Origin of the sequence: Variovorax sp. S12S4 (assembly GCF_023195515.1) — a bacterium.
Classification (GTDB): domain Bacteria; phylum Pseudomonadota; class Gammaproteobacteria; order Burkholderiales; family Burkholderiaceae_C; genus Variovorax.
Window position 1 is genome coordinate 1,662,023 of record NZ_JALPKR020000002.1, and the last position, 55,306, is coordinate 1,717,328.

54 protein-coding genes and 1 riboswitch (2 of these 55 cut by a window edge) are annotated in these 55,306 nt (G+C 66.1%); of the genes, 17 read left to right on the forward strand and 37 right to left on the reverse strand.

The features are described from left to right. Positions 1-167: the 5' portion of a peptidylprolyl isomerase gene (locus M0765_RS08460; RefSeq protein ID WP_258503089.1), read on the reverse strand. Its footprint begins 1,237 nt before the window's first position; the window shows 167 of its 1,404 coding nt (coding positions 1-167); the start codon lies at positions 165-167; the stop codon falls past the left edge of the window. Between the two features lie 17 nt (positions 168-184). Continuing rightward, positions 185-2,767, reverse strand: a complete 2,583-nt coding sequence (locus M0765_RS08465; protein WP_258503091.1) for an LPS-assembly protein LptD — start codon at positions 2,765-2,767, stop codon at positions 185-187. Between the two features lie 235 nt (positions 2,768-3,002). On the opposite strand from M0765_RS08465, the gene M0765_RS08470 reads away from it, so the two are divergent. From M0765_RS08470 to M0765_RS08490, 5 genes are all read left to right on the forward strand, one after another. Further along, entirely contained in the window at positions 3,003-4,097 is a 1,095-nt protein-coding gene (locus M0765_RS08470) for an aminoglycoside phosphotransferase family protein (protein WP_258503092.1), read from the forward strand. Then, positions 4,098-4,832: a 16S rRNA (uracil(1498)-N(3))-methyltransferase gene (locus M0765_RS08475; RefSeq protein ID WP_258503094.1), complete on the forward strand. Its 735-nt coding sequence runs from the start codon at positions 4,098-4,100 to the stop codon at positions 4,830-4,832. Between the two features lie 78 nt (positions 4,833-4,910). Then, the gene (locus M0765_RS08480; RefSeq protein WP_258503096.1) at positions 4,911-6,275 is read left to right on the forward strand and encodes a M20/M25/M40 family metallo-hydrolase; all 1,365 of its coding nucleotides are present in this window, start codon (positions 4,911-4,913) and stop codon (positions 6,273-6,275) included. A gap of 100 nt (positions 6,276-6,375) precedes the next feature. Beyond that, positions 6,376-6,837 (forward strand): YidB family protein, encoded by a 462-nt coding sequence (locus tag M0765_RS08485; protein ID WP_258503097.1) that lies wholly within the window; start codon positions 6,376-6,378, stop codon positions 6,835-6,837. A gap of 133 nt (positions 6,838-6,970) precedes the next feature. Continuing rightward, on the forward strand, positions 6,971-8,146 hold the full coding sequence (locus M0765_RS08490) for an MFS transporter (protein WP_258503098.1): 1,176 nt from the start codon (positions 6,971-6,973) through the stop codon (positions 8,144-8,146). Positions 8,147-8,153: 7 nt separating this feature from the next. Here M0765_RS08490 and M0765_RS08495 read toward each other — a convergent pair whose 3' ends face one another. Both M0765_RS08495 and M0765_RS08500 read right to left on the reverse strand, forming a co-directional pair. Continuing rightward, complete coding sequence (locus tag M0765_RS08495) at positions 8,154-9,002, reverse strand: alpha/beta hydrolase (RefSeq protein WP_258503099.1); 849 nt, start codon at positions 9,000-9,002, stop codon at positions 8,154-8,156. Further along, entirely contained in the window at positions 8,999-10,510 is a 1,512-nt protein-coding gene (locus M0765_RS08500) for a M20 family metallopeptidase (protein ID WP_258503100.1), read from the reverse strand. The genes M0765_RS08495 and M0765_RS08500 overlap by 4 nt, the downstream gene beginning before the upstream one ends. Before the next feature lie 92 nt (positions 10,511-10,602). Here M0765_RS08500 and M0765_RS08505 point away from each other — a divergent pair, with 92 nt between their 5' ends. Beyond that, positions 10,603-11,400 carry a DUF72 domain-containing protein gene (locus M0765_RS08505; RefSeq protein WP_258503101.1) on the forward strand — a complete coding sequence of 266 codons (798 nt, stop codon included), beginning with the start codon at positions 10,603-10,605 and terminating at the stop codon, positions 11,398-11,400. A gap of 7 nt (positions 11,401-11,407) precedes the next feature. On the opposite strand, the gene M0765_RS08510 is transcribed toward M0765_RS08505, so the two are convergent. Beyond that, on the reverse strand, positions 11,408-11,926 hold the full coding sequence (locus M0765_RS08510; RefSeq protein ID WP_258503102.1) for a bactofilin family protein: 519 nt from the start codon (positions 11,924-11,926) through the stop codon (positions 11,408-11,410). A gap of 136 nt (positions 11,927-12,062) precedes the next feature. On the opposite strand from M0765_RS08510, the gene M0765_RS08515 reads away from it, so the two are divergent. After that, entirely contained in the window at positions 12,063-12,986 is a 924-nt protein-coding gene (locus tag M0765_RS08515) for an ion transporter (protein WP_258503104.1), read from the forward strand. Here M0765_RS08515 and M0765_RS08520 read toward each other — a convergent pair. The 4 genes from M0765_RS08520 to M0765_RS08535 form a co-directional block, all read right to left on the reverse strand. Beyond that, on the reverse strand, positions 12,931-13,521 hold the full coding sequence (locus M0765_RS08520; RefSeq protein ID WP_258503105.1) for an IMPACT family protein: 591 nt from the start codon (positions 13,519-13,521) through the stop codon (positions 12,931-12,933). The two genes, M0765_RS08515 and M0765_RS08520, sit on opposite strands and share 56 nt — an antisense overlap. Positions 13,522-13,560: 39 nt before the next feature. Next, positions 13,561-14,148, reverse strand: coding sequence for a methionine biosynthesis protein MetW (gene metW / locus M0765_RS08525; RefSeq protein ID WP_258503106.1), 588 nt, complete (start codon positions 14,146-14,148; stop codon positions 13,561-13,563). Continuing rightward, positions 14,145-15,323 carry a homoserine O-succinyltransferase MetX gene (gene metX, locus M0765_RS08530; RefSeq protein ID WP_258503107.1) on the reverse strand — a complete coding sequence of 393 codons (1,179 nt, stop codon included), beginning with the start codon at positions 15,321-15,323 and terminating at the stop codon, positions 14,145-14,147. Before metX ends, metW begins: the two co-directional genes overlap by 4 nt. A gap of 129 nt (positions 15,324-15,452) precedes the next feature. After that, complete coding sequence (locus M0765_RS08535; protein ID WP_258503108.1) at positions 15,453-16,016, reverse strand: TMEM165/GDT1 family protein; 564 nt, start codon at positions 16,014-16,016, stop codon at positions 15,453-15,455. Positions 16,017-16,025: 9 nt separating this feature from the next. After that, positions 16,026-16,209: riboswitch (yybP-ykoY riboswitch) on the reverse strand. 265 nt (positions 16,210-16,474) lie between these two features. Here M0765_RS08535 and M0765_RS08540 point away from each other — a divergent pair. Next, the gene (locus tag M0765_RS08540) at positions 16,475-17,029 is read left to right on the forward strand and encodes an RNA recognition motif domain-containing protein (RefSeq protein ID WP_258503109.1); all 555 of its coding nucleotides are present in this window, start codon (positions 16,475-16,477) and stop codon (positions 17,027-17,029) included. Positions 17,030-17,132: 103 nt separating this feature from the next. Here M0765_RS08540 and M0765_RS08545 read toward each other — a convergent pair whose 3' ends face one another. From M0765_RS08545 to M0765_RS08560, 4 genes are read right to left on the reverse strand one after another with little or no spacing between them, the layout of a single operon-like run. Further along, positions 17,133-17,915, reverse strand: a complete 783-nt coding sequence (locus tag M0765_RS08545; RefSeq protein WP_258503110.1) for an SDR family oxidoreductase — start codon at positions 17,913-17,915, stop codon at positions 17,133-17,135. A 31-nt stretch (positions 17,916-17,946) separates the two neighbouring features. Further along, positions 17,947-18,591 (reverse strand): LPS export ABC transporter periplasmic protein LptC, encoded by a 645-nt coding sequence (gene lptC, locus M0765_RS08550; protein WP_258503111.1) that lies wholly within the window; start codon positions 18,589-18,591, stop codon positions 17,947-17,949. Beyond that, positions 18,588-19,136, reverse strand: coding sequence for a KdsC family phosphatase (locus M0765_RS08555; RefSeq protein ID WP_126749315.1), 549 nt, complete (start codon positions 19,134-19,136; stop codon positions 18,588-18,590). The genes lptC and M0765_RS08555 overlap by 4 nt, the downstream gene beginning before the upstream one ends. Continuing rightward, positions 19,136-20,134 carry a KpsF/GutQ family sugar-phosphate isomerase gene (locus M0765_RS08560; protein ID WP_258503113.1) on the reverse strand — a complete coding sequence of 333 codons (999 nt, stop codon included), beginning with the start codon at positions 20,132-20,134 and terminating at the stop codon, positions 19,136-19,138. Before M0765_RS08560 ends, M0765_RS08555 begins: the two co-directional genes overlap by 1 nt. 87 nt (positions 20,135-20,221) lie before the next feature. Between M0765_RS08560 and M0765_RS08565 the strand changes: the two genes are divergently transcribed. Then, positions 20,222-22,207: a monovalent cation:proton antiporter family protein gene (locus tag M0765_RS08565; protein ID WP_258503114.1), complete on the forward strand. Its 1,986-nt coding sequence runs from the start codon at positions 20,222-20,224 to the stop codon at positions 22,205-22,207. Positions 22,208-22,250: 43 nt separating this feature from the next. Here M0765_RS08565 and M0765_RS08570 read toward each other — a convergent pair whose 3' ends face one another. The 7 genes from M0765_RS08570 to rpmH form a co-directional block, all read right to left on the reverse strand. Then, positions 22,251-23,204 (reverse strand): hypothetical protein, encoded by a 954-nt coding sequence (locus M0765_RS08570; protein WP_258503115.1) that lies wholly within the window; start codon positions 23,202-23,204, stop codon positions 22,251-22,253. Positions 23,205-23,289: 85 nt separating this feature from the next. Beyond that, on the reverse strand, positions 23,290-23,751 hold the full coding sequence (locus M0765_RS08575) for a Crp/Fnr family transcriptional regulator (protein ID WP_126749319.1): 462 nt from the start codon (positions 23,749-23,751) through the stop codon (positions 23,290-23,292). Between the two features lie 90 nt (positions 23,752-23,841). Beyond that, the gene (gene mnmE, locus M0765_RS08580) at positions 23,842-25,260 is read right to left on the reverse strand and encodes a tRNA uridine-5-carboxymethylaminomethyl(34) synthesis GTPase MnmE (protein WP_258503118.1); all 1,419 of its coding nucleotides are present in this window, start codon (positions 25,258-25,260) and stop codon (positions 23,842-23,844) included. A gap of 78 nt (positions 25,261-25,338) precedes the next feature. Next, entirely contained in the window at positions 25,339-27,024 is a 1,686-nt protein-coding gene (yidC, locus tag M0765_RS08585) for a membrane protein insertase YidC (RefSeq protein ID WP_258503119.1), read from the reverse strand. Next, on the reverse strand, positions 27,021-27,308 hold the full coding sequence (gene yidD / locus M0765_RS08590; RefSeq protein ID WP_157616523.1) for a membrane protein insertion efficiency factor YidD: 288 nt from the start codon (positions 27,306-27,308) through the stop codon (positions 27,021-27,023). Before yidD ends, yidC begins: the two co-directional genes overlap by 4 nt. Continuing rightward, on the reverse strand, positions 27,305-27,700 hold the full coding sequence (locus M0765_RS08595; RefSeq protein WP_258503122.1) for a ribonuclease P protein component: 396 nt from the start codon (positions 27,698-27,700) through the stop codon (positions 27,305-27,307). Before M0765_RS08595 ends, yidD begins: the two co-directional genes overlap by 4 nt. 86 nt (positions 27,701-27,786) lie before the next feature. Beyond that, positions 27,787-27,921 (reverse strand): 50S ribosomal protein L34, encoded by a 135-nt coding sequence (gene rpmH / locus M0765_RS08600; RefSeq protein ID WP_007834827.1) that lies wholly within the window; start codon positions 27,919-27,921, stop codon positions 27,787-27,789. 319 nt (positions 27,922-28,240) lie between these two features. On the opposite strand from rpmH, the gene dnaA reads away from it, so the two are divergent. The 3 genes from dnaA to gyrB all read left to right on the forward strand — a co-directional run bounded on the left by dnaA (position 28,241) and on the right by gyrB (position 33,575). Further along, positions 28,241-29,620 carry a chromosomal replication initiator protein DnaA gene (gene dnaA / locus M0765_RS08605; RefSeq protein WP_126749323.1) on the forward strand — a complete coding sequence of 460 codons (1,380 nt, stop codon included), beginning with the start codon at positions 28,241-28,243 and terminating at the stop codon, positions 29,618-29,620. An 89-nt stretch (positions 29,621-29,709) separates the two neighbouring features. Beyond that, complete coding sequence (gene dnaN, locus M0765_RS08610) at positions 29,710-30,816, forward strand: DNA polymerase III subunit beta (protein ID WP_157611122.1); 1,107 nt, start codon at positions 29,710-29,712, stop codon at positions 30,814-30,816. A gap of 134 nt (positions 30,817-30,950) precedes the next feature. Continuing rightward, complete coding sequence (gene gyrB, locus M0765_RS08615; RefSeq protein WP_258503127.1) at positions 30,951-33,575, forward strand: DNA topoisomerase (ATP-hydrolyzing) subunit B; 2,625 nt, start codon at positions 30,951-30,953, stop codon at positions 33,573-33,575. 134 nt (positions 33,576-33,709) lie between these two features. Here gyrB and M0765_RS08620 read toward each other — a convergent pair whose 3' ends face one another. From M0765_RS08620 to M0765_RS08640, 5 genes are all read right to left on the reverse strand, one after another. After that, positions 33,710-34,291: an OmpA family protein gene (locus M0765_RS08620; protein ID WP_258503128.1), complete on the reverse strand. Its 582-nt coding sequence runs from the start codon at positions 34,289-34,291 to the stop codon at positions 33,710-33,712. A gap of 59 nt (positions 34,292-34,350) precedes the next feature. Then, positions 34,351-37,080 carry an autotransporter family protein gene (locus M0765_RS08625; RefSeq protein WP_258503129.1) on the reverse strand — a complete coding sequence of 910 codons (2,730 nt, stop codon included), beginning with the start codon at positions 37,078-37,080 and terminating at the stop codon, positions 34,351-34,353. A 26-nt stretch (positions 37,081-37,106) separates the two neighbouring features. Then, positions 37,107-37,892 carry an ESPR domain-containing protein gene (locus M0765_RS08630; protein ID WP_258503130.1) on the reverse strand — a complete coding sequence of 262 codons (786 nt, stop codon included), beginning with the start codon at positions 37,890-37,892 and terminating at the stop codon, positions 37,107-37,109. A 396-nt stretch (positions 37,893-38,288) separates the two neighbouring features. Next, positions 38,289-39,266 carry an alpha/beta fold hydrolase gene (locus M0765_RS08635; RefSeq protein WP_258503132.1) on the reverse strand — a complete coding sequence of 326 codons (978 nt, stop codon included), beginning with the start codon at positions 39,264-39,266 and terminating at the stop codon, positions 38,289-38,291. 367 nt (positions 39,267-39,633) lie between these two features. Then, complete coding sequence (locus M0765_RS08640) at positions 39,634-39,900, reverse strand: hypothetical protein (protein ID WP_258503133.1); 267 nt, start codon at positions 39,898-39,900, stop codon at positions 39,634-39,636. 297 nt (positions 39,901-40,197) lie between these two features. Here M0765_RS08640 and M0765_RS08645 point away from each other — a divergent pair, with 297 nt between their 5' ends. The 3 genes from M0765_RS08645 (at position 40,198) to M0765_RS08655 (ending at position 42,710) form a co-directional block, all read left to right on the forward strand. Then, a complete protein-coding gene (locus M0765_RS08645; protein ID WP_258503134.1) occupies positions 40,198-40,719 on the forward strand; it encodes a hypothetical protein in 522 nt (173 codons plus the stop codon). A 127-nt stretch (positions 40,720-40,846) separates the two neighbouring features. Further along, entirely contained in the window at positions 40,847-41,332 is a 486-nt protein-coding gene (locus M0765_RS08650; protein ID WP_258503135.1) for a hypothetical protein, read from the forward strand. Positions 41,333-41,462: 130 nt separating this feature from the next. Beyond that, positions 41,463-42,710: a metallophosphoesterase gene (locus tag M0765_RS08655; RefSeq protein ID WP_258503137.1), complete on the forward strand. Its 1,248-nt coding sequence runs from the start codon at positions 41,463-41,465 to the stop codon at positions 42,708-42,710. A 12-nt stretch (positions 42,711-42,722) separates the two neighbouring features. Here the strand turns inward: M0765_RS08655 and M0765_RS08660 are convergent, their stop codons facing one another. Continuing rightward, a complete protein-coding gene (locus tag M0765_RS08660) occupies positions 42,723-43,220 on the reverse strand; it encodes a polyhydroxyalkanoate granule-associated phasin (RefSeq protein WP_258503138.1) in 498 nt (165 codons plus the stop codon). A 205-nt stretch (positions 43,221-43,425) separates the two neighbouring features. Here M0765_RS08660 and M0765_RS08665 point away from each other — a divergent pair, with 205 nt between their 5' ends. Beyond that, positions 43,426-44,001 carry an acyloxyacyl hydrolase gene (locus tag M0765_RS08665; RefSeq protein WP_258503140.1) on the forward strand — a complete coding sequence of 192 codons (576 nt, stop codon included), beginning with the start codon at positions 43,426-43,428 and terminating at the stop codon, positions 43,999-44,001. A 17-nt stretch (positions 44,002-44,018) separates the two neighbouring features. On the opposite strand, the gene M0765_RS08670 is transcribed toward M0765_RS08665, so the two are convergent. The 3 genes from M0765_RS08670 to M0765_RS08680 are packed head-to-tail and all read right to left on the reverse strand — an operon-like array spanning position 44,019 to position 47,063. Beyond that, positions 44,019-44,975, reverse strand: coding sequence for a lysylphosphatidylglycerol synthase domain-containing protein (locus M0765_RS08670; RefSeq protein ID WP_258503141.1), 957 nt, complete (start codon positions 44,973-44,975; stop codon positions 44,019-44,021). 19 nt (positions 44,976-44,994) lie between these two features. Further along, complete coding sequence (gene clsB, locus M0765_RS08675; protein WP_258503142.1) at positions 44,995-46,266, reverse strand: cardiolipin synthase ClsB; 1,272 nt, start codon at positions 46,264-46,266, stop codon at positions 44,995-44,997. 14 nt (positions 46,267-46,280) lie between these two features. Continuing rightward, the gene (locus M0765_RS08680) at positions 46,281-47,063 is read right to left on the reverse strand and encodes an endonuclease/exonuclease/phosphatase family protein (protein WP_258503143.1); all 783 of its coding nucleotides are present in this window, start codon (positions 47,061-47,063) and stop codon (positions 46,281-46,283) included. A 225-nt stretch (positions 47,064-47,288) separates the two neighbouring features. Between M0765_RS08680 and M0765_RS08685 the strand changes: the two genes are divergently transcribed. Continuing rightward, a complete protein-coding gene (locus M0765_RS08685; RefSeq protein ID WP_258503144.1) occupies positions 47,289-47,717 on the forward strand; it encodes a serine/threonine protein kinase in 429 nt (142 codons plus the stop codon). 93 nt (positions 47,718-47,810) lie between these two features. On the opposite strand, the gene M0765_RS08690 is transcribed toward M0765_RS08685, so the two are convergent. The 8 genes from M0765_RS08690 to M0765_RS08725 form a co-directional block, all read right to left on the reverse strand. Next, positions 47,811-48,389, reverse strand: a complete 579-nt coding sequence (locus tag M0765_RS08690) for a Spy/CpxP family protein refolding chaperone (protein ID WP_258503145.1) — start codon at positions 48,387-48,389, stop codon at positions 47,811-47,813. Positions 48,390-48,536: 147 nt separating this feature from the next. Beyond that, positions 48,537-49,646 (reverse strand): flavodoxin family protein, encoded by a 1,110-nt coding sequence (locus tag M0765_RS08695; protein WP_258503146.1) that lies wholly within the window; start codon positions 49,644-49,646, stop codon positions 48,537-48,539. Positions 49,647-49,723: 77 nt separating this feature from the next. Then, entirely contained in the window at positions 49,724-50,608 is an 885-nt protein-coding gene (locus M0765_RS08700; RefSeq protein WP_258503147.1) for a pirin family protein, read from the reverse strand. A 66-nt stretch (positions 50,609-50,674) separates the two neighbouring features. Then, on the reverse strand, positions 50,675-51,454 hold the full coding sequence (locus M0765_RS08705) for a GNAT family N-acetyltransferase (protein ID WP_258503148.1): 780 nt from the start codon (positions 51,452-51,454) through the stop codon (positions 50,675-50,677). Beyond that, on the reverse strand, positions 51,451-52,641 hold the full coding sequence (locus M0765_RS08710) for a biosynthetic peptidoglycan transglycosylase (RefSeq protein WP_258503149.1): 1,191 nt from the start codon (positions 52,639-52,641) through the stop codon (positions 51,451-51,453). The genes M0765_RS08705 and M0765_RS08710 overlap by 4 nt, the downstream gene beginning before the upstream one ends. Positions 52,642-52,726: 85 nt before the next feature. After that, positions 52,727-53,296 (reverse strand): hypothetical protein, encoded by a 570-nt coding sequence (locus tag M0765_RS08715; protein WP_258503150.1) that lies wholly within the window; start codon positions 53,294-53,296, stop codon positions 52,727-52,729. After that, positions 53,277-54,206, reverse strand: coding sequence for an exosortase Q (xrtQ, locus tag M0765_RS08720; RefSeq protein WP_258503152.1), 930 nt, complete (start codon positions 54,204-54,206; stop codon positions 53,277-53,279). Before xrtQ ends, M0765_RS08715 begins: the two co-directional genes overlap by 20 nt. A gap of 24 nt (positions 54,207-54,230) precedes the next feature. Then, positions 54,231-55,306, reverse strand: partial view of a VIT and vWA domain-containing protein gene (locus M0765_RS08725; RefSeq protein WP_258503154.1) — the 3' portion only. Its footprint extends 1,006 nt past the window's final position; 1,076 of the gene's 2,082 nt are visible here — the last part of the coding sequence; its start codon lies off the right edge, out of view; the stop codon is at positions 54,231-54,233.

A 55,306-nucleotide genomic window follows, 5' to 3' on the forward strand; every position in this document is an offset into this window, starting at 1 on the left:
ACGGGCGCCGCAGCGGGAGGAGCACTGCGCTGCACCGGCGGTGCAAGGCGCGGCCCCGCGCGCATGATGTCCGTGATGCCGCCGCCGGAACGCAGGCCCTGCGCGCCCGACGTTGCGGCCAGCGCCGCAAGGCAGCTCAGGGTAAGGATGGAACGGATGTGTTTCATGGCGTTGCTCAATCGTCTCAGTCGTAATTGGTGAAGCGGCTCGGCGCCTCGGTGGGCTCGCGAAGGGGCTGGTAGCGCTGGATGTTTTGCCGCAGGGCCTGCATGGGACTCGATCCGATGCTGGAAAATCCGACGAATTCGAGCTGGAACATGATGCGGGTGTTGGCCGTCACCTGCCCGGTGGTCACGCGCTGCAGCACCACGCGGCCGATCCAGCAGCAGCCGTCGTACTCGAAACCGAGCACGCCGTCCGTGAGTTTCTTGTCCTGCAGGCTGTAGTTGAGCCGGCCAACCGCATACCAGCGGCCGCCACCCTGGCCCTTGCCCGGACCGAGGTCCTTGCCCTTGTCGCCCCACAGGTCGTTGAGCGGCCATTGCCAGCCCACGTCGATCGACTTGTTGCCGTCGGTGGCGGTCGGGGTACTGGGCGCCTGGTAGCGGAATGCGGCGCTGAGGTTGTGATACGGCTCGGGGTTGTAGCGCGCGCTGATGGCCGAGCGCGTGGACCTTTGCGTGTCGGGGTTGTACTGCACGACGGTGTCCAGGCTCCACTTGGGCGTCCAGTTGATCTGCGCGCCCACCAGCAGGTCGCTCGCGCGGTCGGTGACCGGCACGCCGCCCGGCAGCGTGACCTTCTGGTCGCTGAAGCGCAGCCGCTGCGCAATGCCGAAGCGCGCCGCCTCGACGCCGGTGGCGGGGTCGATCAGGCGGGACGTCACGCCGAGCGTGAGCGTGTTGGTGTCGGAGATGCGGTCGTTGCCCGAGAACGCATTCTCGGTATAGATGGTTGCAAAGCTGAAATCGTTGGCCGCCGAATCGTAGTTCGGCAGCATGCTCTGGTTGCGGTACGGCGTATAGACGTAGTACGCACGCGGTTCCAGCGTCTGACGGAAGGCACGGCCGAAGTAGTTGGCGTCGCGCTCGAAGATCAGGCCGCTGTCGAGGCTGAAGGTCGGTACCGTCCGGCTGCTCGACGTCGGGAGGAAATACAGCGAACTCGGGTTGTAGGGCACACCGTTGACGTACGTGATTCCGTTGACCGTGAGCTTCGGAATGTCCGCCTGCGGCAGGTAGTAGTTGTACGACGTCGCGTGCAGTTGCAGCTTCGGAATGACAAAGGAACTCGGCGTGATGAACGGACGGCTGATGGTTGCCTGCGCGAAGGCGCGGTCCCCATCGGGCTGCGACTGCTGGTTGACGTCGAAGCCGGGCTGGCCGCTCAGGATGCTGTTGACCCGGAAGCGCGTGTAGTCGAGGTTCAGCCCCACATCGAAGCCGTGCCAGTCGTACTTGGCGTAGTTCGCGGTGATCTGCGGCATCCGGTCGTAGGACGGCACGATCGGCGAGAGGTTGTATTGCAGCGTCTGGTAGCGCGTGGTGCGCAGAATGCCGCTCCAGTCGTCCTTGGCCCAGTTGAGCGACGCTTCGTTCGGCAGCTGGCGCTGCGCCAGCGTGGGCGTGCGCGTGAAGTCGCGCCAGTAGTCGTCGTCGCTGACCCGGTTGATGTTGATGTTGGCCGACAGCGAATCCAGGCCCAGCGCCTTGGCGTTGAACTCCTGGCGATGGGTGCCCCAGATACCCCAGCGCTTGCTGCTGTTGGGCGCTGAGGTCAGGTCCTTGGCCTGGATTTCTCCGTTGGCCAGCTGCTGGAGCTGGCTGGCGCGCAGCTCGTTGTAGCGCTGGCCCACCAGGCGGTCGCTGCCCATGAAGTCGAGGCGGATGGTGCCGTTGTATTCCTTCTCGAGGTAGCGGAATTCCGAACCCAGATTGAGCCCGCGCTTGCTCATCAGCGTGGGCGTGAAGGTGGCATCCCGGTTGGGTGCGATGTTCCAGTAGTACGGCTGCGAAATCTCGATGCCGTTGGTGTTGTCGATGCCGACCGTGGGCGGCAAGAGGCCGCTCTTGCGCTCGCTCGACAGCGGAAAGCTCACGCTCGGGAGCGGCGGCGTGCTGATGCCCATGAAGCTCAGCCGCGCATCGGTGGCCACGCCGATGTTTTCCTCGGTGTCGGTGGTCATCGTGGCCGCGGTCAGCAGCCAGGCGGGCATCCAGCCCGGGTAGTCTTCACGGCGGCAGGTGGTGTAGGTGGCGCTGCGGGCCACTGACACGCTGCTGTCGACGAAATCGATGCGCTGCGCCTCGCCGTGCCCGCCGGTGGCAAGAAAGCTGTAGCGCACGTTGTTGAAGAAGCCCTCGAAGGTCTCGAGCTTGAGTTCGAGCTCGGGGCCTTCGTACACGTTGCCGGCCTGGTTCACCCGCACGTTGCCGCGCGCCTTGGCGCGGTCGTCGGGCTGGTAGTACTCGAGCCGGTCGGCGGTGATGGCGACTTCGCCGCGCCGCAAGGTGGCGTTGCCCTCGACCACGGTTTCGAGGTCCTGGCGGCCCGACAGGCGATCCCCGGTGATCAGGCTCGGCAGCTGGCTGCGCTCCGCGGGGGGCAGTGTTTCAGTCAGTTGCGGCGTGCGCTTGAGCACCAGCGGGCCGTCGAGGCCGCCCGCCGGCTGCGCGGAGGCGCCGTGCGCGTGCAGCAGCGCCAGCGACAGCAACGCCAACGGCAGCGGCGGGCCGGAACGCCGCAAGGCAGCAGCACGTCGGCTCATCAAGCCTCCCGCCGCATCGTTCCGGAGAAGGACCGCAGTCTCCCCAAGGAGGGCTGCGAGTGCACAAGGTGCCAAACGTGGGAGCTTTGGATCGTAGGCATCGGTCAGGAACGAAGAGATCGTCGGGAGGACGGCGCGGCAGGCCGGCAGGTTGCAGGGGCCGGCGGCAACTCTGTTCGACCAGGGAGGACCGCAGGAGTTGCCGCGCCAGGCGGATTTGTAGAATCGATTATCCATGACAGCACCCCCGTCCCCGGCCACCGAGCCCGCACCCCCTGCCAACCCCATTCTCTGGGCCGATCCGCAGCGCGCCGCGGTGTTCGAAGGCTGGCTGGCCGGCATTGCCGCCGCGCACCGCCTGCTGCCCGGCACCGTTCGCCTCGCTTCGGCCGATGCGAGCTTTCGGCGCTACTTCCGCGTCGACGCCGCGGAGGCCGCCGGCACCCGCATCGTGATGGATGCGCCGCCCGACAAGGAGAACAGCGAGCCGTTCGTGCAGGTCGCCCGCCTGATGGCCGAAGCCGGCGTCACGGCGCCGCGGATGCTCGAATGGGACCGGCCGAACGGTTTTCTATTGCTCGACGATCTCGGCCACCAGACCATGCTCGACGTGATCGACCCGGCCAAGCCCGATGCGAGTCGGCCGCTCTACGACCAGGCGATCGACGCGCTGATCCGCTGGCAACTGGCGTCCAGGCCGGGCGTGCTGCCGCCGTACGACAGGGCGTTGCTCGAGCGGGAACTGGCGCTTTTTCCCGAGTGGTACATCGGCCGCCATCGCGGCATTGCCGTCGAGGGCCAACTCAAGGAGCGGCTCGATCGCAGCTTCAAGCTCATCGTCGAGAGCAACCTGGCCTCGCCAAGCGTTTATGTGCACCGCGACTTCATGCCGCGCAATCTGATGGTCCGCAATGATGCAGACCTCGGCGTGCTCGACTTCCAAGATGCGGTCTACGGCCCCATCACCTACGACATCGCCAGCCTGATGCGCGACGCCTTCCTGAGCTGGGATGAAGAATTCGTGCTCGACATCACCATCCGCTACTGGGAGGCCGCCCGCAGGGCCAAGCTGCCGGTCGATGCGGATTTCGGCGCCTTCTATCGCTCGGTCGAATGGATGGGGCTGCAGCGCCATCTCAAGGTGGCCGGCATCTTTGCCCGCCTGACGCTGCGGGACGGCAAGCCGCGCTACCTGGCCGACACGCCGCGCTTCATCGCCTACATCCGCTCCACGGCCAGCCGCTACATGGAGCTGACCCCGCTGCTGCGCGTGATCGACGAAATCGAAGGCAGCTCGGCCATCACCGGCTTTGCCTACGGCAGGGTCTAGATGCCCCGTTTTCACTGCCCGGTGCCGCTGGCCGCCGGCGTCACCCTAGCGCTGCCGCCCGGCGCCGCGCGCCACGTGCAGGTGCTGCGGATGCAACCCGGCGATGAACTCACGCTGTTCAACGGTTCCGGCGGCGAATACGCGGCCACGGTCGAGCGCATGGGGCGCAGCGACGTTTCCGTCACGGTCGGCGTCCACACGCCGGCGGAGCGCGAAGCTGCGCGCGCGGTGCATCTCGCGGTCGGCATGCCGGCCAACGAACGCATGGACTGGCTGGTCGAAAAGGCCACCGAACTGGGCGTGGCCAGCATCCAGCCCCTGGCGACCGCCCACGGCGTGCTGCGCCTTTCGGGCGAGCGTGCCGAGAAGAAGAGGGCGCATTGGGAAGCGATTGCCATTGCGGCGTGCGAGCAGTGCGGCCGCAACCGCGTGCCGGTGATTCATCCAGTGCGGTCTTTCTCGAGCTCCTCGGCGTGGATCGACGCAGCGGCAGGCAAAGAGGCGCTGCGCCTCATCCTGAGCCTTGCCGAAGGCACGCGCCGCCTGGCCGACGCCATTGAGTCGGCTCCGGCCGATCGAAGCGTGCTGGTGCTGAGCGGTCCCGAAGGCGGCCTGAGCGCCGCCGAAGAGCAAGAAGCACTCGCGTGCGGCTTTGCGCCGGTCACGCTCGGACCCCGCGTGCTGCGCGCCGAAACCGCCGCACTCGCCGCGCTCGTGTCGCTAGCCGGAAACTAGGCCGGCCCGCGGGGTTGCAAGTTGCGGAACAATGCTTGCTTCACCCATTCATCACAACCAGAGAAGGATCTTCACGTCATGCTTCGCTCGCCACGCGCGCTCCGATTTGCGCCCCTCGCTCCCCTTGTGCTGGCCATGCTCTTCGCCACCCAGGATGCGCAGGCTCAGAACACCGCCGTGGCGCCCACGCCCGCGCAAGTCGCTCCCGAGGTGGACAAGGTCTTTACCCAGCTGACGGCGGCACCTTCGATCCAGAAACTGCTCGACGCAGTCAAGGCAGACCACGACCGCTCGATCGAAGACCTGAAGATGCTGACCGAGATCGAGGCGCCTCCGTTCAAGGAACAGAAGCGCGCTGAAGCTTTTCTCGCGCGCATGAAGGCTCTTGGCCTCACCGACGCGAAGATCGATGCCGAAGGCAACGTGATCGGCCTGCGCAAGGGCACCGGCAACGGCCCCAAGCTGCTGGTCTCGGCCCATCTCGACACCGTGTTTCCCGCCGGCACCGATGTCAAAGTGAAGGAGCGCGACGGCAAGCTGCATGCGCCCGGCATCGCGGACGACACGCGCGGCCTGTCGGTGCTGCTGTCGTGGCTCAAGGTGCTCAACGACAACAAGGTGCAGACGGTCGGCGACCTCCTGTTCGTCGCCAATGTCGGCGAGGAAGAACTCGGCAACCTGCACGGCATGAAGGCCATCTTCCGCGACAACCTGGACATCGACGGCATGGTGGGGCTCGAGCCTTCGCCCGACGGCAACGTGCTGATTCTCGGCACCGCGAGCCACCGCTATGAAGTCACGTTCAAGGGACCGGGCGGCCACAGCTTTGCCGCCTTCGGTCAGGTGCCCAGCGCCATCCACGGCATGGGCCGCGCCATCGCAAAGATCGCGGAGGTGCGTACGCCCAGCTTTCCGAAGACCACCTTCACGGTCGGCACCGTGGGCGGCGGCACGTCGGTGAACACCATTGCGCCCGACGCTCGCATGGCAATCGACATTCGCTCGGACGACATGGCGTCGCTGCTCGAAACCGAGAAGAAGATTCTTGCGGCCATCGACGAGGCCGTGGCCGAGGAAAACAAGCGCTGGAACGTGTCCACGCTGAGCGCCAGCAACAAGCTGATCGGCGACCGTCCCGGCGGCCGCACGCCGTCCGACTCGGTGATCGTGGAGGCGGCCATCCGCTCGAATACCGCCTTCGGCCACAAGACGCTGCTGCGCGGCGGCAGCACCGATGCCAACGTGCCGATGTCGTATGGCATTCCGGCCATCATCATCGGCGGCGGCGGCAAGTCCACCGGCTTTCATGCCTTGAGCGAATCGATCGACGTGACAGACGCATGGAAAGGCGCGCAGAATTCGCTCGTGACTGTGCTCGGCCTGGTCGGCGTGCAGGGGGTCAGCCCCGCATTGCTGCCGAAGCGCGCGGCGCGCACCAAGTAATTTGTCACACTGCGCGCTCGAAAGTGGGCAACCCCTTTCACGCGCAGCTCATCGCGCTGGCGACAATGCCGGCAGTTCTGTCACACACCAAGGAAACGTCATGGGAATGCTCGATTCGGTACTCGGCCAAGTGCTGGGAGGCGCTGCCCAACAGCAGCAGCCGCAAGGCGGCGGCATCGGCGGCTTGGGAGATCTCGGCGGCCTGGCCGGCGCGCTGGGCGGCCTGCTCGCCAACAATGGCGGCCAGGGTGGCCTGGGAGGGCTGGTCTCGAAATTCGAGCAGGCCGGCATGGGCGACGTCATCGGCTCGTGGATCGGCAAGGGAGAAAACCAGCCGGTTTCCGGCGGGCAGCTGCAAGACGCGTTGGGCAGCGACACCATCGCCAGCATCGCTTCCAAGCTCGGCATCAATGCGCAAACGCTGCTGCCCATGCTGGCTGCCATGTTGCCCACCCTCATCGACCAGCTCACGCCGCAAGGCAAGGTGCCGGAGCAAGGCCTGGACACGCCGAACGATCTCCTGGGTTCGCTAAGCAGCCTGCTGCAGAACAAGCAGCTGTAAGCCAATTTGCTCATAGAAGTTCCGGCGCCCACGAGGGCGCTTTTTTTGGCTGCCGCATTTCGACTGGCGCATCCGCGGCGAATCACGTAGAACCTCAAGCCTTCATGCCGCAACCTGCTTCCACCTTCTTCCGATGAACCGCAACCTCTGGCTGCTTGCCATCTGCCAGGGCTTGTTCCTGACCAACAACGTCACGTTCATTGCCATCAACGGCTTGGTGGGCCTGAGCATTGCGCCGCGCGGCTGGATGGCCACGCTGCCGATCATGGGCTACGTGGTGGGTGGTGCGCTGACCACCGGGCTGGTGGCACGCACGCAGCAACGCTTCGGCCGGCGCGGGTCGTTCCAGATCGGCCTGGCCGTCGGGCTCGGGTCGGCCCTGCTGTGCGCGTTCGCGGTGGTTTCGAAGAACTTCTGGCTGCTGTGCTTTGCCACGGTGGTGGCCGGCTACTACAACGCCAACGCCGGACTCTACCGCTTTGCAGCCGCCGAACTCGCGGCACCGGCGTGGCGCGAGAAGGCCGTGTCGCTGGTGATGGCCGGCGGACTGATCGGCGCCGTGGCGGGGCCCAACCTCGCCACGGCCACGCGCGAAATGTTCGCAGTGCCGTTCGCGGGTGCCTACATTGCGCTGGCGGCGGTGGCGTTGCTGTCCATGGCGGTCATGCGCTTCATTGAATTTCCGCCTCCGCTCACGCGCCAGCAGGCGATGGGTGGAAGGACGTTGTCGCAGCTCATCCGCCAGCCGGTGTTCGTCGTATCAGCCGCGGCGGGTGCATTGGGCTTTGGCGTGATGAACCTGCTGATGGCGGCCACACCCATTGCGATGCAGATCTGCAGCCTGCCTTTCTCCGATGCCGCGCTGGTGCTCGAATGGCACGTGATCGGCATGTTCGCGCCCGGCTTCTTCACCGGCCACCTGATCCGCCGCTTCGGTGCGCTGCCGGTGATGGGCGTGGGAGTTGCGCTCAACTTCGGCTGCATTGCCGTCGCGCTCTCGGGTGTGGAGCTTCAGCATTTTCTGGTGGCGCTGTGCCTGCTGGGCGTGGGCTGGAACTTCCTGTTCACCGGCAGCACGACCCTTTCGCTCACGGCCTACACCGCGGAAGAACGAGACCGGGCGCAGGGCGCGCTCAACTTCTGCGTGTTCGCGACGGTGGCACTGACCTCGTTCGCCTCGGGCGTGCTGGTCACGACGCAGGGCTGGCAACTGTTGAACTACGGTTCGCTGGTGCCGGTGGTGCTCACGGGCGCGGGGCTGCTGTGGCTCGCAAAGTCTCGCCGGCGCGAGGCGGCCGCAAACGCCTGAACACCGCTCAGTTGGGCGGAAAGCGCGTATCGAGCCACCGCTGCAGCGCGGCGAACACGGGCCCGGCATCCAACTCGTTGAATATCTCGTGGTACAGGGCCTCGAAGCAATGCGCCTCGACCATGCCACCGGGCGCGGCCGCCGCGGCAAAGGCACGGCTGGCGGCCGGCCTCACGAGATGATCGTCGCCCGCATACATCAACAGCGTGGGCACGGGCCAATGCGGCGCGGCCTGCTGGATGGCCGCCCCTTCGTGCGCGAGAAAACGCGCCAGCCGGCTGCCGATGCGGTCGTGCGTGAGCGGATCAGCGCGGTAGGCCCGCACGACGGCCGGGTCGTGCGAAAGAAAGTTGTCGTCGAGCCCGTTGCCGACACGCAGGTTCGGCGCAATGCGCGGCAACACTGCGAGCAGCGCCTTCTGGAAAGCATTCAGGCCGGGATCGAGCCCCGGGGACGACAGCACCAGCCCATCGACCGGTCGCACGCCGCGCGACACCAGGCTGGCCGCAACCAGCCCGCCCAGGCTGTGGCCCAGCAGCACCAGCGGTAGGCCAGCGTTCTCGCGGCGAGCATCGTCAATGACCAGTGCAAGATCTTCGACCAACCGCAGCTCGCCCGGCAAACCTCCGCGTGCGCCCGACGATTTGCCGTGGCCGTGGTGGTCGTATGCCCACACCGCGAAATTCCATTCACGCAGGCGCGCGGCAAGCTGCGTATAGCGTCCCGCATGCTCGCCGAGCCCGTGCACCAGGACCACCACCGCACGCGGCGCGCCGGCTGCAGGAAGGCGGCGCAGCGCCAGCGTTTCGCCGTCGGGCGTGGACAGTGAAACGCGCTGCGGCGCAGGTCCGGTCAAGCGGCGGCCGGCTCCGCGGCGGCGGTGCGGTGCGCAGTCGGCAAGGCCGCGATCACCTCGGCCACGGCGGCCGTCAGCTTCTTGGCATAGGGCACATGAAGGAACTCGTTGGGCCCGTGCGCGTTGCTCTTCGGACCGAGCACACCGCAGACCATCATCTGCGCCCTGGGAAAGCCGGCGCTCAGCATGTTCATCAGCGGAATGGTGCCGCCCTGGCCGATGTAGCCGCACGACGCGCCGAAATGCGCCAGCGAGGCCTTGTTGAGCGCGTCTTCGAACCACGGCGTGATCGTCGGCGCGTTCCAGCCGGTGGCGCCGCCGCCGCTTTCGAAGGTGACACGCGCCTGGTAGGGCGCGTTGTCCTCGAGCAGCACTTTCAGCTTCTGCACCGCCTCGGCCGCGTCGACCAGCGGCGGCAGGCGCAGCGAGAGCTTGAACGCGGTGTAGGGGCGCAGCACGTTGCCCGCATCCTTCAGCGCCGGAAAGCCTTCGGCGCCGGTGACCGACAGCGTGGGCTTCCAGGTGCGGTTGAGCAGCGCCTCGACCGGGTCGGTGGTGGTCGGCAGCGCGAACATGGTCGAGCCGCCGCAGTCGTAGTGCGCCCAAGGAAAGCGCTTGTAGACCTCTTCGCCAAGGATGGCGGCGGTGGCCTTGGCCTGCGCCAGGCGATCGGCCGGCACTTCGCAATGAAAGCTCGCGGGCAGCAGGCGGCCGGTGGCGCTGTCTTCGAGCCGGTCGAGCACCTGCCGCATGATGCGAAAGCTCGAAGGCACCAGGCCCGACGCATCGCCGGAGTGAATGCCCTCGGTCAGCACCTCGACCTTGAGCGTGCCGCTGGCCATGCCGCGCAGCGACGTAGTGAGCCACAGCTGGTCGTAGTTGCCGGCGCCGGAATCGAGGCAGATCACCAGTTCCACATTGCCCAGGCGCGGGCGCAGCGCATCGACGTACGGCAGCAGGTCGTAGGAGCCGCTTTCCTCGCAGGTCTCGATGATGCCCACGATGCGCGGATGGGCCGCGCCCTGATTCTTCAATGCCTGCAGCGCGGCGACGCTGGCGTAGACCGCATAGCCGTCGTCGGCGCCGCCGCGGCCGTAGAGCAGGCCGTTCTCGTACTTGGGCGTCCAGGGCCCGAGGTCGTTGCGCCAGCCGGTGAATTCGGGCTGCTTGTCGAGGTGGCCGTACATCAGCACGGTTTCGCTCATGTCGGTACCGGTGGCCGGCACTTCGAAGAACAGCACCGGCGTGCGGCCTTCGAGCCGCACGATTTCCAGCTTCAGGCCTTCGACCTTCTGCGCCTCGACCCAGGCGGCCGCATTGCGCAGCACCGTTTCCAGGTAGCCGTTGGCCGACCAGTCCTTGTCGAAGCCCGGCGACTTGGCGGGAATGGCGATGTAGTCGGTGAGCTGCCTGACGATGTCGCCGTCCCATTGGGCGGTGACATCGGAGAGGGCGCGCTCGGCGTCGAGCGTTCCGGCGGGCATTTCGCGGTGCAGGGGGGCGTTCATCGGTGGGTTCTCCGCGGAGGTGACGAAAAATCGCATTTTGCGCCTCGCCGCGACCCCGCGTAGAGTGCGGCGTTCTCAACCCGGAGCGCAATGTGAGCAAGGCAACATCGACTCGGACGCAGGCGAATATCAAGGTGGGCATCGGCGGCTGGACCTACGAGCCCTGGCGCGACAACTTCTATCCCAAGGGGCTCGCGCACGCAAAGGAGCTGCGCTATGCGAGCCGCAAGGTCAGCGCCATCGAGATCAACGGCACCTACTACAGCACCTTCAAGCCAGAGACTTTCCGCAAGTGGCACGACGAGGTGCCCGACGACTTCATGTTCTCGATGAAAGCCTCGCGCTTTTCGACCAACCGCAAGGTGCTGGCCACCGCGGAAGACTCGATCAAGCGCTTCATCGACAGCGGCGTGAGCGAGCTGGGCGACAAGCTCGGGCCGATCGTCTGGCAGTTCATGCCCACCAAGCAGTTCGATGCCGAAGACTTCGAGGCCTTTCTGGAGCTGCTGCCGAAGAAGGAGGGCAGCCGCGTGCTGCGCCACGTGATGGACGTGCGGCATGAGAGCTTCATCACGCCCACCTATCGGGCGCTCGCGAAGAAGCACAAGGTGTCGACCGTGTTCACAGACGCCGACAAGTTTCCGTCGTTCGAGGAGCCCGAGGGCGACTTCGCCTATGCGCGGCTCATGATGGCCGACGCCAAGCTCAAGACCGGCTATGCGCCGAAGGCGCTCGACAGCTGGGCCGAGCGCGCGCAGCAATGGGCCGAAACGCCCAAGAAGCGCGACGTGTTCGTCTACTTCATCAACGGCGCCAAAGAAAAAGCACCGGCCGCGGCCGGTGCCTTGCTGGAGCGCCTGGGTTGGAAGCCGCCCGAAGAGGCGGCCTAGGAGTGGATCAGGTGGCCGATTGCAGCGACTGCTTGGCGCCGAAGCTGATTTCGCCCGAGAGCTGGCCGCCTTCTTCGATCACGATCTTGCCGTAGCGGATCTTGCCGGTGACCTTGCCGGTCGAATGGATCACGAGCTTTTCGCGCACCGTGAGGCTGCCGTCGAAAATGCCGCGGATTTCGGCAATGTCGATTTCGGCCGAGCCCTTGAATTCGCCCTGCTCGGCGATCTGCATCAGGCGCGAGTCCATGGTGGCCTCGACAAGGCCTTCGACCACGAGCGTGTCGCAATCGGTGATCTCGACGCCCTTGAGCTTGATGTTGGGGCCGACGGTGAGCTTGCTGCCGCCTTCCTTGGCGGCGGGAGCGGCCGCCGGAGCCAGGCCGCCTTGCTGTGCGGTGAGGGAAGAAGGGTTGACGGGCGAACCCGAGAGATTGGTACCCGAGCCCACCAGCGGCGCGGGGCGGGAGGTCAACGAGTCGGTGTCACGATCACGCTTGCCGAAAAATGGGGACTGTGTAGCCAAAGGGGAGCTCCTCAACAAAGGGGCTATCGTAAGAACCACTCCACGGCCTGCGGCACTTCATTGCGCAAGAAACGTAACTGAATAAATCCCCGCCGCATTGGACAATGCCCCCTTCCGTGACCTCCTGGCTCGCAAGATGACCCGATCGAACACCGCTCCCGCTGCCCGGACCCTGGCTATCTCCTCGACCATCGACGCGCGCTTCGACAAGCCGGCAAGCGGCTGGCGGCGCCGCTTATTCACCGTGATCTTCGAGGCCGACACGCGCGCCGGTCTGCTCTTCGACCTGGCGCTGATCGCCGTCATCGTGACCAGCGTGCTGGTGGTCATTCTGGACAGCGTGCAGTCGATCCGCGACCAGTGGCGGCCTCTGTTCAATGCGTTCGAATGGGGCTTCACCATTCTCTTCACGCTCGAATACATCGCGCGGCTCGCCTGCGTGAACAAGCCGATGCGCTATGCGCTGAGCTTCTATGGAGTGATCGACCTGCTCGCGCTGCTGCCAACGTACCTGGTGGCGTTTGCGCCCGAGCTCGCCTACCTCATCGATGTGCGCGTGCTGCGGCTTTTGCGCGTGTTCCGCATCTTCAAGCTGTCGCGCTACTCGGTGGAATACCGCGCGCTGGTCTCCGCCGTGGCCGCCAGCCGCCGGAAGATCACGGTGTTCGTCGGCTTTGTGATGCTGGTGGTGCTGGTGATGGGCACGCTGATGTACGTGGTGGAAGGCCCGGTGCACGGCTTCACCAGCATTCCGGTAGCGATCTACTGGGCCATCTCGACCATGGCTACCGTGGGCTTCGGCGACCTGGTGCCCAAGACCGATCTCGGCCGCGCCATTGCTTCGGTGATGATGCTGGTGGGCTGGGGCGTGCTGGCGGTGCCGACCGGCATCGTCACCGCCGAGATGGCGCGCCGCGGTCCGGGCGACGATGAGGCGCCCGTGGCGCTCGCGCCGCGCGGCGTGCTGGGGATGGCAGCGCCTCCGGCGGTGCCCGCGCGGCGGCTTACGCCTGCGGCCAGACGGCGCGCCCTTGCGCAGCATCGTCGAGGCGGGCGATGAAGGCGTTGGCGTCAGGCTCGGGCAGCGTGAATGCGAATTCCACTGCGTCGCCGTGCCGCACGTCTGTAATGGAGGCGCCGCTCACAGCTGCAATCTCGCGCCGCACGAGCCCTTCGAGCGCATAGGGCACGGTGCATTGCAGCAGCCGCTGGCGCACCAGCGGGACCAGCGTTGCGCCGACACAAGCCTGCGCAACCGCATCGGTGTAGGCCCGCACGAGCCCGCCCGCGCCCAGCTTGATGCCGCCGAAATAGCGCACCACGGTAGCGAGCACGCCTTCAAGCTGCTGGTGCCGCAGCACCTCGAGCATCGGGCGTCCGGCCGTGCCGCCCGGCTCGCCGTCGTCGTTGGCCGCCGATTGGCCGCCTGCCATCAACGCCCAGCAGACATGCGCCGCGGCAGGGTGTTCGTTGCGCAGCGCCGCCACCACGGCGAGCGCAGCGGCGCGGTCGGCCACGGGCTGCACGCAACCGATGAAGCGGCTCTTCTTGACCAGCAGGTCGCTGTGCGCCGGTTGCGAGAGCGTGAAGCTCATGGGGCCGCCGTGTTCGTTCTTGTCGAGGCGCGAAAGCGCTCAGCGCTCCCGCTCGAACTTGAACACCGCCGTGCTCGCGCGCGCATTGGGCAGCCAGCGCACGCTGCGGCCTTCCTGCACGCCGAACGCGTCGAGCACGCGCAGGCTGTTCTTTTGCGCCAGCACTTCAAAGTCCTTGAACGTGCCGACGCGGATGTTGGGCGTGTCGTACCACTGGTAGGGCAGGCGGCGTGTCACCGGCATGCGGCCGCGCGCAATGCTGATGCGGTTGGGCCAATGCGCAAAGTTGGGGAAGGCCACGATGCCGATGCGGCCCACGCGCGCGGTTTCGCGCAGCATGACCTCGGCATTGCGCAGGTGCTGCAGCGTGTCGATCTGCAGCACCACGTCGAAGGTGGCGTCGTCGAACACCGCCAAGCCCTCGTCGAGGTTCAGCTGGATCACGTCGACGCCGCGGCGAATGCACTGCAGCACGTTGCCATCGGCAATTTCCACGCCGTAGCCTGTGCAGCCGCGCTCGCGCTGCAGCAGGTCGAGCAGGGCACCGTCGCCGCAGCCGAGGTCGAGTACGCGCGCGCCCTCGGGCACAAGATTGGCGATGAGGCTTTGGGTTTCGATATCGCTCATTGGGCGGTACTCCCTTCAGCCTCGGTTTCGAGGGCCACGCGCTCGAAATAGGACCGCACCACGCCCATGTAGCGCACGTCGTCGAGCAGGAACGCGTCGTGCCCGTGCGGCGCATCGATCTCGGCGTAGCTCACGTTGCGGCGGTTGTCGAGCAGCGCCTTCACCAGTTCGCGGCTGCGCGCCGGCGAAAAGCGCCAGTCGGTCTTGAAGCTCACGAGCAAAAACTTGGCGGTGGCCTTCGCAAGCGCAGCGCTGAGGTTGCCGCCGTGCGCGCGTGCCGGGTCGAAGTAGTCGAGCGCGCGCGTGATCAGGAGGTAGGTGTTGGCGTCGAAGTACTCGCTGAATTTGTCGCCCTGGTAGCGCAGGTAGCTTTCGATCTGGAACTCGATTTCCTGGGTGGAATAGCGGTAGTCCAGCGTGGCCGCCTCGCCTTCCACCGCGCTGCGCAGGATGCGTCCGAACTTCTCGTTCATGACGTCGTCGCTCAGGTAGGTGATGTGGCCGATCATCCGCGCAATGCGCAGGCCGCGCTTGGGAACGACGCCGTGCTCGTAGAAGTGGCCGCCATGAAAGTCGGGGTCGGTGACGATGGCGCGGCGGGCCACTTCGTTGAACGCAATGTTCTCGGCCGTGAGATTGGGCGCGCTGGCCACCACCACGGCGTGGCGCACGCGGTCCGGGTACTGCAGCGTCCACGACAGCGCCTGCATGCCGCCCAGGCTGCCGCCCATGACGGCCGCAAGCGTGCGAATGCCGAGCGCATCGAGCAGCACGGCCTGGGCATCGACCCAGTCCTCGACCGTGACCACCGGAAAGTCGGCGCCGTAGATGCGCCCCGTGGCGGGGTTGGTGTGCATCGGACCGGTCGAGCCGAAGCAGGAGCCGAGGTTGTTCACGCCGATCACGAAGAAGCGGTTGGTGTCGACCGGCTTGCCAGGGCCCACCATGTTGTCCCACCAGCCTTCGGACTTGGCCTGGCCTTCATAGACGCCGGCGACGTGGTGCGAGGCATTGAGCGCATGGCACACCAGCACCGCGTTGCTGCGGTCGGCGTTCAGGGTGCCGTAGGTTTCGTAGGCGAGCGTGTAGCTGCCGAGCGACGCGCCGCTGCGCAGGGCCAGCGGGCCCGCGAACTGCATCGACTGCGCAGAGACGACCAAAGAAGTTGACGACATCAATGAAAAAACCCGGCCTCGCCAAAAACGAGCCGGGTTGTTCGCCAACTGACTGTCTTTAGCTGAATTTATAAAGCGCCCGCAAGCTGAAGCAAATCGGCGCAGCCGGCAGTATATCGCTCTGCCGCATTACCAGCCGATGATCATCACGATGCCGAGCACCAGGAAGATCGCTGCCGAGATGCCGTGCACGAGCGTGATCGGCACGCGCTTCACCAGCTTGTCGCCCAGCCAGACCACGGGCGCATTGGCCAGCATCATGCCGAGCGTGGTGCCCGTGACCACCCAGATGTAGGCGTCGGTGAACCGGGCGGCGAGCATGACGGTGGCGATCTGGGTCTTGTCGCCCATTTCAGCCAGGAAGAACGCGATGAGCGTGGTGCCGAATACCCCGTAGTGCGACGCCGCGGGCGCGTCGTCTTCGTCGAGCTTGTCCGGAATCAGCATCCAGGCAGCCATGGCGATGAACGAGCCCCCCAGGATCCAGCGCAGCACGTCGGGGCCGAGCCAGTGTGTGATCCAGTTGCCGACGGCGCCGGCCAGGGCATGGTTGACGATGGTGGCAACGAAGATCCCGAGCACGATCGGCCAGGGTTTTCTGAAGCGGGCGGCCAGCAGCAGGGCCAGCAACTGGGTCTTGTCGCCCATTTCGGCGAGCGCGACCACGCCGGTTGCAACGAGAAAAGCTTCCATGAGAGCAGGGGTTCCTTGGGCCGAAGGACGCAATTGACCGTGCAACACCTTCGGCCATATTCCCGAAGTTGCACGGTCAAAGGTCTCGCCAGGTGAATCACTGCACGCGCCATGTCCCGTGTGGGGCAGGACAAGTCTGTTGACGCGGGCCCTTCTCGCAGTGGAAGGCGGCTACTCCCCAATGACGGAGCGGATTCTACCTGCGGCTTTGCGGCCCCTTCGGCGCCGTTCTTGTAAGCGGGCGCTAGCTTCTTTTAATTTTCGGAGGCCCTACAGGAAGCAGCAAATTCCTGCTTGCATTTCGTGTATTTCACCCATAATGCACGAGCCTCCCTCTTCATTTTGCCGGGGCGGCAGTTCGGTGATCGGTCAGTTTCGCGCGACTCGACAGCTCTTGGTTGAGTGATGCTTTCGGGACTCCATCGCTTTTCTTGCTATGTGTTTATAGGAGTCCCTTGATGGGCAACAAACTGTATGTCGGCAACCTGCCTTACTCGGTGCGCGACGGTGATCTCGAACAGGCTTTCGGACAATTCGGCTCGGTGACCAGCGCCAAGGTCATGATGGAACGCGACACGGGCCGCTCGAAGGGCTTCGGCTTCGTCGAGATGGGCAGCGACGCGGAAGCGCAAGCAGCAATCAACGGCATGAACGGCCAGCCCCTGGGCGGCCGCAGCGTCGTCGTCAATGAAGCACGTCCGATGGAAGCACGTCCCCCGCGCAGCGGTGGTGGCGGCTACGGCGGCGGCGGTGGTGGTTATGGCGGCGGTGGTGGCGGTGGCTACGGCGGCGGTGGTGGTGGCGGCTACGGTGGTGGCGGCGGCGATCGCAGCGGCGGTGGCGGCCGTTCCGGTGGTGGCGGCGGCTACGGCGGTGGTGGTGGCCGTAGTGGCGGCGGCGGTGGTGGTGGCGATGGCGGTTTCCGCAGCCCCTACGGCGCCGGTCCCCGTGGCGGCGGCGGTGGCCGCTCCGGCGGTGGCGGCGGCTACGGCGGCGGCAACAGCGGCTACTGAGCCCTGCATTCCAGGCACACAGGCAAAAGGCTCCCGAGGGAGCCTTTTTCTTTGGTGCTCGCGAAGAATCCGCTCACGCAGCCTTGCCGAGAGCCCCGGCGGTTCAGCTTTCGCCGCTGCGCTTCTTGCGCGCCCGGCCCTGCACGGCGCGGTCGAGCACGGCGTTCGGCAGCATGCGCATGAGCTTGGCGACAACACCCATCTGCCAGGGAATCACGCGGTAGCTGGTGCCGGCCTCGATGGCGCGCAGCGCCTGGTCTGCAAAATCTTCCGCCTTCATGAGAAAGGGCATGCCGTATCGGTTGCCCTGTGTCAGCGGCGTGTCGATGTAGCCGGGGCAGAGGGTGACGACCTTGACGCCGCTGTTGTGCAGCTCGCCGCGCAAGCTCTCGCAGTACGCGACCACGCCCGCCTTGCTGGCGCAATAGGCGCCATGTCCCGGCAGGCCGCGTATGGCCGCGACGCTCGCGATGCCGACCAGCCGGCCGCTGCCGCGCTGCCTCATCGCCGCCACAAAAGGATGGAAGGTGGCCATCAGGCCGACGTTGTTGGTGGCAAAGGTTCGCGCCATCACGTCGATGTCTTCCCGCTCCGTGGTGTCGATGCCCACGCTGATGCCGGCGTTGGCAATGACCACGTCGGGCAGGCCCTGGCGCTTGATGCATGCGGCGCCGGCTGCCAGGATGCTGTCGGTCTGCGCCACGTCCGCGCTATAGATCCGGTAGCTGGCCGGGTCGAGATTGCGGGCGTTCGCCCAGGTTTCGATTTCCGCGGTGCGCCGCGCCACCAGCGCCAACCGGTAGCCGGCGTGGTGAAAGCTGGCGGCCAGGGCCTGGCCGATGCCGCTCGATGCACCGGTGATGAAGACCAACGGGGACGTAGTCATGGGTGCGGGCGGCTTCCGGTGAATTTCTTCTTCAGCGCGGCTTGCCGCCTGGGCTGGCCGCCGATGGAATCAGGACGCCGCGCACCCGCCCGGTCAGGTTGGCGACCCCGCTCAGGTTGTCGTAGTCGAGGTTGTCGGCGGTGAACTGGTCAGTGCCGCGAATGAGCGTGACGGGCTTGTTCGAGGTCACGCGCTCGGTGTCGAGAAACGCGTGCAGGAAGTCGCCGCGGAACTCGAGCCGCGGCGTGGCCTTGCCGTTGGGGCCGACGACCGGATCGCGAATCACGATGGCATTGCCGAAGAGCTGGATCTCGCTGCCGTCGGAATTCGAAAGGCCGCGGTTGGCCGTGGCATGGGTCGTGTAGCCCTGCGGCGAGACGGAGCGCACGCGCACGTCGTCAACCTCGGTGGTGTCGGTGTCGGGGTAGTGCCGGCCTTCCTTGCCGTGCAGTTCGCTGCGCAAGTCGCCGTTGGGCAGGTAGTTCTTTATGACGAAGCCGCGCATGAAATAGTCGGGCTCGTGCGTGGGCGCGGCCTTGACGGTGGGCTCGAGCAGCTTGGGCGCGTTGCGCACCAGCCAGTAGGTGCCGAGCGCCACGGCCGCCGTCAGGATGATGGGCAGGTAGATGGTGGCGCGGTCGACCGCGTTGCGCAGCAGGTTCCAGGCGCGGCTCATTGCGTGGGACCCCGTGCCGCGTCGAGCAGGCGCCTGTACTGGCCGCAGGCCGTCAGCAGCACATCGCAGAACTCGCGCGCCGCGCCTTCGCCGCCGCGCGCCCGGGTAACGTAGTTGACGGCATCGCGCACTTCCACATGCGCGTTGGCGGGCGCCGCCGCGAATCCGACGCGCGCCAGTACCGGCAGGTCGGGCCAGTCGTCGCCGATGGCGGCGGCCTGGTGCCAGCCGAAGCCCAACTGTTCGAGCATGGCCTCGGCCGCAGGCAGCTTGTCTTCGGTGCCGTAGCGCACGTGCTGGATGCCGAGTGCCTCGAGCCGCACGCGCAGCGGCTTGGAGTCGCGCCCGGTAATCACCGCCGGCGTGATGCCCGCCAGGCGAAGCAGCTTGAGCCCGTAGCCGTCGAGAATGCTGAAGCGCTTAAGGGTTTCGCCGTGCTCGGTGAAGTACACGCCGCCGTCGGTCAGCACACCGTCGATGTCGAAGAAGGCCACCCGCACATCCTGCGCGGCCAGCAAGGTTTCGGCCTGGAAGTCGAGCGGCATCAGATGACCTTCGCGCGCATCAGGTCGTTGATGCTGAGCGCGCCGATCAAAAGCCCCGCGGGGTCGACGATGAGCACGCTGGTGATGCGGTGTTCTTCCATCAGCTCGGCCGCCTCGACCGCCAGCGCATCGGCGCGCAGCGTGCGCGGGCCGGGGTGCATCACGTCGGCGGCGGTCAGGCCGCGCAGGTCGCCGCCGGTCTCCACCTGCCGGCGCAAGTCGCCGTCGGTGAAGATGCCGATGGCCCGGCCGTCGGCGTCGACCACCGCCGTGGCGCCCAGGCCCTTGGAGCTCATCTCGCGCATCAGTTCGCTGAGCGTTGCGGTGGGTGCCACGCGCGGCACGTCGTCGCCCGAGCGCATCACGTCGCTCACATGGGTGAGCAGCTTGCGGCCCAACGCGCCGCCGGGGTGCGAGCGCGCGAAGTCTTCAGAGCCGAAGCCGCGCGCGTCGAGCAGCGCGACCGCCAGCGCGTCGCCCATCGCCATCTGGGCGGTGGTGCTTGCGGTGGGAGCGAGGTTGAGCGGGCAGGCCTCCTTGGCAACGCCCGCATCGATCACGATGTCGGCATGGCGCGCCAGGGTGGAATCGAGGCGGCCGGTCATCGCGATGAGGGGCACGCCCTGGCGCTTGACCACCGGCAGGATCACGGTGAGCTCGTCGACCTCCCCGCTATTGGAGATGGCCAGCACCAGGTCGACCGACTTGATCATGCCGAGATCGCCGTGGCTGGCCTCGGCCGGGTGGACGAACATGGCCGGCGTGCCGGTGGAGGCCAGGGTGGCGGCGATCTTGCGGCCGACGTGGCCGCTCTTGCCCATGCCCATCACGACCACGCGGCCGCGCACCTCGAGGACCTTGCGCACGGCTTCGACGAAGCTCGGGCCCACGCGCGACTTGAGACCGAGTACGGCATCGGACTCGATGTCGAAGGTGGCGCGGGCTCGCGCGAGTATCGCGTCGGCGTCGACCACGGGGGGCAGGGGAGCTGAACTCATCGCCGGATTTTACGGGGCGGCCGGCATCCGCCGTCATCGGGTGAAAGCGGTGCGCGCGGGGCATGGACATTGCTCTAGCATCCAGCCATGTCTTCGTTCGATCTCACGCTGTTGTATTTGCTTGCCGCGGTCATCGGCGTGGTGGTCTGCCGCTCGCTGAAGCTGCCGCCGATGCTCGGTTATCTGTCGGCCGGCGTGCTGATCGGCCCTCATGCGTTGGCATTGGCGCAGAACTCCGAGGCCATCCGCCACCTGGGCGAATTCGGCGTGGTGTTCCTGATGTTCGTCATCGGGCTGGAGTTCAGCCTGCCCAAGCTGCGCGCCATGCGCAAGCATGTGTTCGGCCTCGGCTTGCTGCAGGTGTTGCTGACGATGACCCTCGCCACGGCCGGCGCGCTCTTGATCGCCTCGCAGCTGCCACCGGCCTGGCGGCTCGGCTGGCAGACGGCGCTGGCCCTCTCGGGCGCGCTCACCATGAGCAGCACCGCCATCGTGGTCAAGCTGATGGCCGAGCGGCTCGAGCTCGAAAGCGAGCACGGCAAGCGGGTGATGGGCGTGCTGCTGTTCCAGGACTTGGCCGTGGTGCCGCTGCTGGTGCTCATTCCCGCGCTGGGCGCGCCGCCCGAAGCGCTGGCCAAGGCGATCGGCTTCGCGACGGTGAAGGCCATCCTGCTGATCGGTGTGCTGCTCTATGGCGGGCCGCGCATCATGCGCTGGTGGCTCACGCTGGTGGCGCGGCGGCGCAGCGAGGAGCTGTTCATCCTGAACGTGCTGTTGATCACGCTCGGGCTGGCCTGGCTGACGGAACTGGCCGGCCTGAGCCTGGCGCTGGGCGCCTTCATCGCCGGCATGCTGGTTTCGGAGACCGAATACAAGCACCAGGTCGAAACCGACATCCGCCCGTTCCACGACGTGCTGCTGGGGCTCTTCTTCATCACGGTGGGCATGTCGCTCGACTGGCACATCGTGGTGGACCGCTGGGCGCTGGTGGGTGTGCTGCTGCTGATACCGCTGGCGTTCAAGCTGGTTCTGGTGACGGTGCTGGCGCGGGTGCTGGGGGCAACTTCGGGCGTGTCGCTGCGCACCGGCCTCTACCTGGCGCAGGCGGGCGAATTCGGCTTCGTGCTGCTGACGCTTGCGCAGGAGCGCAGCCTGCTGCCGCCGTGGCTCGCCCACCCGGTGCTGGCCTCGATGGTGCTGTCGATGCTGGCCACGCCGTTCATCGTGATGTACACCAACGCCATCGTGCGCAAGCTGGTGGCGAGCGACTGGCTCCAGCAATCGCTGCAGATGACGTCCATCGCGCGCAAGACCATCAACACCGCGAAGCACGTGATCATCTGCGGCTACGGGCGCTGCGGCCAGAACCTGGCACGCATCCTGGAGCGCGAAGGCATTCCCTACATGGCGCTGGACCTGGACCCCGACCGCGTGCGGCAGGCCGCTGCAGCCGGCGATTCGGTGGTGTTCGGCGACGCGGCGCGGCTGCAGGCGCTGATGGCGGCCGGCCTGGCCCGCGCCAGCGCCGTGGTCGTCACCTACCTCGACGTGCCCGGCGCCATGAAGGTGCTCGCCAATACCCGCGCCCACGCACCGCAGGTGCCGGTGATCGTGCGCACCCAGGACGACCACGACCTGGAGAAGCTGCAGGCCGCCGGCGCCACCGAGGTGGTGCCCGAAGCCATCGAGGGTTCTCTGATGCTCGCGAGCCACGCGCTGGCCCTGGTCGGCGTGCCGATGCGGCGCGTGATCCGCGTGGTGCAGGACCAGCGCGATGCGCGCTACAACCTGCTGCGCGGCTACTTTCATGGGGCCGACGACGACAACGCCGACGAACTCGACCATGAGCGGCTCAACACCTTCACGCTCACGCCCGGTGCGCGCGCGGTCGGCCAGACGCTGGCGCGGATGGCGCTTGAAACACTGGGTGTACGCGTTGCCGGCCTGCGCCGACATGACGGCCAGCCGCAGGAGCCCACCGACGACACGGTGCTGACGGACGGCGACACGCTGGTGCTGTCGGGCAAACCCGCCGCATTGGCCGTCGCCATCGAGCGGCTGCAAAAGGGCTGAGAGAAACGCGCCGACAGGGGCGGCCGCAGCCTTCGGAACCCGCTCAGTTCACCAGCGTGGGATTGCGCTTTTCTTCTTCGATCCGCTGCTGACGGCGCACCGCCTCGCATTGCGCGTGCGGCTTGAATTCGGCCTTGAGGCACTGCGCAGCCATGCACTGCGCCTTCGCGATGAAATTGCGGTCGCCGCAGATGGATTGCGGATCTGACGGTCCCGCCGCTGCGGGCTGCGGCGCGGGCGCGGCGGCCACTGCCGGCGCGGGCTCGGGCGCGCCCGGCTGCGACGGTGCCGCTGGCGCGGGCTTGCGGGACTTGGCCGCGGCGGATGGCGGCTTCGGGGTTGCGATGGCCGGCGTGGCCGGGGCTGCGGCGGCAAGTGCCGCATCTGCCGCAGCCGGGGGCTCGGTGGGCGGCAAGGCGAGCGGTGCCGCCTCGGAAGCTGGCGATGCAGGAGCAGGCGCCACGGCAGCCGCGGCAACAGGCACCGGGGGCGACGCTGCTTCGGCCTGTTCGTCCGGCGTGCCTTTTCCGTAGCCGTACCAGCCGGCGACGATCATGAGCAGCCCCACGGCCAGCAGCACCAGCCAAAGCAGGATGCCGCGCATGCGCGGTGGCTTGTTGCGCACTTCCGCGCCGGCAGGGCGCGGCGTCCGAGGCCTCGAAGCCTTCTTGGCCCGGGGCTCGCGCGGCGGCGAAGGCGGCCGCCTGGAGCGGCCCGCGCCGACGATGACGGTCTTCTCATCGGCCAGCGATCCGGCATGCGCGTAGGCCGCCTGAGAAGCGATCGGCAAGCTGCCGTCGAAAAGCCCGCCGGGAATGGTGGGTGCGCGCAACTGCGCGGGCGCCGTGGCGGCCCATTCGCGCTCCGACCGGCTTTCAGGGCCTGGTGGCGGCGCCATCGGCGCCGGTGCCGCAGGCGCCAGCTTTCCGCCGCAACTCCTGCAGAAATTCGCGCCCTCGCGGTTCTCCGCGCTGCACACCAGACAGATCAAGGCCATGACGACTGACTTCTAGGAAAACGATTTCAAAAACTGGCTTGAAGAGCCGTCTGGGCCTGAATTGCGGAACCGACCCGATGGAGGTTCAGGTCACCGCGACGCGCTTGGACCGATGCCCCATGCGCTTGGCGATCACCGCGCCGAGCCCCATGGCAATTTCGAGGGCGAGGTTGGGTTGCCGGTTGGACATTTCCGCAAAGCGGATGGCCGTGAGGCGCCACACGCGGCCGGCGCCGGTCACCACCACGTTGGCCGAATGCGGCTCGCGCGAGAAGAACGAGCCTTCGCCCACCACCGATCCCGGCATGAGCACGGCCAGCTTCATCTGTTCCTTGCTGCTGACGCGATGCACGCTGATGGCGCCGCCTTCGAGGAAATACACCGAGCGGTCGTGGGTGCCTTGTTCGATGAGAACGTCGCCAACGCCGGTATCGATGGGCTGCAGATAGCCCGCCAGCGTTTCCCACTGCTGTACGTTGAGCGTCAACGCAAAGGCGTCGTTGCTGTTGTTGTCCGCGATGGCGCGGCTCAGGTTCTGGATGGACATGCTTTTCTCAACCCCCGCATCTGTGCCGAAGTATCCGCGAAGGCCGCGGGTTTCGGCTACAACTCTTTACGTTTTTCGTTGCGGCTGTCGCTATTTGCCGATGCAGAAGCGCGAAAAGATGACCCCCAGCAGGTCGTCCGCGCCGAATTCGCCGGTGATTTCGTTCAGTGCGTTCTGCGCGAGGCGCAACTCTTCGGCCAGCAGATCGAGCAGTTGGGCTTGTGCAGCCAAGTGGCTTGCAGCCAACTCCAAGTGGGTTTGGACGCGGCCCAGCGCCTGCACATGGCGCGCGCGAGCGAGGTAGACGCCCTCGGGCACCGACTGCCAACCCGCCATGGCAAGCAGTTGTTCGCGCAGCGCTTCGATGCCGAGGCCGGTCTTGGCGGAAAGGGCAATGCCCTGGGCCGGCGCAGGTATGGCGGTTGTGGGCGCGGCGTCCTGCTTGTTCCACACATCGAGCACCGGCACGCTCGCGGGCAGCTTCTGCCGCAGGCCGCGCAGGATCTCCGCGTCGGCGGCGGCGTAGTCGGCGTGGCTAGAGCGCGTCAGGTCGTGCAGGAAGAGCACGGCGTCGGCGCTCTCGATCTGGCCCCACGCGCGCGCAACGCCGATCTGCTCGACTTCGTCGCTGCTCTCGCGCAGGCCCGCGGTGTCGGCCACATGCAGCGGCACCCCATGGATCTGGATCGTTTGCGAGACCACGTCGCGCGTCGTGCCTGCCACCGCGCTCACGATGGCCAGTTCGGCACCGGCGAGTGCATTGAGCAGCGAACTTTTGCCTGCATTGGGCTGGCCTGCAATCACGACCTTGATGCCTTCGCGCAGCAGCGCCCCTTGCTTCGCGCGCTGCTGCACCGCCGCAAGTTGCGCCTGCAATCTCACCAGCTGCCCGGCCGCATCGGCCTTTTGAAGAAAGTCGATTTCCTCTTCCGGAAAGTCGAGCGTCGCCTCGACCAGCATGCGCAGGTGGATCAACGCATCGCGCAGCGTATGGATCTCGCGCGAGAAGGCGCCCGAGAGCGAACGGCCGGCGCTGCGCGCGGCCGCCTCGGTGCTGGCGTCGATCAGGTCTGCAATGGCCTCGGCCTGGGCCAGGTCGATCTTGCCGTTGAGAAAGGCGCGCTGGCTGAACTCGCCCGGCTCGGCCACGCGCAGGCCGGGCAGCCGCGGCCGGCCAGTAACCGCGTCGGGCTCGGCGGCGGCTTCGAGGCAGCGCGCCAGCAACAGTTGCAGCACCACCGTTCCGCCGTGCGCCTGCAGTTCGAGCACGTCTTCGCCGGTGAACGAATGCGGCGAGGGAAAGTGGATGGCCAGGCCATGGTCGACCGGCTCGCCGGCCGCATCGCGGAAGGGCAGGTAGGTGGCTTCGCGTGGCTTGAGCGGCCGGCCGCAAAGCGCTTCGATCAGCGGCGCGAGCCGGGCGCCCGAAACGCGCACGATGCCCACCGCCCCGCGCCCCGAGGCGGTGGCTATGGCGACGATGGGATCGGTAGTGCGGGCGAATGTCATGGAAGCGCGATTCTTTCAGCAAAAAGGCAAAGGGCCGCGAATGCGGCCCTTTGCGGGAGTGGCGGAAGCCGCTGCGGCTTACTTGCCGAGCACGCCCAGCCGCTTGTTGATGAACCACTGCTGCGCGATCGACAGCACGTTGTTGGTGATCCAGTACAGCACCAGGCCGGCCGGGAAGAAGATGAACATCACGCTGAACGCGAGCGGCATGATCCACATCAGCTTGGCCTGCATCGGGTCCGGCGGCGTCGGGTTGAGCCAGGTCTGGAACAACGAGGTCAGCGTCATCACGATCGGCAGGATGTACCAGGGATCGGGTGCCGAGAGGTCGGTGATCCAGCCGATCCACGGCGCATGGCGCATTTCGACCGACGACAGCAGCACCCAGTAGAGCGCGATGAACACCGGGATCTGGATCAGGATCGGGAAGCAGCCGCCCATCGGGTTGACCTTCTCGGTCTTGTAGATGCGCATCATCTCCTGCTGCATTTCCTGCGGCTTGTCCTTCAGCCGCTCGCGCATTTCCATGATCTTGGGGTTGATGGCCTTCATCTTGGCCATGCTGGCGTAGGCCTTGGCGTTGAGCCAGTAGAAGGCCGCCTTCAGCAGCACCACCAGCGCCACGATGGCCCAGCCCCAGTTGCCCAGGATGCCGTGCAGCTGGTTCAGCAGCCAGTACAGCGGCTTGGAAATGATCGCGAAGATGCCGTAGTCCTTGACCAGGTCGAGGCCCGGTGCAATGGCTTCGAGCTTCTTTTCTTCTTCGGGGCCGGCGAACAGCGCGCTGTTGACCACCAGGGTCTGGCCCGGGGCGATCTTCGGCAGCGTGGCCACCATGGCGACGGTGAAGAGATTGTCGCCCAGGTCCTTCACGCGGAATTCGCGCCGGAGCTGTTCGCTGGCCGGGTCGCCCTTGAGGAGCCACGCCGACACGAAGTAATGCTGCACCATTGCAATCCAGCCGTCGTTGGCGGGCGGCGGCGGCTCGACCTTGCCCTTGGCAATGTCCTTGAAGTCGAGCTTGTGGAACTTCTTTTCGTTGGTGTAGGCCGCCGGACCGGTGAAGGTGTTGGTGCCGAACATCGTGCCCGCTGCCACCGTGCCGTGGCGCAGCAGCTGCATGTAGAGCTGCGCGTCGCGCGGCTGGTCGCTCACATTGACCACTTCATGGCGCACGCCGACGGTGTATTCGCCGCGCTTGAAGACATAGGTCTTGACGTACTTGAGGCCGCCCGAGGGGGCGCTTTCGAAGCTCACTTCGAGCGTGTTCTGGCCCTCGGCCATTTCGCGCGGACCGGCCTTCGGCGTCATGGGCGTCAGGTGGTTGGGAAAGGCTTCCCCGGTCTGGCTCAGCAGGCCGGTTTGCGCCACGTAGCGCGTGGCGGGCGAGTCGTTCTCGAACAGCACCACGTGCTTGGTGCGATCGGCTTCGTCGAACTTGAGCAGTTCGAGATAGTTGACCGTGGCGCCTTCGCTGTCGATCACCGCCTTGAAGAGGTCGGTGGTCACGTTGACGCGCTCACGCGGCGCGGCGGGCGCAGCCTGCGTGGGCACGGCGGCGGCGCTGCCACCGGCCGTGGATGCGCTCGGTACGCCGTTGCTGGCCGCCGGCGTGCTGCCCGCCGGGGCAGAGGCCACGGCAGCTGGCTTGGTCGACGGCAGGAAAGTCGGCTTGTTGCCGTTGAAGACCTGCCATTGGTCCCACAGCAGCACCAGCGAGAAACCAAAAATCACCCACAGGATCGTGCGGCGTATATCGTTCATGACGAAGACTTCTTGTCGGAGGAAAGGAGAGACGAAAACAGCGAGCCTGACTTGTCAGTGCGACACTGTGATGCCGGTGGAACCGGATCGTGCCCGCCCTGGCACCAGGGCTGGCAGCGCACGATGCGGTGCAGGGTGAGGTAGCTGCCCTTGAGAGCGCCGTGGACTTCCAGCGCCTCGATCGAATAGACGGAGCAGGTCGGCTCGAAGCGGCATGACTGCCCGAGCCACGGGCTCAGCAACAGGCGGTAGCCCTTCACAAGGCCGATCAGCAGGCGCTTCATGACGAGGATGCAGGGCCGCGCGCGGCCCGCGCCAGCAGTTGCTGGAGCTCGGCGCGCACCGCAGCCTTGAGCTTGTCGGAGCTGGCGCTCACGAATTCCTTGCGGTCGAACGCCGCGCGCAGCCGCACCACGTGCGCCGCACGAGGCAGGCCGACGTCGGGCGCGGCGCTCACGGTATAGATCTGTCGCTTGATGGCGTTGCGCGTGACGGCGCGGCGCGCCCAGCGCTTGGGCACCATGGCGCCCAGCCAGACATCGTCGGACGCGAACAAGGGCTGCGCGCTCGACGTTGAATCGAGTGCGCAGCGATGCAATGCGAAATGAGCAGTGCGCGCCACGGTGGCACCTGCGAGGACGGCCTGGAATTGCGCGCGGGTCTTGAGCCGCTGCATGGAAGCCGGGCCAGACACGCCAGAAACGCTGGCTGGGAAAGCTGGCGCTGGCGGGTCGGCGGCTGGCAACGGCAGAGGAACTGCCGTCAGACGGCCAGGCGCTTGCGGCCCTTGGCGCGGCGTGCGTTGATGACGGCACGGCCGCCACGGGTCTTCATGCGGACCAGAAAGCCGTGGGTACGGGCGCGGCGGACTTTGGAAGCTTGGTAAGTGCGTTTCATGATGAGATTTCCTGCTGATTCCCCCGATATCCACCGAGCCCGACGAAGCCTGGAAAGGCTGTATCGGGCAGGCGGGCGCTGGGAGCGTTTTTCGGATGACCCCCGAAAGACGCAATGAGGTTTTCAGGGAAACCCGCAATTATCGCAAACATTCGGCCCAACACCAAACATCGAGTAACTTTGCGGGCCTTTGCATGGTGCCCGGGGGGATGTGGATAAGGTTTTGACAAGTTAGAATGCGGGCCGCCTTGCAGCAGAGAATATCCACAATACATATACCAAAAAATGGACGAGGGACGCACCACTTTTTCAAGCACCCATGTCGACTGACGGCATCGGTGAAAGCCTCTGGCAGGCCTGTGTCGACCAGCTCGCGCAGGAGCTGTCCGAGCAGCAATTCAATACCTGGATCAAACCCCTGACGGCGCAGGTCACCGACGACCTTTCGCGCATGACGGTGTTCGTTGCCAACCGCTTCAAGCTCGACTGGATCCGCGCCCAGTACGCCGGCAAGATTGCCGCCATGGCCGAGAAGATGTACGGCCAGCCGGTGGCAGTTGAGTTAGCGCTTGCTCCGCGTGAAGCACCCGTGCGCTCTGCGCCCATTGCCGTCATGGCAGAAACCGACGTGCCGCGCGACATGGCCGGCCCGGGCGAGGAGCCGGCCGCGGCCGGCTTCAAGAACCGGCTGAATTCGGGCCTGACTTTCGACACCCTGGTGGAGGGCACGGCCAACCGCATGGCGCGCGCCGCGGCCATGCACGTGGCCGGCATGCCGGGCCATCTGTACAACCCGCTGTTCATCTATGGCGGCGTCGGCCTGGGCAAGACCCACCTGATGCATGCTGTGGGTAACCGGCTGCTCGCCGACCGGCCCGATTCCAAAGTTCTCTACATCCATGCCGAGCAGTTCGTATCGGATGTGGTCAAGGCCTATCAGCGCAAGACCTTCGACGAGTTCAAGGAGCGCTACCACTCGCTCGATCTGCTCCTGATCGACGATGTGCAGTTCTTCGCCAACAAGGACCGCACGCAGGAAGAATTCTTCAATGCGTTCGAAGCCCTGCTGGCCAAGAAGTCGCACATCGTGATGACCAGCGACACCTATCCGAAGGGCCTCGCCGACATCCACGAGCGGCTGGTTTCGCGCTTCGATTCGGGCCTCACGGTCGCCATCGAGCCGCCCGAACTCGAAATGCGCGTGGCCATCCTGATCAACAAGGCGCGCGCCGAATCGGCTGAAATGCCGGAAGAAGTGGCCTTCTTTGTCGCCAAGAACGTGCGCTCCAACGTGCGCGAGCTCGAAGGCGCGCTGCGCAAGATCCTGGCTTACTCGCGCTTCAACCAGAAGGAAATCTCGATTGCCCTGGCGCGCGAGGCGCTGCGCGACTTGCTGTCGATCCAGAATCGGCAGATCTCGGTCGAAAATATCCAGAAGACGGTGGCCGACTACTACAAGATCAAGGTCGCCGACATGTACAGCAAGAAACGCCCGGCCAGCATTGCGCGGCCGCGGCAGATCGCGATGTACCTGGCCAAGGAACTCACCCAGAAGAGCCTGCCGGAAATCGGCGAGCTCTTCGGCGGGCGCGATCACACAACGGTGCTGCATGCGGTGCGCAAGATCTCGGGCGAGCGCCAGCAGCTCACTGAACTGAACCAGCAACTCCACGTGCTCGAACAAACGCTCAAGGGCTGACCCCGGATGTCATCAAGAAAGCCACCCGCAACAGCGGAGAATGGCGTCTTACAAGCGGATTCAAAGAGATAAGAGAAGAGGAAGAAGACATGATCGTTTTGAAGGCAACCCAAGACAAAGTCCTCGCCGCGCTGCAATCGGTGGCGGGCATCGTGGAGCGGCGCCATACCCTGCCTATCCTGGCCAACGTGCTGATCCGCAAGACCGGCGGCCAGCTGCAGCTCACAACCAGCGACCTCGAAATCCAGATCCGCACCACGGCCGAGCTCGGCGGCGATGAAGGCAACTTCACCACCACCATCGGCGCGCGCAAGCTCATCGACATCCTGCGCACCATGCCGGCCGACCAGACCGTGAGCCTCGAGTCGAGCGCGAGCAAGCTGGTGCTCAAGGGCGGCAAGAGCCGCTTCACGCTGCAGTCGCTGCCGGCCGAAGACTTTCCGCTGGTGCAGGAAGCCGCCAATTTCGGTCCTGTGTTCAGCGTGCCGCAAAAGACGCTGAAGGACCTGCTCTCGCAGGTCTCGTTCGCCATGGCCGTGCACGACATCCGCTACTACCTCAACGGCATCCTGTTCGTGGCCGAAGGCAAGCAGCTGAGCCTGGTGGCCACCGACGGCCATCGCCTGGCGTTTTCGTCGGCCACGCTCGACGTCGAGGTGCCGCGCCAGGAAGTCATTCTTCCGCGCAAGACCGTGCTCGAAATGCAGCGCCTGCTGTCGGACGCCGAAGGCGCCATCGAGATGCAGTTTGCGAACAACCAGGCCAAGTTCAGCTTCGGCGGCATGGAGTTCGTCACCAAGCTGGTCGAGGGCAAGTTCCCCGACTACAACCGCGTGATTCCCAAGAACCACAAGAACAGCGTCACGCTCGGCCGCGCGCCCCTGTTGGCCAGCCTGCAGCGCACCGCCATCCTGACGAGCGAAAAGTTCAAGGGCGTGCGCCTGAACATCGAGCCCGGCACCCTGCGCATTGCATCGAACAACGCCGAGCAGGAAGAAGCGCAGGACGAGCTCGACATCGACTACGGCGGCGACGCCATCGAGATCGGCTTCAACGTGACCTACCTGATCGACGCCCTCGCGAACATGGGCCAGGACATGGTCAAGCTGGACCTGGCCGACTCCAACAGCTCCGCCCTTTTGACCATCCCCGAGAACGCATCCTTCAAATATGTCGTGATGCCGATGCGAATCTAGAAGACAGAAAACACAGCGCCTTGCGCAGACAGCCCGCGGCCCTCCGCGGGTTTGCGCTTTCAAGAGGCAGGAAAAGCAGGCCGCCAAGGCCCGAAAAATCCCGTGAATGCCGTGAGAGATAGAGGAATATCCGAATGAGTGCAGAAGAAAACAAGCCCGAAGTGCCCCACACCGAACCGGTCTACACGCCCGAGATCGAGAGTGCGGTGCCGATCGAGATCACGCCCGCCGACACCAGCTACGGCGAAGGCTCGATCACGATCCTCGAAGGGCTCGAGGCGGTGCGCAAGCGTCCCGGCATGTACATCGGCGACACCTCCGACGGCACGGGCCTGCACCACCTGGTGTTCGAGGTGGTCGACAACTCCATCGACGAAGCGCTGGCGGGCCACTGCGACGATATCGTCGTGACCATCCACAGCGACAACTCCATTTCCGTGACCGACAACGGCCGCGGCATTCCGACCGGCGTGAAGATGGACGACAAGCACGAGCCCAAGCGCTCGGCCGCTGAAATTGCGCTCACCGAGCTGCACGCCGGCGGCAAGTTCAACCAGAACAGCTACAAGGTGTCGGGCGGCCTGCACGGCGTGGGTGTGAGCTGCGTGAACGCGCTGAGCGTGATGCTGCGCCTGGTCGTGCGCCGCGAGGGCAAGATCCACGAACTCGAATTCAGCCGCGGCTTCGTGCAGAACCGTTTGCTCGAAACCGTGAACGGTTTCGAGGTCTCGCCCATGAAGATCATCGGCGACACGGACAAGCGCGGCACCGAGGTGCACTTTCTGCCCGACACGGAAATCTTCAAGGAGAACAACGATTTCCACTATGAAATTCTCTCCAAGCGCCTGCGCGAACTGAGCTTTCTGAACAACGGCGTGCGCATCCGCCTGAAGGACGAGCGCACCGGCAAGGAAGATGACTTCTCGGGCGCCGGCGGCGTGCGCGGCTTTGTCGAATTCATCAACAAGGGCAAGACCGTCCTGCATCCGAACTCGTTCTATGCAGCGGGCGAAAAGCCGGCCGACACCTACGGCGGCATTCCCGGCACGCACATCGGCGTTGAAGTGGCCATGCAGTGGAACAGCGGCTACAACGAGCAGGTGCTGTGCTTCACCAACAACATTCCCCAGCGTGACGGCGGCACCCACCTCACGGGCCTGCGCGCCGCGATGACTCGCGTCATCAACAAGTACATCGAAGAGAACGAACTGGCCAAGAAGGCCAAGGTCGAAGTCACCGGCGACGACATGCGCGAAGGCCTGTGCTGCGTGCTGAGCGTGAAGGTGCCCGAGCCCAAGTTCTCGAGCCAGACCAAGGACAAGCTGGTGTCCAGCGAAGTGCGTGCGCCGGTCGAAGACATCGTCGGGCGACTGCTGACCGACTACCTGCAGGAACGCCCGAACGACGCGAAGATCATCTGCGGCAAGATCATCGAGGCCGCCCGCGCCCGCGAGGCCGCCCGCAAGGCCCGCGAAATGACCCGCCGCAAGGGCGTACTCGACGGCATGGGCCTGCCCGGCAAGCTGGCCGACTGCCAGGAAAAGGACCCGGCGCTGTGCGAGGTCTACCTGGTGGAGGGCGACTCCGCCGGTGGCTCCGCCAAGCAGGGCCGCGACCGTAAGTTCCAGGCCATCCTGCCGCTGCGCGGCAAGATCCTGAACGTGGAAAAAGCGCGCTACGAGAAGCTGCTCACCAGCAACGAAATTCTCACCATGATCACGGCGCTGGGCACCGGCATCGGCCGCGCCGGCGCCACCACCGCGGGCGGCGGGGCGGACGACTTCAACGTCGCCAAGCTGCGCTACCACCGCATCATCATCATGACCGACGCCGACGTCGACGGCGCCCACATCCGCACGCTGCTGCTCACGTTCTTCTACCGGCAGATGCCGGAGCTGGTCGAGCGCGGCCATATCTACATTGCGCAACCGCCGCTCTACAAGGTGAAGGTCGGCAAGGAAGAGCAGTACCTGAAGGACGGCCCCGCGCTGGATGCCTTCCTGCTGAAGGTGGCGCTGAAGGATGCGAGCATCGAGACCGGCGGGCCCAACTCGACCACCCTGAGCGGCGACACGCTGGCCGAGCTCGCGCGCAAGCACCAGCTGGCTGAAGCCGTGATCGCGCGCCTGCGCAACTTCATGGATGCCGAAGCGCTGCGCGCGATTGCCGACGGCGTGGCGCTCGACCTGGACACCACGCCCGCGGCCGAAGCCTCGGCCGTGGCACTGCAGGCCAAGCTGCGCGAGCTCAACACCACCGGCGTGCCCGCCGAAGTGAGCAGCGAGTTCGACGCCCGCACCGACAAGCCGCTGCTGCGCATCAGCCGCCGCCACCACGGCAACATCAAGAGCAGCGTGCTCACGCAAGACTTTGTGCACGGCGCCGACTACGCCGCGCTTGCCGAAGCCGCCAACACCTTCCGCAACCTGCTGAGCAGCGAGGGCGCCATCGTCCGCCGCGGCGAAGGCGAGCGCGCCAAGGAAGAAAAGGTGGCCGACTTCCGCATCGCGATGAAGTGGCTCATCGGGCAGGCCGAAAACGCCACCTCGCGCCAGCGCTACAAGGGCTTGGGCGAAATGAACCCCGCACAGCTGTGGGAAACCACCATGGACCCGACCGTGCGCCGCCTGCTGCGCGTGCAGATCGACGACGCCATCGAGGCCGACCGCGTGTTCACGATGCTGATGGGCGACGAGGTGGAGCCGCGCCGCGAGTTCATCGAGCAGAACGCGCTGAGGGCCGCGAACATCGACGTATAAGAAGCGGGGCAGCAACTTGGCTGCCGCGAACCGATTCGACAAAGAAAAAGCGCCCAGCATTGCTGGGCGCTTTTTTTACGCCAGGCTCAGCGTGCAGCCTGGAGTTCTTCGTGGTCTCTACTGACGACTGAGGACTACTTCCCCTGCGCCATCCCCAGGATGTCCACCACCACGCGCCGATCCGGCTGCAGGCAAGCCACCAAGCGCGGCGAGCGCTGCAGCCCCTGGCAGTCGCGCGTCACCGGCTCGCGCTCGCCCATCGAGCGCACCTCCATCGGCGCGCGCACGCCCGCGGCCTTCAGGTAGTCGCGCACCGTGTTCGCACGCTGCAGCGCCAGCCGGTCGTTGTAGGCCTCGTCCCCCAGCCGGTCCGTGTGCCCCGTGATCGTCAGGCTCTGCACCTGCATCTCCGGGCTCTGCAAGGCACGCGCCAGTGCGTCCAGCTCGGCGCGGCCCTGCGGCAGCATGTCCGCCGCGGCCGAGCGGTCGAACCGGAACAGCGTGTCCGCGCTCAGGTTCACCCGCCGCGTCGTCGGCGGGACCGGGGCCGGGGCGGGCGCGGGCGCCGGCGTCACCACCGGCGTGAGCGCGCAGTTCTGCCCCTGGCACCAGTTGTAGCGCTCGTCGTGCAGGCTGCCGCAGCCCGTGAGGATCGTGAGCGCGGCCAGGGCCGTGGCGCCCAGCGCCAGACGTTTCGGTGTGTTCTTCGTTTGCATGGTGTGTGGATTCCTTCCTGTGGTCAGTGGTGCATGGTCCGGTCGTGTGGCGGCGGCGCTCACCACGCCACCTTCACGCCCAATTGCCCCGAGACCCCTTCGCGGCCCTTGCCGCTGAGCGAGCGCTGGTACTGCACCCCGCCGTACAGGTAGGCCGCCTTGCTCAGCGGCAGCTGCGCGCCCACGCCCAGCTCGGCCCAGGTCTGCTTGGCCCATTGCTCGTTCACCGTGGTGTTGCCGATGGTCACGCCCTTGGGGTCCTTGAACTCGTGCAGCACGTTGGCCGTCACATAGAAGGTGTTGGTGCGCGTGAGCTTCTCGCCGCGCTCGGCCTTGTCGTTCCAGGCCAGGCGCGCGCCCAGGCGACCGCGCAGGCTCTGGCTGGTGAAGCCGTCCACCGTGGAGATGTTGTCCGCAAAGCCGCGGTAGCGCGTGAGCTGGTAGCTCAGCTGCGCCTGCGGCTCGATCAGCCACTGGCTGTCGCCGATCTGCCAGGGGCGGCCCACTTCCACGCTCAGCCCGCCGCCGGTGCCCTTTTGCGTGCCCTCGCCGCCGTACTTGTCGGTGTACTTGTTCTGCACCGCATGCAGCTGGCCGACCAGGTCCAGGTAGCTGCCGTTGTCGGCGTAGCGCGTGTGGTACGCGCCCAGGGTGAGCATCTGGCCCTTCATCTTGCCGGTGTCGTAGCCCATGCCCGCGTCGCCGCGGCGGCGGTCGTTGAAGTTGGTGCTGGTGCGCCCGTAGCCCACGCTCAGGCCGGTGTGGCTGCGCGACTTGTCGCCGGCGTCGCCGCTGTAGCGGATGGCCAGGTCCTTGCCAAACTGGAAGAACTGCATCTCCTGCTCGAAGCCGAACTGGCGCTTGCCGTCCAGGTCCAGGCGCTGCGCATGCAGGCGCATCCACGCCTGGTCGGCGGGCGCCTTGTCGTCGCAGCCGCAGTGGTCCCACTTGAAGGTCTGCTGCTCGCCCACGCGCTGGTGCAGCGTGCCCAGCAAGCCCAGGCCCAGTTCCTGGGTGGCGACCTGGCCCATCACATAGCCGGGCACGGCGGGGCGCAGCACCTCGGGGGCGGGGACCGGGATGGGAGCGGGGGCAGGCGCGGGGGCGCCGGGCACCGGCACCGGAATGGGTACCGGCGTTTGGTAGACGCTGCTCAGGTAGAAGCTGTTGGCGTCGCCGTCGGTGCGCCCGCCGCGGTGCAGGCCGTACTCGTAGGCGCCGGCCTGCACGGGGGCGGCCAGGGTGAAGTTGCCTTCCGAAGAGGTGCCGGAGACTTGGACCACCTGGATGCCGTTGACGGTGGCGGCGCCGGCGCCGCCGGTGTTGGCCACCAGCACGCGGGTGGTGCCGCTGGTGTTGCCGTTGACCACCAGCTTGTCGGTGGCGCTGGCGTCGCTGCCCAGAGCGGTGTTGATCCGCACCAGGCCGTTGGCACCGGCGTAGTTGCCGTTGACGGTGAGCGCGTTGCCGGGCGTGCCGGCGGGGTTGCGCAGGTCCAGCAGTCCCGCGTTGTGCAGGTCGCCGGTGAGGGTGAAGGCCGGCTGGCCCATGAACACGCTGCTGGTGGGCTGGATGAACAGGCCCATCGGGGCGCCGCCGGCGTCGGTGCCGCTGCCCACGGCCAGCGGTGCGCCGGCCAGGGTCAGGCGGGTGTTGTCCAGGGTGATGGTTTCCCAGTTGCGCAGGGTGTCGCCGCCGGCGGTGGCGGTCACGCCTTGCAGGGTGAGCTTGTCGACCCAGCCGTCGGCGGCCGAGACGTCGTCGCCGCCGTCCAGGATGGTGCTGCCGTTGTAGCCGGCGGCGGACACCAGGGCGGTGTCCGAGCCGTTCTGGCCGTAGAAGCCGCCCGCCAGGGTGCCGCCGGTCCAGGTGAAGGTGTCGTTGCCGTCGGCCGCGCTGGCGGTGCGGTCGTCGCCGTAGATGTTGCCGCTGAAGCTGCCGCCGGTGAGCGCCAGGCTGTCGTTGCCCAGGCCCAGGATGGCGTCGCCGGTGACGGCGCCGGCGGTGGTGACGATGGCGTTGCCGCCGAGGGTGTCGGTGCCGGTACCGGCCGCGTCGCCGTCGCGGATGGCGATGCCGGAGGCGGCGCCATTGACCACTGCGGCCGCGCCGATGTTGACGGTGCCGCCTGCTGCCGCCAGCGTGTGGATGGCGGCGGCGGTGCCCGAGCCGCTGGTCACGCTGCCGCCCGTGGCGTCGACCTGGTAGGTGCCCCCAGCGGAGGCGGCGCGCAGGCCGTCGGCATTGAGGCCTGTGGCCGTCACAGTGCCCGCGGCCATAGCGACCTGAGCCAGCCCGGTGCCGTCGGTCTGGCTGTACAGGCCGTGCGCGCCGGCGCCTGCGGTGCTGACTCTGCCGTTCAAGAGCGCGGTGGTGGCGGTGGCCGTATTGGTTGCGTTTGTGATCGCGGAATAGATCCCGTAGGTACCGGCTTGCAACGTGGTGATCGTCGAAGCTGCGGCGTCCATGCTTGCCGTTGCCGCGCCCGTGCCCCTGTTACGGGCCAGGATGCCGTAGCCGCCGGCGCCCTGCATCACGATGCTGCCACCCGTCATCGACGCGTTCGCGAAACCCGGGCCGGTACCCGAGTTGCTCGCGGCCAGCCCGCCCCCACCCGCTCCGTTGCCGATCAATGCCCCTCCCGTCTGGCTGGCAATCGCGTTGCCGGTTCCGGTGACGACAGCGACAACGCTCGCGCTGGCGGCGTTTGTTGTCGCGGTGCCGCCAGACATGGTGGCGTAAGCATTGCCGGAGCCCAGTGTCTGGGCCACAACGACCGAGTTGTTCAAGGCCTGTGTGGTGCCAGCACCACCCGTCATGGTGGCCACGGCATCGCCATTGCCCCACGCCAAGGCGTAAGCCGCGTGCGACCCGCCCCCGCAGTGCCGGTATTGATCGAACCACCGTTCACCGTGACCGTCGCTGTGCCGATACCGTGCGTTTCTGCAAGCAGACCGACCCCTGAGCCTTGCGTGCCAGTGGTGGAGATGGAACCGCTGTTGAGGATCGAGGTTGCATTGCCGCTACCCACGACGCTGGTGGCGACGCCCATGGCGTTCTCGCCTTTGCTGGTGATGTTCGCACCATTGATGACGATGGTCGCATCACCGCCAGCGCCGCTTGAGAGTGAGTTGGCCAGCACAGCCCAGGCTGCACCGGACACAGGATTGCCCGCCGGGGTGGTCAGATTGATCGTGACGGGCCCGTTGACTTCGACCAGTCGATTGCCTGTGCCGCTACCGCCCGAATAGACAGCATTGGCGGTTATCGGCGCAGTGATCGGCGCAATGGTGAAGGGTGCCGCGGTGCCGTCCAGGATGACAGTGATGCCGTCGGTGCCATATGCAATGCCCGTGGTGTTCGGGTTCGCGTCCCCCACCGGCGTTCCGTCACCGTTGCAGATGACGGTTCCACCAACGGCGACAGCTCCGCACTCGTTGGCCGCCCAGGCGGACGATGCGCCGCCGAAGGCCGCAGTGGCCAAGACAACCGCGCCGAGCGTAGCGCTCGAAGACTTCTTGCCGCGCGCACTGCAAACCTCGCTGGCCGCTACCCAGGCGCCGAGCGCCTCATTCCAGATGCTTCTAAATGACCGGTTCATCCTCTGACCCTCGCTCCAAAAAAGTCCAAGCGATGCGGTCAATCGGAAACCATTTCCGCCAACCCACTGCTCTGACACGCCGACTTTTGCGGCAGGCGTGGAGACTATTGGCAGGGGAGGGATAGCCCAAAGGCACTAATTCACAAACCCGGGATTTTGATTACATTCTGGCAAACAAGATTTCTCATAAGGGAATTTTTCACGATTTCGTGGCCAGGCAGTACAAAAGTTCGCTCGGCAATGTGCCACTCCCTTAAAAAAAAGATGGCTGGAAGTGCCATTTTAATTTTCGACCATCCGTACAACTTTGTTAACAATTTCAGCGAGCCTTTGAATTGTTAACAAAGAAGTTTAAAGCCACGACTACCTTTCGCGGGTTCAGAATTGTTCTGCCGCTCAGCCCGGCAGGCTAGCAATAAAACTTCTCATATAGCGAATGAACTCCGCGGGCTCTTCCTGAAACGGCCAATGCCCGCTGTTGGCGAAGTACTTCAGGGTCGCTCCCGGGATATTCTTTGCCAGCTTCTCATCGTCGCCAAAACGCCAGATATCGCCAGCGCCGTAGTGGACGGCGGTAGGTACATTGATCGACGGCAGGCGCGAAACAAGGTTGTAGCTGGCCAGGAGCTGATTGCCACGATTGAATGCCCCGGCGGAGTAGATCGTCCTTTGGTCGACATCTGCAATAACCCCGGCGGGCGGGTTCGCATTTTTGTAATACAAAGGCGCTACCTCTGTCCATTTTTTACGAAGGTCCTCATCACTGCTGGCCGGAGCCAGCAGCAATTGACCTAGCGCTGCCTGCTGAGCAGGCGTTCCGCCCAATGGATTGCGCTGGAAAGAAGCGGTATCCGGCGCGGTGCATGACAGCACCAGGCCTGCCAGGCGGTGGGGAAAACGGAGCGCAAAGTCGAGTGCGATAAATCCGCCGTAGGAATGACCAACAAGAACGAATTTTTCGATGCCAACCGCTCGGGTCAATGCATCGCAATCGGAACTCAGGCGCTCGAAACTCAGCTCGTCATAGCTGGTGGGCCGATCCGATTTGCCCTGCCCCAGTTGGTCATAGCAGATGAGCCGGGCATTGTCGGCAAGTGGATCGATGAAAGGGCGAAAGTACTCATGACTCAACCCCAGACCGCCGTGCAGAAAGACAACCGGAATTCCCTTTCCCACGCTCTCGTGGTAAAGGTTTTTTCCGTTGACGGAAACGAGCCCCGAGGTCTCGGCGCCAGAGGCGAATGACGGTGCGGCGGGCCAGGCGCCATTGCCACTTCCACCCCCACCTCCACTACCGCCTCCGCCACAACCTGCGGCGCTCAAAATTGAAAAAATGGATCCCGCTGCATTGAACGTACGTCGGCTGATTCTCACCAGAAAAGTCTCCCACCGAGCGCAGCCGACAAACGGGATTGTGGCCGGCTCTGAACTGTCTCAGAAAGCTACAAAAGCGGCGCGAAGGGCGTATTGAATTTGACGCTCGAGCGAGTCTAGATTCGCTTGGGCACTGCCGGCGCGGGCTTGCTCTTCAGGTGGTTTTTTTGAATCGATTTCGAGAGATCGTTCACGATGCCGATCAGATTGAAATACCGAAATTCGCCGTGATTTTTAGTTCAGGCACATGTTTAACATTGAACTAAATTCAATGTCTCGGCTTCAATAATTTACCGTTCGGGTTTCCGGGGCTGCCTTCCCTTTCACCCACAGCGGATTGCGCCGGCAATCCGCCGGCGCTTGTCCTTTACGGCATGCGCATTGGCCGGCGCACACCCCAGCCGCCTTGCATCAAGCGCGCGACCCGAGCCAGCCCGCCGGTACCACTGGCAGCTCGGCCAACCAGGGCACCGCCCGCGGCACCCGCCAGCACCCGGCGCACGAGCGACCGGCTGCGTCCGGCGGTCAGCAGCAGCAGGACGCCCGCGCCTAGAACCGCGAGGTGCTCGCCCGGGAAGTCCGGCCGCTGCGCATCCATCTTCTTGACTGCCTCGATCTTGGATCCGATGTTCATTGGAAGCTCCTTTTCTGTACGAACTTCTTCATATCAAGCGAGGCGATGCACCGGTGTAGGCGCGGGTCACGTGCAACGCGCCGAATCGGGCGTACGGCGTTGTTTGTCAGGGTTTTCACATAGAGGAAGACCAAAAGCGGCCGCACGGCCCGTCATACAGGCGTCACGAGCTATTAAAACAATAGCGTTCAATACTTTCGCGAGGATCGTTCCTCGTAAACGCTATATCTAGCCCGACTCTTGCTAAGCAAAATCCTCGACGGATTCACGTCACCCATGATCGAGGACATCGAAGCAATGAACCTTTTGCGTCTCCGGCAGCCGATGGCTGCGTTGGTACTGGGCGGCACAGCAGCATTCTTGGGGGCCATGGCCACATCGGCCCATGCGTTCTCGAACCCGCCCATACAGATGGCGCAAGGCGTCGAATACATGTGCGGGGGCACGAGCAAGGCCGAGGCGTCGTTCATGCAGATGGTGTCGCCGCGGTGGGCGGCGACCATCGAGTTCGGCATCAACGACAGCACGCAAAAGAGCAATTTCCCGGTGCGGGCCGCGGTTCAGGTGCGCGAAAAGTACACGGGCCGCCCCGTGATGGAGGCGCAGTCGAACGGCCCCTACATGCTGGCCCGGCTCGATCCCGGCGCATACGACGTGAACGTGACGCTCGGCGGCCTGACGATCACGCAGACGCTCACCGTGATTGCCGGCGTGCCGTCCCGCGCGGTCTTCATGTGGCCTTCGAATTTCGACATGGCCTCGGTGCTGCCGCCCGCGCCGCAAACGCAGGCGCTCGCGCAGACCTCCGCCGCCCGCTAGGGGGGTTTTCTCCCCGGCCTCGGTCCGGCAGACGCCGGTCCTTCCTGTTAAGCCTTGTCTAAGCCGTGCGCCGCACAGTGGCGCCGTGGCCTTCCGCCACGCAGACAAGGAAGAAAGGATTCAGACCATGAGCACCCTGATTTCATCTCGCATGCGGCCCGTTGCGGCCGCCGCGCTGTGCGGCGCCGTTCTTCTCGCGGCGCTTTCGACGGCGCATGCGGCGGTCAACCCGCCGATCTACATGACGCACGGCATCGAATACATGAGCGGCGGCATCGGCAGCGACGAAGCCAAGCTGATGGAAACCGTGGCGCCGCGCTGGCCGGCCACTTTCGAATTCGCCATCAAGGACCACAAGGGCGCCGAGTTCGCGGCCGACGTTCACGTCACGGTGCGCGACAACCGGGGTACGGCGCTGATCGACAACGTGGTGTCGGGCGGCCCGTTCATGGTGGCGCGGCTCGACCCCGGCACCTACGAAGTGGAGGCTCGCTTGCTTGGAAACACGCTCAAGCAAACGCTGCACGTCTTGCCGGGTGCGCCCGCCAAGGTGGCATTTGTCTGGCCGGCGGGCACCGACATGGCATCCGCCGGCACACGCACGGTGCAGTAGAACGCGAGGCGGGTTCTCAAGCCCGCCGCCGGCGCATGCATTCCGGCGCCGGTATCGTGCGCAACGCCTGCTATCCGGGTGAAGCACGCTATAGAAAAAATAGCGCGCTGCGGGCCAGCCGGCGTCTTGAATGCACGGCATGCGCCTTGCAGATGTTGCCTCCCGGGCAGTGCCCGTTCCCATTGCCCCCATGCCGATACGTCCCCTGAGCGTTCTGACCGCGCTCCTGCATGTCTACATTGCGCTGCGCCTGGTGCCCGCGCTGGCCATGCTCACCCCGGCCTGGCCGCTGGCGCTCGTGGCGCTTGCCGTTTCGGCCTTCACGATTCCACTGCCGTTCATCTCGCGCCGCTCCGAGCGCAACGCCTCCCTGAAGGACGCGCTCAAATGGACCGGACTGATCAGCATGGGCTGGTTCTCCTCGATGTTCGTGCTGACGCTGGTGCGCGATGCAGGCCTGCTGCTCACCTGGCTGGCAGGCGCGTTGGCGGGCCTGCAGGTTTCCTGGAACGCAGTGCTGCCGTGGAGCGCCATAGCCGTGCTGGTGGTCGCCACGCTGGCCTCTTTTGTCGGTTTTCTCAACGCGCGCCGCACTGCGGCCGTCAAACGCGTCGAGGTTCCCATTCAAGGGCTGCCTTCCGCGCTCGAAGGCTTCACGATTGCGCAGCTCAGCGACATCCACGTCGGGCCGACGATCCGGAGCGACTACATCCAGCGCATCGTCGATGCGGTGAACCGGCTCGGCGCCGACGCCATCGCGATCACCGGCGACCTGGTGGACGGCACGGTGGCCGAGCTGCGCGATCACATCGCGCCCCTTGCAGGATTGCGCGCGCGGCACGGTACCTTCGTGGTGACAGGCAACCACGAGTACTACGCCGGCGCGCATGCATGGATCGAAGAGCTGCGCCGGCTCGGGCTGAAGGTGCTGCTCAACGAGCACGTGGTGCTGCAGACGCGCAATGTGCGCGGCGCGCAGAACGACGAAGAACTGTTCGAGAGCCAGCTGGTGCTGGCCGGCGTGACCGACTTCACCGCCGGCCACTTCGATCCCGCGCATCAAAGCGATCCGCATCTTGCGCTGTACGACGCGCCGCCGCTGGTGCACACGCGCGTGCTGCTTGCCCACCAGCCGCGCAGCGCGCCGCTCGCGGCCCGGGCCGGCTACCAGCTGCAGCTGTCGGGCCACACGCACGGCGGGCAGTTCTTTCCGTGGAACCTGTTCGTGCCGATGCAGCAGCCATTCACGGCCGGCTTGCACAGGCTGCACGACATGTGGATCTACGTGAGCCGCGGCACCGGCTATTGGGGGCCGCCCAAGCGCTTTGGCGCGCCTTCCGAAATCACGCTGGTCACGCTGGTGCCGGCGCGCAGCTGACGCTCTTGCCGGTCAGTCGCGCAGCTCGGCCAGGCGCCGGGCGTTCGACGTGGCCGCTGCGTGGATCGGCTTCAGCCCTTCGCGCGCGATGCGAACCGCCGCACCCGAGAGCTGGCCCGCCGTGCTGGCCGCGCGTGCCGAGGCCTTGACGAAAGCGTCGCCGCGCACCGCCGCCTGTGCGGGCGTGATGCTGCCGGCCATCGAAAGAAAAGCTCCCGCGCTCAGAAACCATTGCTGCAGCACGCGGCTTGAGAGCGACACATGGCTGCTGTGCCACTGCCTGACCATTGCGGCGCCCGCCTTGCCCGCGGCGGCGAGCTTTTCGTCGCCCATGAGCTGGAACTCGGCAAGGTCCGCCGCGCTGGGCGTGAGCCCCGCCTTGGCCATGCGTTCGGTGCGCATGTGAATCACCGAGCCGGAAGACAGCAGCATTTCCTGGGTTTTCAGGGCCACGTCGGCCCACAGCATCAGCGGGCTGGCCAAACGGGCGGCGGAGGTAAGAGACGACATGGGGCGAGGGCCGATCTATGGGGATGAATGAACACCACTATAGGCTGCGCCTGTGCAAATTGCTGCAGTGCAACAAATTCAACTCTGCAGGAATGTTGAAGAAGTCCTACCTTTCGACATGGCAATAGCCTCGGGCGAAGGCGCGGAACGGAGCGGAAAGTAATTATTTCCTTCCTTTCCATCATTTGCTTTCAAAACCCACATCATGAAAGTACCACCGTCCGCGTCCCTCGGGGCTGCCGTGTTCGCAGGCATTCTCAGCCTGCTGGGCACCGAGGCTCATGCGTTCGAAGACAGCGCACGCGGCATCTACTTCGAGGGCGGCCGTGCGCCGCATGGCGACAAAGGAGCCACCAACTCGGCCACCGTGGGCGTCACGCTGCCCTGGTCGTTGCGCCAGCCGGTGCATGAAGGCGCGCTGACCTCCTATTGGGACCTGTTCATCAGCCAGTGGCATGCGCCGGCGCTCGGCAGCGGCTCGCGCAACTACACGCAGCTCGGCGCCATCTACACCTGGCGCTACCGCTTCGGCGGGGGCAGCTCAGCGTGGTTCGCCGAAGGCGGCGTGGGCGGCACGGTCATGGACCACCTCTACAAGACGCCGGACCGCACCTTCAGCACCGCCTTCCAGTTCACCGAGGTGCTGGGCGTGGGACGCAGCTTCGGCGAGAACGGCAGGCACGAACTCACGCTGCGCCTGCAGCACTTTTCGAACGCAGGCATCAAGAAGCCGAACCCGGGCGAAAACTTTGTCCGGCTGCGCTACACCTATCACTTCTAGAAGAAGAACAAGAACGCTCAGCGCGTGGTCGTGCGCAAGCGCCGGGTGCGCAGTTCGGTCACGAAGTAGGCCACCGTGGCCACGGCCAGCGGCAAGAGGTAATAAAGCCCCCGGTACACCAGCAGCACGCCCAGCAGCTTCCCTTGCGGCACCTGGTGCGAGAGCAGGGCGATGAACACCGCTTCCAGCACGCCAAGGCCCGCCGGCACGTGCGTGACCACGCCCGCCACCGCGGCCACCAGCAGCACCGCAAGCACCTGGGGGTAAGCCACCTGGCCCTGCAGCAGCACCCAGATCACGCCGCCGATCAGCGACCAGTTCAGGCACGACATGGCCAGCTGGAGCAGCGCCATGCGCAGCGCCGGCACCTTGAAGCGGTATTGCCGTATGCGAAAGACGCGCCCGCTGGCCACCGCGCACAGCACCAGATACGCCGCCGCCAGCAGCAGCAGCACCGCGCCAAGAACGCGCAGGCCGCCGTTGTCGATCTTCCATTCGTCCGGCAGCACCATCGGCCAGAAGCAGAAGGCGGCGCCCGCCACCACCAGATAGCCGAGCCAGTTGGTCAGCATGCTGAAGCCGAGCACGCGCGTGATGGTGTCGTTGGAAAGGCCCAGGCGCGAATAGAGCCGGTAGCGAAACGCCACCCCGCCCACCAGCGAACCCAGGTTCAGGTTGAAGGCATAGCTGATGAAGGTCACCCCCATCACGCTCGCGGCGCGGAGCCGGTGGCGCGTGAGATAGCGGCCCAGCAGGTCGTACGTGCTGTAGGTCGCAAAACTGCCGGCGGCCAGCGCGCCTGCCAGCAGCAGCGTGGACGCTGGCAGCGCGCGCATGGCGTCGAACACTTCTTGCCAGTCGATGGCCCGCGCCTGGTTGACCAGCAGCCAGGCAATGAGGCCGAAGAAGCCCCATACCGCGATGCGGCGAACCCAGGGCCACCAGGGGCGGTGCGCGAGGCTCATGGTGCTCATGGGAAAGCCGCCGCGCAGTTCATGCCGCTTCCGTCGTCTGGGTGGCACCGTTGTCGCCGGTCTTCTCGCGCTGGTCGCGCTTTTCGGCAAGATCGGTGGCCTGGGCCAGCGTGAGGCGCGGCACCTGGCGCGGCAACCAGCCCAGCCATGAGGGATACCAGCGCAAGAAGTGGAAGATGAAAAAGCTGCGCACCAGCCGCCAGCCGCTCCATTCGCTCTCCAGGTCGTCTTCGCGAATCAGCTTGCAGCTCTCGCGCATGAGCGTGTCCATGCGCTGCCACAGCAGGTCGTTGAACGCCTTGTCGCGCGCGATCACGTTGGCTTCCAGGTTGAGCGAGAGGCTCAGCGGATCGAGGTTGCTCGAGCCGACCGTGCTCCAGTCGTCGTCGATCAGCGCAATCTTCGCGTGCAGCGGACGGTCGCAGTATTCGAAGATGCGCACGCCCGAATGCAGCAGGTGGTGATAGAGCATGCTCGCGGCCGTCTTGACGATCGGCATGTCGGGCTCGCCCTGCAGGATGAGCCGCACATCCACGCCGCGGCGCGCGGCGCGTCGCAGTTCCTTGATGAGCCTGTAGCCCGGAAAGAAATACGCGTTGGCAATCACGATGCGCCGTCGCGCGGCGCGGATGGCGGCCAGGTACTGGCGCTCGATGTCGTTGGTATGGCGGCGGTTGTCGCGCGTGACGAACATCGCCTCCACTTCGCCCACGTGCTCCCGCGCAACCGGCGGCGCCTGCTTGAGCCGGCGGCGAAACCAGCGCGGCCCCTTGTCGCCGAGCGCAATCGCACGCAGCACGAACTGGTGGATCTGCGCCACGATCGGCCCGCGGAGTTCGACCGCGTAATCCTGCTTGGCCTTGGGCCCATAGTCGAGCAGATGGTCGGCCGAATAGTTGATGCCGCCGACGAACGCGAGCTCACCGTCGACCACCACGATCTTGCGGTGCATGCGCCGAAACACGTTCAGCCGCTGGCCCAGGATGCGCTTGCCCGGGTCGAACACCCGCATCTTCACGCCAACCGAGCTCAGGCCTTCGATGAACTCGCGCGAAAGATCCGGCGAGCCGAAACCGTCGACCAGCACATCGACCTTCACGCCGCGCTGGGCCGCCGCGCGCATGGCGGCATGCAGCGCCATGCCAACCTTGTCCTCGAAGAGGATGAAGGTCTCGATGATCACCTCGCGCCTGGCCTGGTGAATGGCATCGAACACGCGCGGAAAGAACTCCTCTCCGTTCTCCAGCAATGAAATGCTGTTGCCACCGACCCAGCGGGCTCTCTGGTCCATGTCGGCCACCATCTTCAAAGGTCGATGTTCGCCACCAGCGGCGCATGGTCCGACAGGTGCGACCAGGGCTTGCGCGGCAGCACCACCGGCGCATGGACGCCCGCGTTGCGCACATAGATGCGGTCGAGCGACAGCAGCGGAAAGCGCGAAGGAAAAGTCTTGGCGGCCGAGCCGTTCGCACTCACGAACACCTCGCGCAGTGCGGCGCCTTCTTCGAGCACTTGGTGGGCGCGCCCGCGCCAGTCGTTGAAGTCGCCCGCGACGATCAGCGGCGCATCGGCGGGCACTTCGTCGCGCACGATGTGGCACAGCAGCTCCAGCTGCTGCTGCCGGTGCGCCTCTGCCAGGCCCAGGTGGGCGCAGATCGCATGCACATCGATGGGCCGGCCGGGCAGGCGCAGAACGCAATGCAGCAGGCCGCGCTTTTCAGGCCCGGCCACCGACACGTCGTGGTTGCGGTAATGCACGATCGGAAACTTGGACAGCACCGCGTTGCCGTGGTGCCCGCGCGGGTACACGGCATTGCGCCCGTAGGCGAACTGCGGCCACATGGTGTCGGCCAGGAATTCGTAGTGCGGCGCCTCGGGCCAGTTGTTCACCTTGCGCGAGTGGCGCGAATGGGTGCCGAGCACTTCCTGCAGAAACACCACGTCGGCGCCCACCGTGCGCACCGCATCCCGCAGTTCCGGAAGGATGAACTTGCGGTTGAGTGCGGTGAAGCCCTTGTGGGTGTTCACGGTCATCACCTTGAGCGAGGTCGGCGCGGCGGCGGCGAGTGGAATCGGGGAGGAAGACATCTGTCCTGCGGTTGTACGTTGCCGCGCCGCCCGCGCCTGTAGGAACGCGCCACCTTCTTGCCACCTTTGCCTCCGGCCTTCGCGACAGGGGGGCCGGCTCCTACAGGCAGGCCTGCCGCACCCCGACACAGGGGCCATGGCGGGCCTCCTACGGTGAATTCAGGGTCAGGAAACGGCCCGCCTTTCCACTTCATTCATCCGCAGAGACAAGCAAAGGAACACACCATGAAGCACGCAGTCTTTCACGCCACGGTGCTGGCCGGCCTGATGGCCGCCACCGGCGCCGCCATGGCGCAAGCCACATCAATACCCGCGCAGCCCGATCCGGCCGTGGGCGGCCAGGCCAGCACGCAAACGCCCTCCGGCGTGCCCAACCCGCCGCAGCGGCCCGATGCGAGCATGCCCAATTCGCGCGAAGCGGTGAAGGCCGAGGCCCGCGCCCACAACCGCAACAACGTCAACAACCCGGTGCCCAAGGGCGAAGCCAGCACCACTGTGAACGCGCAGCCCAATGCCATGCCGCAACCCACGGGCGCAATGTCGCGCGCCGAGGTCAGCCAGCAGGCCCGCAAGACCAAGCCGCAGTTCGGCCAGAAGGGTGAAAGGCCCGACGTGCCGACGAACCCGACCGAGAAGACCGGCACGCCGCAGTAAGCGTCCGTGTACGAAAAAAGGCCCGCGATGCACGAGTGCATTGCGGGCTTTTTCATGCGTGCGCCTTGTCAGGCGCCGTCACGAATGCGGGGCTCAGCTCTTGGCGGCTGCCGCGGTGTGGCCGGCGTCGCCATGGCCGTGATGACCACGGTGGCCGCGGTGCCCGTGCATGCCGGCATGCACTGTTTCCGCGTCGAAGGTCTTCTGCTGCTCGGGCGTCAGCGCGGCATAGAAGGTCTTGGTGGCTTCGGCGCGCTTGGCGAACCTTGCGCTGCGCTCGGCCTGGCGGGCCTGCATGCGCTCCAGCCGCTCGGGCGTGGTGAGCTTGGCAAATTCCGCGCGGTCCAAGCGCTGCGGGCGGGCACCGGCCGGCGGCTGGGTGGCCGTCGTGAAGCTGGCCCACGCGCTTTCCTGTGCGGAAGTCAGCTTGAGCTTTTCCTTCAGCGCGGCCAGGCGCTTGGCGCGGTGCTCTTGCATGCGCTCCATGCGCTGGGCCGGGTCCATGCGCTTGTGCTGTGCCTTGGGTGCCGCGCCATCGGCTTGCGCAACGGCGGCGGGCGGAGCGGCGGAGGTCGCGGGCGCAGCCGGGGCCTGTGCAAAGGCACCCGAAGAGGCGAGGGCGGCCGAGCCGAGAAGGCTGGCCCAGACGATGCGTTGGCGAAGAGAGATCATGAGAAGTGCTTCCTTTCGAAGAAGCCCGCCGCCAATGGGCAGCAGGTGAAGCGAAGTGTGGAAGACCTCTGTATCTCCCAGGTGAGCCGAAAGTGAGCGTGCGTAAAGAATCATGAACCGCACGGACCTCACCGCTCCGGGCGTGATTTATTTGGGCCTTGGGGGCTTCAATCCACGGTCGGGCGACTGCAGCTTGCCGGTGCGCATCTCGCCCACCGCCAGCGCCACGGCGCGCGCCACGTTGCGCACCTCCTCCTGCACGTCCTCATCGGCGTCCAGGGCGTCGTGGCTGGTGGCATAGGGCTCGTAGTAGCCGATGTAGCGGTCGAAGCGGGCCTGCGAGCCGGCATCGATCAGGCCCATCCAGTCGAGCCAGTCCGACAGGTTGCGGCGCACGCTCTCCACGCCGGCCACGTCGCCATGCACCACCACGCCGTAGACGCGGCCTTCGAGGTGCTTGGGATAGCCCCAGCCCTCGAGCTCGAGGGCCTTGGCTTCTTCGGGCTTCTTGCCGTGGGTGCTGGTGGGATCGGGGTTGCCGCCGTCGGCGCACACCAGCCGGTCGATCATGAGCTTGAGCGGGCTGGCCGACTGGTACCAGTGCGTGGGCGTGAACACGATCACCCCGTGCGCGGCCACCCAGCGTTCGTAGATCTCGTTCATCCAGTCGCCGGTCTGGCGCATCGAGTGGTTGGGATAGCAGCTGCAGGGCCAGTGGCACAGCGGCATGGCGGTGGAAACGCAGCCTTTGCACGGATGGATGTGGCGCCCGTAGTCGGAGGTGAGCAGGCTCAGGTCGAGCACGTCGGTCTCGATGCCGCAGCCCTCGAGCACCTCGCGCGCGAGCTGCACCAGCCGCCACGTCTTCGAAATTTCGCCAGGGCAGGTGCCGTCGTTGCGCGGCGAGCCGTTGACCAGCAGCACGCGCGACCGCGTCTGAGGACTGCGCCAGGATGCTTGGGCCGCGTCGATACGCGCCTTGGCTTCGAGCCAGTCGACGGAGAGGTCGTAGTCCGGGTCGGCATAGCCCGCGCCGGCCTTGCGCGTGACGGGCGCCTTGCGGCCTTCCTGGTAGGCCTCCCACGCAACGAGCTCGATGCGCTGCAACGCTTCTTTCTCGGCTTCGAAGGCCGGGTCGCGAAAAGGCTGCATGAAGCGCTCGTGAAACTGCTCCCGCTTCAGTGTCTCGGGTGCCTGGCCCTTGCGGACTCTGGGGGATTTGGTCGCGGCTGTCGGAGGGGTCGTGCTGGAGGGCATGACCGCAATCTATGCCGAGCCCGCGCCCCTGTGACCTGCGGACGGTGCCGATTTTCGGTAGGCCTTCGACTACAGCGTCATCCGAATTTGCCGTTCTGAAAATCGTGCACGGCCTCTTTCACCTGCTCCTGCGTGTTCATCACGAAGGGGCCGTATTGGGCAATGGGCTCGTTCAGCGGCTTGCCGGCAATCAGCAGCACGCGCGCCGGGCTGTGGTTGGTGGCACCCGCGCGCAGCACCACGCCGTCGCTGCCCGGGTCGTTCGCCAGAATGGCCATGCGGCGCGTCGGCACCTCGCTGCCCGCAATCCACACCGACTCGCGGTACACGTACACCAGTGCGTTGTGGTCGTTAGGCAAGGGCTGCGCAAACTCGGCTCCGGGCGGCAGGCTGAGGTCGAGGTACAGCGGCTCGGTGTGCTCGCGCCGCACCGCGCCTTCGATGCCGTGGCTTTCGCCCGCGATCACGCGCACGTGAACGCCCGTGGCGGTGGTGTATTCAGGGATTTCCTCGCTCTGGATGTCGCGGTACCAGGGCTCGCGCATCTTGTCCCTGGCGGGCAGGTTGAGCCAGAGCTGAAAGCCTTCCATCAGGCCTTCTTCCTGCTCGGGCAGCTCGCTGTGCACCAGCCCGCGGCCGGCCGTCATCCATTGCACGCCGCCGTTTTGCAGCAGCCCCTCATGGCCCGCGCTGTCGCGGTGGCGCATGCGGCCCGCAATCATGTAGGTCACGGTTTCGAAGCCCCGGTGCGGATGGTTGGGAAAGCCGCCGATGTAGTCGCCCGGGTTGTCGCTGCCGAAGGCGTCGAGCATCAGGTAGGGGTCGAGCCGCTTCTGCAGCGGCTGCTGCAGCACGCGGGTGAGTTTGACGCCGTCGCCATCGCTGGTCGAAACACCGGCCACGATGTGGTCGATGCCGCGCGGCGTGGCCACGGGATCGGTCGGGTGGTTTGCGTTCTTCATGCGGCCATGGTGGCACTAACGACCCGACCGCGCCACCCGTGGGGGTGCCGGTTTCAGGTTACGAAATCAGCGCGGCCACTGCTGCCGCTGCCAGTAGCGGTACTGCCACTGCGTGGAAAAGCCGGCGCGCCGGTAGAGCGCGTGAGCCGGCATGTTGTGCGCATCGACCTGCAGGAACACGCGCTCGAACCCGCGTTCGAGCGCGGCCTGCGCCAGCCCGGCCAGCACGCGCCCGGCCAGGCCCCGGCCGCGCTGCGACTGCTCGGTGCGCATGCCGTGCACGCTCGCCCATCCGTGGCTGAAGGCCATGGCGCCCGCCGCAACGGTGCGGCGCCCTTCGCGCACGCTGGCATACAGCGAGCCCTTGGCGCGGGACAGCGCCCGCACGCGGTGCGCACCGTCTACAGGATCGAAGCCTTCGCCGAGGAACAGCGTGGCCCACGCCTCGTCGGGTGCGGCATCGACGTCGGCCAGCGCCGCATCGGCCGACGCCACCTGCCGCATGCGCCTTGCGGAGCCGATCTGCACGCAGGTGGGCGAATCGCCCACGTAGTGCCGCTGCTCCAGTTCGGCCCGCAGCGGGTCGAAGCAGGCCGTGTCAGCCAGGCGGAACGCGGGCACGAACTGGTGGCTGTCGTAGCGGGCCTCGATGCGGTCGAGCGTGCTGTCGCTCACGGCCCCCCGGTGCAGCGGAACGGCCGACCTCGCGCGCTTGACGGTGCCATCGTCGAAGGGCAACAGCCAGCCGTCGAGCTCCTCGACGGCAAGGGGCGACACAGCGGCGACGGTGGCGCGCTCGATGGCTTCGATCTCGCCGCTCTCCACGAACGCGCGGGTGTCATTCATGGCGCGGCCTCCGGCGCCGGGAATTTGGCGGCCGCCACACTCTTGAGCAGCGTCTCGCGCTGGTTGCGGCTGATGCCGCGCACGCTCTCGGCCACCCACTTGGTGCGATCCGGGTCAATGCGGCCGTCGCGCCGCCATTGTTCGAGCACCGCATGCGGCTTGTGCAGCATGGCCGCAAGCCACACGGCCTGCGCAGGCTCCAGGTTGCGTGCCGGGCGCTTGAAGTAGCGGCGCGCCGCGGCTTCGGCGCCGCACAGGTTGCCGCCCCAGGGCGCGTTATCAAGGTAGAGCTGCAGGATGCGCGCCTTGCCGAGCGTCTGTTCCATTTCGACCGCATAGAGCAGTTCGCGCAGCTTGCGTTCCGCCGTGCGGTCGCTGCCCGTCACCAGCAGCTTGGCCAGTTGCTGCGTGAGCGTGCTGCCGCCGCGCTTCGTTTGGCCGTCTTTCTGGTTGTTGTCGAGCGACGCAACGATTTCCGCCAGGTCGTAGCCGGCATGGCTGAAAAAACGCTGGTCTTCGGCCGCGATGACCGCGCGCGCCAGCCAGCTGTCGTTGGCCAGCTTCGACGGCGCGCCGCAACCGGTGCGCGCGCCAAGCATGGCTTCGGTCCCCAGCCCTTCGACGGTGAACTGGCTGACGACAGGAACCACCGCGAACGTGCCCTCAGGCAGCGCGACCTGCCCGCGCAGCGCCAGCGTGCCGCCGATGCGCGCACGCTGCAGTTCGGGCAGGTTGGGCGCAAGCACCGCGTACCAGCGCGCAATGGGTGCATCCTTGATGTCGGCGCTGAGCAGAAGGTTCTTGGGCGTGAGACGGCCTTCCCACTGGCCGTGGATCACGGCCGACGCCTCGGCGCTGCGGGGTGTGGCCTCCAGCATGCCCGTCAGGGTGTTGCCGTCACGCTTGACGGTGGCAAGCAGGCCTTCGACCCGTATCGGCTGCGTGCCGAGCGCCGGAACCTCGACCGTGCAGGGCGCGCAGCGCAATTCGAGCGCGCCGGCCTCGTTCTTCCAGGCGAAATGCACGGTGCCGAAGCGAGTGTCGAGCGCGTGACCGTCCAGGTGCGGCGCAAGCCATGGAGAAGTGGCCAGGCGCACTGCCGTGGGCATGCCGACTTCGAAACTCAGCGGACCGGCCTTGACCGTGCCGCGCCATTCGCCCGGTGCGGGCGCGAGGGCGAACTTCACTATCAGGAAGATAGCTATCGCTGCAGTGACTACAAGGGCCAACAGCCCGTAAATCGCAGATCTCAGGGTCTTGTTCACACAACTCTCACAAGGGTCTCGCCACCGTGACGGCTTGCCACGGACCGGTCGACTGCCCGCTGGCGGCCGCCCAGTACCAAGCTGAAGTGTCGGTGAAAGCCGTGCCTTCGGCATCGACGATGCGCTCGCAAACGCGGAACTTTTGCGCTCCGTGCATTTGCGCAACAAAACAGCGCCACAAGCGCTCCTGCGCATCGCGTTCAAGGCGCGCCTGTTCGATGCGATAGCCGAGCGCGCGGTAGCAATCGGCGGCCGGATGAAGCATGCGCGTCGGCGTGTTCACCGCGCGCATCACGATCATCTGCGTGCCGTCGGTCATGCGGCCGATGGCGCCCGGAAAGCGGTCCGCAAAGCGCTGCTCGACGTCGCCCAGCGCCATCGGCCGGAGCGGAACGCCGTCCCATTCGCGCGGCCACTCATGCGATGCCGCGGCCGCCACGTGTTCTTGCGGCGCGCGCAGCGCGGCGGCGGTAGACCACAGCAGACACAGCAGCATCGCGAGTGCAAAGGCCGTCTTGTGGCCGATGCGGTTGATGAAGTGATTAGCGAAAAAGCTTTCAAGGAACCGTATCGACATGGCGGCCTCCCTGCGTGGTGATCATTCCGGGAATCGGCTGGTCGGCAAGTCCGGCAGAAGTGCGTTCCGGCACCATCAGGCGGGCAATGCCGCCGCACACGGCCGCCAGCACCACCAGGCCGAGCGTGTTGTGCGCCCAGGGCGCCAGCGGCTGCCCCGCGCCCTCGAAGGCAATCAGCACGCTGTTGCGCAGGATGTTGCCGCCCAGCACGAGCAAGCCGACCATCGGCAGCCGGCGCAAAAAGCCGCGGTCGCTCTGCCGCGCCCAGAGCGCAACGGCGCAGGCCGTGAAGTAGCCGAGCCACACCATCTGCACGCCGGAGCACGGCGCATCGACGATGACCAGCCGCCCGTCGACCACGAGGCTGCTGCCTTCGCGCGCCACGCTGAAGCCGGGGGCCAGCAGCCAGCGGCTCGCCTCGGCCGTGACCACGCGCAGCGGATAGCCGGCATAGAACTGCAGCGATGACAAAAGCGGCAAGGCCAGCACCGCAAGACCGACGACCGGCAGCGCGGCCACGCGCCGCGGCAGGAAGGCCAGCAGCCCGCACGCCAGCGCCAGCACCGCCATCAGGCTTGCCGCGAGCGGCGGCAAGGCGGGCAGGGCGCCGGCGCCGGTGCGCAGCAGCGTGGCCAGCAAGGTGCCGGCGCCCGCCAGGGCCAGCCAGCCCAGCCGCGGCGCCGCGCGCAGTTCGCGCCGCCGCTGCCATGCCAGCGCCGCCAAGGCGGCCAATGCCAGCAGGCCCAGCGGATCGTCGGAGCCGTCGCGCATGCGCCGGACCATCCAGGCCCAGGTCGGCGCGAGCGCCGCGAATTGCAGCGCCAGCCAGAAGGCGGCCGGTGCCCGGTCGATGTGAATGCCCCAATCCACGATGCGCGGATGGCGGTGGGCAAGTGCGGCCAATGACATTTGTTTTTTCCCTTTCTGCCGCGCTCAGGCCGTGAAGCGGCGCGGATCGTTGCGGCGCGCACGGCGGCGCAGCATGGCAAGCATCGACAGCACCACGGCAATGGCGCCCAGGGTTTCGGGTTCGGGCGTGCTCGGCACTTCGGCGCCGAGTGCAAGTTCGCTCACGCCCTGGGGCAGGGGCAGCGGCTGGTTCACGTCCACGCTGTTCTGCGGCGCAACGTTGCGCACCACCTTGTCGACCGCAATGAAGCTGGTGTACTGCGTCAGCAGGCTGTACTTCAGGCCCAACTCGGTGATGCGCTCCTTGAAGGCAGCGCCGCCCTCCAGGGTTTCCTGGTCGCTCAGGCTCTGGATGCGGTGGCGCGCCCACAGCGTGCGCAGCGCGGCCGTGTCCTGGCGCATCTGCGGGTCGATGCGCAGTTCCTGGCGGTATGGGCCATTGGCGCCCTGGCCTTCGACGATCACGCGGCCACGGGCCTTGCCCTCGGCATCGGCGCGCCACTTGCCGAACACGATCACCGGGCGTTCGCCCAGTACGTCGGGCAGCGCTTGCGGCTCCACGTCGTACACGTCCAGGCCGCCGAAAGTCACCTTCACATTGGTGAGCACCGGCGACTCCACCATGCGGCGGAAACGCGCGGCCTGCTCCGGCGCCTGGATCGGGTCGGTGATGATGAAGGGCTCGCCCATGCCGGCACGCGCAATGCCTTCCATCAGGCTGCGGTTCACCGACGAACCGATGCCGAAGGCGAACACGTTGGCCTTCGAAAGGTTCTTGCGCACCAGCTCGAAGGCCTCGCGCTCCACGGTCACGTAGCCGTCCGTCACCAGCACCACGGTGCGCGACACGTTCTCTTCCTTCGGTTCGGCATACACACGCTTGAGCGCCGGAATCAGTTCGGTGCTGCCGCTGCCGCTGTAGTTCTGGATGGTGGCCAGCGCCTGTTCGATGTTGGCGCGCGTGGCCGGCACCGACTTGGGCGAGAGCATCTTGTTGCTGCCCGAGAACAGCAGCACGTTGAAGGTGTCGCTCGGGCGCAGTCCGCCGATCAGCCGCTCGAGCACGGTCTTGGCGGTGTCCAGCGGAAAGCCGTGCATCG

Excerpts from the sequence above, each read along its gene's own strand:
- M0765_RS08655 (WP_258503137.1), top strand. The coding sequence starts at position 41,463 with ATGCACGGCATGCGCCTTGCAGATGTTGCCTCCCGGGCAGTGCCCGTT.
- M0765_RS08540 (WP_258503109.1), top strand. The coding sequence starts at position 16,475 with ATGGGCAACAAACTGTATGTCGGCAACCTGCCTTACTCGGTGCGCGAC.
- M0765_RS08545 (WP_258503110.1), bottom strand. The coding sequence starts at position 17,915 with ATGACTACGTCCCCGTTGGTCTTCATCACCGGTGCATCGAGCGGCATC.
- mnmE (WP_258503118.1), bottom strand. The coding sequence starts at position 25,260 with ATGACATTCGCCCGCACTACCGATCCCATCGTCGCCATAGCCACCGCC.
- M0765_RS08520 (WP_258503105.1), bottom strand. The coding sequence starts at position 13,521 with ATGAGCTTCACGCTCTCGCAACCGGCGCACAGCGACCTGCTGGTCAAG.
- M0765_RS08650 (WP_258503135.1), top strand. The coding sequence starts at position 40,847 with ATGAGCACCCTGATTTCATCTCGCATGCGGCCCGTTGCGGCCGCCGCG.
- M0765_RS08535 (WP_258503108.1), bottom strand. The coding sequence starts at position 16,016 with ATGGAAGCTTTTCTCGTTGCAACCGGCGTGGTCGCGCTCGCCGAAATG.
- M0765_RS08665 (WP_258503140.1), top strand. The coding sequence starts at position 43,426 with ATGAAAGTACCACCGTCCGCGTCCCTCGGGGCTGCCGTGTTCGCAGGC.
- dnaN (WP_157611122.1), top strand. The coding sequence starts at position 29,710 with ATGATCGTTTTGAAGGCAACCCAAGACAAAGTCCTCGCCGCGCTGCAA.
- M0765_RS08515 (WP_258503104.1), top strand. The coding sequence starts at position 12,063 with ATGACCCGATCGAACACCGCTCCCGCTGCCCGGACCCTGGCTATCTCC.
- M0765_RS08680 (WP_258503143.1), bottom strand. The coding sequence starts at position 47,063 with ATGTCTTCCTCCCCGATTCCACTCGCCGCCGCCGCGCCGACCTCGCTC.
- M0765_RS08695 (WP_258503146.1), bottom strand. The coding sequence starts at position 49,646 with ATGCCCTCCAGCACGACCCCTCCGACAGCCGCGACCAAATCCCCCAGA.
- M0765_RS08705 (WP_258503148.1), bottom strand. The coding sequence starts at position 51,454 with ATGAATGACACCCGCGCGTTCGTGGAGAGCGGCGAGATCGAAGCCATC.
- M0765_RS08575 (WP_126749319.1), bottom strand. The coding sequence starts at position 23,751 with ATGTCCATCCAGAACCTGAGCCGCGCCATCGCGGACAACAACAGCAAC.
- M0765_RS08560 (WP_258503113.1), bottom strand. The coding sequence starts at position 20,134 with ATGAGTTCAGCTCCCCTGCCCCCCGTGGTCGACGCCGACGCGATACTC.
- M0765_RS08570 (WP_258503115.1), bottom strand. The coding sequence starts at position 23,204 with ATGGCCTTGATCTGTCTGGTGTGCAGCGCGGAGAACCGCGAGGGCGCG.
- M0765_RS08640 (WP_258503133.1), bottom strand. The coding sequence starts at position 39,900 with ATGAACATCGGATCCAAGATCGAGGCAGTCAAGAAGATGGATGCGCAG.
- xrtQ (WP_258503152.1), bottom strand. The coding sequence starts at position 54,206 with ATGTCATTGGCCGCACTTGCCCACCGCCATCCGCGCATCGTGGATTGG.
- M0765_RS08685 (WP_258503144.1), top strand. The coding sequence starts at position 47,289 with ATGAAGCACGCAGTCTTTCACGCCACGGTGCTGGCCGGCCTGATGGCC.
- yidD (WP_157616523.1), bottom strand. The coding sequence starts at position 27,308 with ATGAAGCGCCTGCTGATCGGCCTTGTGAAGGGCTACCGCCTGTTGCTG.
- dnaA (WP_126749323.1), top strand. The coding sequence starts at position 28,241 with ATGTCGACTGACGGCATCGGTGAAAGCCTCTGGCAGGCCTGTGTCGAC.
- M0765_RS08620 (WP_258503128.1), bottom strand. The coding sequence starts at position 34,291 with ATGCAAACGAAGAACACACCGAAACGTCTGGCGCTGGGCGCCACGGCC.
- metX (WP_258503107.1), bottom strand. The coding sequence starts at position 15,323 with ATGTCGTCAACTTCTTTGGTCGTCTCTGCGCAGTCGATGCAGTTCGCG.
- M0765_RS08595 (WP_258503122.1), bottom strand. The coding sequence starts at position 27,700 with ATGCAGCGGCTCAAGACCCGCGCGCAATTCCAGGCCGTCCTCGCAGGT.
- clsB (WP_258503142.1), bottom strand. The coding sequence starts at position 46,266 with ATGGACCAGAGAGCCCGCTGGGTCGGTGGCAACAGCATTTCATTGCTG.
- yidC (WP_258503119.1), bottom strand. The coding sequence starts at position 27,024 with ATGAACGATATACGCCGCACGATCCTGTGGGTGATTTTTGGTTTCTCG.
- M0765_RS08490 (WP_258503098.1), top strand. The coding sequence starts at position 6,971 with ATGAACCGCAACCTCTGGCTGCTTGCCATCTGCCAGGGCTTGTTCCTG.
- M0765_RS08630 (WP_258503130.1), bottom strand. The coding sequence starts at position 37,892 with ATGAACCGGTCATTTAGAAGCATCTGGAATGAGGCGCTCGGCGCCTGG.
- M0765_RS08465 (WP_258503091.1), bottom strand. The coding sequence starts at position 2,767 with ATGAGCCGACGTGCTGCTGCCTTGCGGCGTTCCGGCCCGCCGCTGCCG.
- metW (WP_258503106.1), bottom strand. The coding sequence starts at position 14,148 with ATGAGCGATATCGAAACCCAAAGCCTCATCGCCAATCTTGTGCCCGAG.
- M0765_RS08670 (WP_258503141.1), bottom strand. The coding sequence starts at position 44,975 with ATGAGCACCATGAGCCTCGCGCACCGCCCCTGGTGGCCCTGGGTTCGC.
- M0765_RS08690 (WP_258503145.1), bottom strand. The coding sequence starts at position 48,389 with ATGATCTCTCTTCGCCAACGCATCGTCTGGGCCAGCCTTCTCGGCTCG.
- M0765_RS08485 (WP_258503097.1), top strand. The coding sequence starts at position 6,376 with ATGGGAATGCTCGATTCGGTACTCGGCCAAGTGCTGGGAGGCGCTGCC.
- M0765_RS08700 (WP_258503147.1), bottom strand. The coding sequence starts at position 50,608 with ATGAAGAACGCAAACCACCCGACCGATCCCGTGGCCACGCCGCGCGGC.
- gyrB (WP_258503127.1), top strand. The coding sequence starts at position 30,951 with ATGAGTGCAGAAGAAAACAAGCCCGAAGTGCCCCACACCGAACCGGTC.
- M0765_RS08565 (WP_258503114.1), top strand. The coding sequence starts at position 20,222 with ATGTCTTCGTTCGATCTCACGCTGTTGTATTTGCTTGCCGCGGTCATC.
- M0765_RS08660 (WP_258503138.1), bottom strand. The coding sequence starts at position 43,220 with ATGTCGTCTCTTACCTCCGCCGCCCGTTTGGCCAGCCCGCTGATGCTG.
- M0765_RS08555 (WP_126749315.1), bottom strand. The coding sequence starts at position 19,136 with ATGCCGCTCGACTTCCAGGCCGAAACCTTGCTGGCCGCGCAGGATGTG.
- lptC (WP_258503111.1), bottom strand. The coding sequence starts at position 18,591 with ATGAGCCGCGCCTGGAACCTGCTGCGCAACGCGGTCGACCGCGCCACC.
- M0765_RS08480 (WP_258503096.1), top strand. The coding sequence starts at position 4,911 with ATGCTTCGCTCGCCACGCGCGCTCCGATTTGCGCCCCTCGCTCCCCTT.
- M0765_RS08500 (WP_258503100.1), bottom strand. The coding sequence starts at position 10,510 with ATGAACGCCCCCCTGCACCGCGAAATGCCCGCCGGAACGCTCGACGCC.
- rpmH (WP_007834827.1), bottom strand. The coding sequence starts at position 27,921 with ATGAAACGCACTTACCAAGCTTCCAAAGTCCGCCGCGCCCGTACCCAC.
- M0765_RS08475 (WP_258503094.1), top strand. The coding sequence starts at position 4,098 with ATGCCCCGTTTTCACTGCCCGGTGCCGCTGGCCGCCGGCGTCACCCTA.
- M0765_RS08715 (WP_258503150.1), bottom strand. The coding sequence starts at position 53,296 with ATGTCGATACGGTTCCTTGAAAGCTTTTTCGCTAATCACTTCATCAAC.
- M0765_RS08470 (WP_258503092.1), top strand. The coding sequence starts at position 3,003 with ATGACAGCACCCCCGTCCCCGGCCACCGAGCCCGCACCCCCTGCCAAC.
- M0765_RS08645 (WP_258503134.1), top strand. The coding sequence starts at position 40,198 with ATGAACCTTTTGCGTCTCCGGCAGCCGATGGCTGCGTTGGTACTGGGC.